This is a genomic window from Streptomyces macrosporus (assembly GCF_039533145.1).
GTDB lineage: Bacteria > Actinomycetota > Actinomycetes > Streptomycetales > Streptomycetaceae > Streptomyces > Streptomyces macrosporus.
Genome location: NZ_BAAASZ010000007.1, coordinates 123,400 through 181,070, shown reverse-complemented (window position 1 = coordinate 181,070; position 57,671 = coordinate 123,400). Strand labels below are relative to the sequence as shown.

45 protein-coding genes and 3 pseudogenes (1 of these 48 running past the window's edge) are annotated in these 57,671 nt (G+C 72.0%); 26 read left to right on the top strand and 22 right to left on the bottom strand.

What is annotated here, in order from left to right; genetic code table 11:
- Positions 1–476: the 3' portion of a bestrophin-like domain gene (locus ABD335_RS05120; protein WP_344320868.1), read on the top strand. 292 nt of this gene lie to the left of the window's left edge; 476 of the gene's 768 nt are visible here — the last part of the coding sequence; its start codon lies beyond the left edge, outside the window; its stop codon occupies positions 474–476.
- Between the two features lie 103 nt (positions 477–579).
- Here the strand turns inward: ABD335_RS05120 and ABD335_RS05115 are convergent, their stop codons facing one another.
- Positions 580–1,212, bottom strand: a complete 633-nt coding sequence (locus ABD335_RS05115) for a GAP family protein (RefSeq protein ID WP_344320867.1) — start codon at positions 1,210–1,212, stop codon at positions 580–582.
- A gap of 1,563 nt (positions 1,213–2,775) precedes the next feature.
- Between ABD335_RS05115 and ABD335_RS05110 the strand changes: the two genes are divergently transcribed.
- From ABD335_RS05110 to ABD335_RS05100, 3 genes are all read left to right on the top strand, one after another.
- Positions 2,776–3,201, top strand: a complete 426-nt coding sequence (locus ABD335_RS05110; protein ID WP_344320866.1) for a helix-turn-helix domain-containing protein — start codon at positions 2,776–2,778, stop codon at positions 3,199–3,201.
- A gap of 5 nt (positions 3,202–3,206) precedes the next feature.
- On the top strand, positions 3,207–3,623 hold the full coding sequence (locus ABD335_RS05105) for a VOC family protein (RefSeq protein WP_344320865.1): 417 nt from the start codon (positions 3,207–3,209) through the stop codon (positions 3,621–3,623).
- A gap of 379 nt (positions 3,624–4,002) precedes the next feature.
- On the top strand, positions 4,003–6,450 hold the full coding sequence (locus ABD335_RS05100; RefSeq protein WP_344320864.1) for an excinuclease ABC subunit UvrA: 2,448 nt from the start codon (positions 4,003–4,005) through the stop codon (positions 6,448–6,450).
- 203 nt (positions 6,451–6,653) lie between these two features.
- Here ABD335_RS05100 and ABD335_RS05095 read toward each other — a convergent pair whose 3' ends face one another.
- The gene (locus tag ABD335_RS05095) at positions 6,654–7,268 is read right to left on the bottom strand and encodes a GNAT family N-acetyltransferase (protein WP_344320863.1); all 615 of its coding nucleotides are present in this window, start codon (positions 7,266–7,268) and stop codon (positions 6,654–6,656) included.
- A gap of 372 nt (positions 7,269–7,640) precedes the next feature.
- Here ABD335_RS05095 and ABD335_RS05090 point away from each other — a divergent pair, with 372 nt between their 5' ends.
- From ABD335_RS05090 to ABD335_RS05080, 3 genes are all read left to right on the top strand, one after another.
- Positions 7,641–8,282 carry a YceI family protein gene (locus ABD335_RS05090; RefSeq protein WP_344320862.1) on the top strand — a complete coding sequence of 214 codons (642 nt, stop codon included), beginning with the start codon at positions 7,641–7,643 and terminating at the stop codon, positions 8,280–8,282.
- A gap of 816 nt (positions 8,283–9,098) precedes the next feature.
- Positions 9,099–10,844: a cellulase family glycosylhydrolase gene (locus ABD335_RS05085; protein ID WP_344320861.1), complete on the top strand. Its 1,746-nt coding sequence runs from the start codon at positions 9,099–9,101 to the stop codon at positions 10,842–10,844.
- A gap of 358 nt (positions 10,845–11,202) precedes the next feature.
- Entirely contained in the window at positions 11,203–11,661 is a 459-nt protein-coding gene (locus ABD335_RS05080) for a DUF8189 domain-containing protein (RefSeq protein WP_344320860.1), read from the top strand.
- A 446-nt stretch (positions 11,662–12,107) separates the two neighbouring features.
- On the opposite strand, the gene ABD335_RS05075 is transcribed toward ABD335_RS05080, so the two are convergent.
- Together ABD335_RS05075 and ABD335_RS05070 are read right to left on the bottom strand one after the other, a co-directional pair.
- Entirely contained in the window at positions 12,108–12,464 is a 357-nt protein-coding gene (locus ABD335_RS05075; protein WP_344320859.1) for an STAS domain-containing protein, read from the bottom strand.
- Complete coding sequence (locus ABD335_RS05070; RefSeq protein WP_344320858.1) at positions 12,461–13,783, bottom strand: PP2C family protein-serine/threonine phosphatase; 1,323 nt, start codon at positions 13,781–13,783, stop codon at positions 12,461–12,463. The genes ABD335_RS05075 and ABD335_RS05070 overlap by 4 nt, the downstream gene beginning before the upstream one ends.
- Before the next feature lie 272 nt (positions 13,784–14,055).
- Here ABD335_RS05070 and ABD335_RS05065 point away from each other — a divergent pair, with 272 nt between their 5' ends.
- Both ABD335_RS05065 and ABD335_RS05060 read left to right on the top strand, forming a co-directional pair.
- Positions 14,056–18,234, top strand: a complete 4,179-nt coding sequence (locus ABD335_RS05065) for a SpoIIE family protein phosphatase (protein WP_344320857.1) — start codon at positions 14,056–14,058, stop codon at positions 18,232–18,234.
- A complete protein-coding gene (locus ABD335_RS05060; protein WP_344320856.1) occupies positions 18,234–18,551 on the top strand; it encodes an STAS domain-containing protein in 318 nt (105 codons plus the stop codon). The genes ABD335_RS05065 and ABD335_RS05060 overlap by 1 nt, the downstream gene beginning before the upstream one ends.
- Positions 18,552–18,799: 248 nt before the next feature.
- Here the strand turns inward: ABD335_RS05060 and ABD335_RS05055 are convergent, their stop codons facing one another.
- From ABD335_RS05055 to ABD335_RS05045, 3 genes are all read right to left on the bottom strand, one after another.
- The gene (locus ABD335_RS05055; protein WP_344320855.1) at positions 18,800–20,185 is read right to left on the bottom strand and encodes an FAD-binding oxidoreductase; all 1,386 of its coding nucleotides are present in this window, start codon (positions 20,183–20,185) and stop codon (positions 18,800–18,802) included.
- A 562-nt stretch (positions 20,186–20,747) separates the two neighbouring features.
- Positions 20,748–21,380, bottom strand: a complete 633-nt coding sequence (locus tag ABD335_RS05050) for an SRPBCC family protein (RefSeq protein ID WP_344320854.1) — start codon at positions 21,378–21,380, stop codon at positions 20,748–20,750.
- Complete coding sequence (locus tag ABD335_RS05045; RefSeq protein WP_344320853.1) at positions 21,373–21,726, bottom strand: ArsR/SmtB family transcription factor; 354 nt, start codon at positions 21,724–21,726, stop codon at positions 21,373–21,375. Before ABD335_RS05045 ends, ABD335_RS05050 begins: the two co-directional genes overlap by 8 nt.
- A gap of 313 nt (positions 21,727–22,039) precedes the next feature.
- Between ABD335_RS05045 and ABD335_RS05040 the strand changes: the two genes are divergently transcribed.
- The 9 genes and pseudogenes from ABD335_RS05040 to ABD335_RS05000 all read left to right on the top strand — a co-directional run.
- The gene (locus tag ABD335_RS05040) at positions 22,040–23,071 is read left to right on the top strand and encodes an LAETG motif-containing sortase-dependent surface protein (protein WP_344320852.1); all 1,032 of its coding nucleotides are present in this window, start codon (positions 22,040–22,042) and stop codon (positions 23,069–23,071) included.
- A gap of 320 nt (positions 23,072–23,391) precedes the next feature.
- A complete protein-coding gene (locus ABD335_RS05035) occupies positions 23,392–23,745 on the top strand; it encodes a hypothetical protein (RefSeq protein WP_344320851.1) in 354 nt (117 codons plus the stop codon).
- A gap of 205 nt (positions 23,746–23,950) precedes the next feature.
- Entirely contained in the window at positions 23,951–24,406 is a 456-nt protein-coding gene (locus ABD335_RS05030) for a hypothetical protein (RefSeq protein ID WP_344320850.1), read from the top strand.
- A gap of 902 nt (positions 24,407–25,308) precedes the next feature.
- Positions 25,309–26,568, top strand: a pseudogene (locus tag ABD335_RS05025) (MFS transporter); the annotation flags it as partial.
- A 246-nt stretch (positions 26,569–26,814) separates the two neighbouring features.
- Positions 26,815–27,705 carry a GHMP family kinase ATP-binding protein gene (locus ABD335_RS05020; RefSeq protein WP_344320874.1) on the top strand — a complete coding sequence of 297 codons (891 nt, stop codon included), beginning with the start codon at positions 26,815–26,817 and terminating at the stop codon, positions 27,703–27,705.
- Positions 27,702–28,745: a cysteine synthase family protein gene (locus tag ABD335_RS05015; RefSeq protein ID WP_344320849.1), complete on the top strand. Its 1,044-nt coding sequence runs from the start codon at positions 27,702–27,704 to the stop codon at positions 28,743–28,745. Before ABD335_RS05020 ends, ABD335_RS05015 begins: the two co-directional genes overlap by 4 nt.
- The gene (locus tag ABD335_RS05010) at positions 28,742–29,977 is read left to right on the top strand and encodes an ATP-grasp domain-containing protein (protein ID WP_344320848.1); all 1,236 of its coding nucleotides are present in this window, start codon (positions 28,742–28,744) and stop codon (positions 29,975–29,977) included. Before ABD335_RS05015 ends, ABD335_RS05010 begins: the two co-directional genes overlap by 4 nt.
- A gap of 139 nt (positions 29,978–30,116) precedes the next feature.
- Positions 30,117–30,866, top strand: a complete 750-nt coding sequence (locus ABD335_RS05005) for a class I SAM-dependent methyltransferase (protein ID WP_344320847.1) — start codon at positions 30,117–30,119, stop codon at positions 30,864–30,866.
- 46 nt (positions 30,867–30,912) lie between these two features.
- Positions 30,913–31,130, top strand: a pseudogene (locus ABD335_RS05000) (iron chelate uptake ABC transporter family permease subunit); the annotation flags it as partial.
- A gap of 114 nt (positions 31,131–31,244) precedes the next feature.
- On the opposite strand, the gene ABD335_RS04995 reads toward ABD335_RS05000, so the two are convergent.
- Both ABD335_RS04995 and ABD335_RS04990 read right to left on the bottom strand, forming a co-directional pair.
- Positions 31,245–32,330 carry a ferric reductase-like transmembrane domain-containing protein gene (locus ABD335_RS04995; protein ID WP_344320846.1) on the bottom strand — a complete coding sequence of 362 codons (1,086 nt, stop codon included), beginning with the start codon at positions 32,328–32,330 and terminating at the stop codon, positions 31,245–31,247.
- 497 nt (positions 32,331–32,827) lie between these two features.
- Complete coding sequence (locus ABD335_RS04990; protein ID WP_344320872.1) at positions 32,828–33,667, bottom strand: metallophosphoesterase family protein; 840 nt, start codon at positions 33,665–33,667, stop codon at positions 32,828–32,830.
- A 178-nt stretch (positions 33,668–33,845) separates the two neighbouring features.
- On the opposite strand from ABD335_RS04990, the gene ABD335_RS04985 reads away from it, so the two are divergent.
- Positions 33,846–34,586, top strand: coding sequence for a class I SAM-dependent DNA methyltransferase (locus ABD335_RS04985; protein ID WP_344320845.1), 741 nt, complete (start codon positions 33,846–33,848; stop codon positions 34,584–34,586).
- 169 nt (positions 34,587–34,755) lie between these two features.
- On the opposite strand, the gene ABD335_RS04980 is transcribed toward ABD335_RS04985, so the two are convergent.
- Together ABD335_RS04980 and ABD335_RS04975 are read right to left on the bottom strand one after the other, a co-directional pair.
- Complete coding sequence (locus ABD335_RS04980) at positions 34,756–35,433, bottom strand: M23 family metallopeptidase (protein ID WP_344320844.1); 678 nt, start codon at positions 35,431–35,433, stop codon at positions 34,756–34,758.
- 284 nt (positions 35,434–35,717) lie between these two features.
- On the bottom strand, positions 35,718–36,359 hold the full coding sequence (locus ABD335_RS04975; RefSeq protein WP_344320843.1) for a GNAT family N-acetyltransferase: 642 nt from the start codon (positions 36,357–36,359) through the stop codon (positions 35,718–35,720).
- 477 nt (positions 36,360–36,836) lie between these two features.
- Between ABD335_RS04975 and ABD335_RS04970 the strand changes: the two genes are divergently transcribed.
- Positions 36,837–38,147, top strand: a complete 1,311-nt coding sequence (locus tag ABD335_RS04970) for a polysaccharide deacetylase family protein (RefSeq protein ID WP_344320842.1) — start codon at positions 36,837–36,839, stop codon at positions 38,145–38,147.
- 54 nt (positions 38,148–38,201) lie between these two features.
- Here ABD335_RS04970 and ABD335_RS04965 read toward each other — a convergent pair whose 3' ends face one another.
- From ABD335_RS04965 to sigJ, 4 genes are all read right to left on the bottom strand, one after another.
- Positions 38,202–40,211 (bottom strand): transglycosylase domain-containing protein, encoded by a 2,010-nt coding sequence (locus ABD335_RS04965; protein ID WP_344320841.1) that lies wholly within the window; start codon positions 40,209–40,211, stop codon positions 38,202–38,204.
- A gap of 472 nt (positions 40,212–40,683) precedes the next feature.
- Complete coding sequence (locus ABD335_RS04960) at positions 40,684–41,226, bottom strand: GNAT family N-acetyltransferase (RefSeq protein WP_344320840.1); 543 nt, start codon at positions 41,224–41,226, stop codon at positions 40,684–40,686.
- A gap of 295 nt (positions 41,227–41,521) precedes the next feature.
- Positions 41,522–41,977: a carboxymuconolactone decarboxylase family protein gene (locus tag ABD335_RS04955; RefSeq protein WP_344320839.1), complete on the bottom strand. Its 456-nt coding sequence runs from the start codon at positions 41,975–41,977 to the stop codon at positions 41,522–41,524.
- Positions 41,978–42,074: 97 nt separating this feature from the next.
- The gene (gene sigJ / locus ABD335_RS04950) at positions 42,075–42,932 is read right to left on the bottom strand and encodes an RNA polymerase sigma factor SigJ (protein WP_344320871.1); all 858 of its coding nucleotides are present in this window, start codon (positions 42,930–42,932) and stop codon (positions 42,075–42,077) included.
- 759 nt (positions 42,933–43,691) lie between these two features.
- Here sigJ and ABD335_RS04945 point away from each other — a divergent pair.
- Positions 43,692–44,183, top strand: coding sequence for an RICIN domain-containing protein (locus ABD335_RS04945; RefSeq protein WP_344320838.1), 492 nt, complete (start codon positions 43,692–43,694; stop codon positions 44,181–44,183).
- A 15-nt stretch (positions 44,184–44,198) separates the two neighbouring features.
- Here ABD335_RS04945 and ABD335_RS04940 read toward each other — a convergent pair whose 3' ends face one another.
- The 3 genes from ABD335_RS04940 to ABD335_RS04930 all read right to left on the bottom strand — a co-directional run bounded on the left by ABD335_RS04940 (position 44,199) and on the right by ABD335_RS04930 (position 48,231).
- Positions 44,199–45,533, bottom strand: a complete 1,335-nt coding sequence (locus ABD335_RS04940) for an NAD-dependent succinate-semialdehyde dehydrogenase (protein ID WP_344320837.1) — start codon at positions 45,531–45,533, stop codon at positions 44,199–44,201.
- A 116-nt stretch (positions 45,534–45,649) separates the two neighbouring features.
- The gene (locus tag ABD335_RS04935) at positions 45,650–46,750 is read right to left on the bottom strand and encodes a zinc-binding dehydrogenase (protein WP_344320836.1); all 1,101 of its coding nucleotides are present in this window, start codon (positions 46,748–46,750) and stop codon (positions 45,650–45,652) included.
- On the bottom strand, positions 46,750–48,231 hold the full coding sequence (locus tag ABD335_RS04930) for an APC family permease (RefSeq protein ID WP_344320835.1): 1,482 nt from the start codon (positions 48,229–48,231) through the stop codon (positions 46,750–46,752). The genes ABD335_RS04935 and ABD335_RS04930 overlap by 1 nt, the downstream gene beginning before the upstream one ends.
- A 225-nt stretch (positions 48,232–48,456) precedes the next feature.
- On the opposite strand from ABD335_RS04930, the gene ABD335_RS04925 reads away from it, so the two are divergent.
- Entirely contained in the window at positions 48,457–49,095 is a 639-nt protein-coding gene (locus tag ABD335_RS04925) for a TetR/AcrR family transcriptional regulator (protein WP_344320834.1), read from the top strand.
- Positions 49,096–49,348: 253 nt separating this feature from the next.
- On the opposite strand, the gene ABD335_RS04920 is transcribed toward ABD335_RS04925, so the two are convergent.
- Complete coding sequence (locus tag ABD335_RS04920) at positions 49,349–49,708, bottom strand: ArsR/SmtB family transcription factor (RefSeq protein ID WP_344320833.1); 360 nt, start codon at positions 49,706–49,708, stop codon at positions 49,349–49,351.
- 82 nt (positions 49,709–49,790) lie between these two features.
- Here ABD335_RS04920 and ABD335_RS04915 point away from each other — a divergent pair, with 82 nt between their 5' ends.
- From ABD335_RS04915 to poxB, 4 genes and pseudogenes are all read left to right on the top strand, one after another.
- Positions 49,791–50,903: a cation diffusion facilitator family transporter gene (locus tag ABD335_RS04915; RefSeq protein ID WP_344320832.1), complete on the top strand. Its 1,113-nt coding sequence runs from the start codon at positions 49,791–49,793 to the stop codon at positions 50,901–50,903.
- A gap of 378 nt (positions 50,904–51,281) precedes the next feature.
- The gene (locus ABD335_RS04910) at positions 51,282–52,181 is read left to right on the top strand and encodes an ankyrin repeat domain-containing protein (protein ID WP_344320870.1); all 900 of its coding nucleotides are present in this window, start codon (positions 51,282–51,284) and stop codon (positions 52,179–52,181) included.
- Positions 52,182–52,280: 99 nt separating this feature from the next.
- Positions 52,281–52,451 (top strand): annotated as a pseudogene (locus ABD335_RS04905) (MerR family DNA-binding transcriptional regulator); the annotation flags it as partial.
- Positions 52,452–53,053: 602 nt separating this feature from the next.
- A complete protein-coding gene (poxB, locus tag ABD335_RS04900) occupies positions 53,054–54,793 on the top strand; it encodes a ubiquinone-dependent pyruvate dehydrogenase (protein ID WP_344320831.1) in 1,740 nt (579 codons plus the stop codon).
- Positions 54,794–55,103: 310 nt separating this feature from the next.
- Here the strand turns inward: poxB and ABD335_RS04895 are convergent, their stop codons facing one another.
- From ABD335_RS04895 to ABD335_RS04885, 3 genes are all read right to left on the bottom strand, one after another.
- Positions 55,104–55,361, bottom strand: coding sequence for an acyl carrier protein (locus ABD335_RS04895; protein ID WP_344320830.1), 258 nt, complete (start codon positions 55,359–55,361; stop codon positions 55,104–55,106).
- A 28-nt stretch (positions 55,362–55,389) separates the two neighbouring features.
- A complete protein-coding gene (locus tag ABD335_RS04890; protein ID WP_344320829.1) occupies positions 55,390–57,042 on the bottom strand; it encodes an AMP-binding protein in 1,653 nt (550 codons plus the stop codon).
- 39 nt (positions 57,043–57,081) lie between these two features.
- A partial coding sequence (locus ABD335_RS04885) for an MFS transporter (protein WP_344320828.1) occupies positions 57,082–57,671 on the bottom strand: 590 nt, incomplete at its 5' end.

Here is a 57,671-nt window from a genome sequence, read left to right as displayed (position 1 = left end):
ACAGCGTGCGCGGCGACGTCGACGCCTACGTCCGCCACACGGTGACGGTGGAGTGGCCGCACATGGCCGAGCACGGCAGGACGACCGAGCGGGGCGAACTGCTCTTCGACCGCCTGCGACGGAACATCACCGAGTACGACCCGCGGACCGCGCGCGAGGCACAGACGTACCAGGCCCTGATGGACCAGATCGCCCTGGCCGACGAGGCCCGCATCGCACGCGATCAGGGTGCCGAACCGACACTGCCCGGCGTGGTGTGGTTCGGGCTGGTGGCGGGCGCGGCGATCGCGGTCGGCATGGTGTTCGCCCTGCAGATCCAGCGCTCGGGCCGGGAACTGGTGCTGGCCGGGCTGTTCACGGCGTTGATCGCCTTCCTCCTCTTCCTCGTGTGGTACTTCGACTCACCGTTCACCCGCGGACTGGAGGATCCCGCCGAGGCGTTCACCACCCTCTTCCCCCGGGCCACGGGCGGCTGAGACCACGTCCCGGCCCCGGGACCGCGCTCGGGCTGAGCGAGGACTCCCGGGAGGGCGCTTTCCGGGGCGGGCGTCGACCTCCCGGGGCAGGGCACCGGGATGCTCAGGTGAGGAGCAGGGCGACGAAGATCAGGCACACGATGATGTTGATCAGCCAGCTGTGGGTGGTGGCCCAGTCCCGGAACCGGGGCATGGCGGCCTCGGCCCGCCGGCGGAACACCAGCCGGGCGAGCAGCGGCAGCGCCGCGATCAGAACGGTCAGCGCGATGAACGGCAGCGCCGCGACCAGGTCCGCGTCGCCCTGTTCCAGATGAACGCCGACGGTCAGCATGACCAGGACGTCCGACGGCATCAACAGGATGATCAGCAGGCCGACGGTGAACGCCCTGCGCGGGCCCGCCGTCATCAGCGCCCCCAGCCACTTCGGCGGCTGGACGGTCGCGCGCCGGCGCCAGTTCCGCAGCGCGGCGAGCACCAGCAGACCGACCAGCACGTACTGGACGATCCGACCGGCCGAACCCTCGTCGCCGGAGGCGCCCAGGTCCACGGCGGTCCCGAGGAGGGCCGCCACTCCCCGGGCGGCGGCCGTGCCGACGGTCACGGCCACCGCCACGCCGACCAGAAACGCCAGGGACGTCCGGACCGCCCGGGGCGTGGTCACCAGGATGATCGCCGACAGGATCTGCGGGCCCGCCATCATGGTGATCGCCAGCGGCAGGATCCGCAGGCCGTCCATGGAATCTCACCACCCGCGCGTGGGGGAAGAGCCGGCCGAGGACCTTCTCCTCGGTCCGTCGGAATCCGGCTTCGAGGATGTCGCCCCGCGCCGCGGGTTCGGACGGCCTGGCCATTGATCGACGCCACCGACTCCGGTGACGACCTGACGCACGCGGACCTCCATGGCTTTCGCTCCTCTTGTGCGGGACGTATCTCGCGCCGGCCCGTCCTCCCGGCGGACGGGCGCGAAGGTCATCGGTGACGACACGGAACGGCAGTACCGACCCATGCCCCACGGAAGGACCCGCATCACGCCCCGCAAGGCCCCCGGCACCGGATGGTCGTATGTCGGCGACAGGCGATCGTTCCCAACTCCTCACTTGCCCTCCACCAGCCTGCGCCAGGGTGTCGGCGCGGCACACTCCGGGAAGGACCGCCCGCCGCTGAGGGGGTGGGCGGGGCACGGGCGCGCCCGTGTCGCCGGGCGGACTGCTCGGTGTTCCCTCGTCGGGTGGAATCGCCGGTCGGCCACCCGCACGGGGTGCGGTCCCTGCTCTCCTGTGCCGGAACGTGCCGAGGGCCGTGGAGGGCGATCGACGCGTTCTCTCCCCGCGGTCCTCCTCACCGTCGGGCCGTGGGGACGGCGGTGAAGACGCCGTGCCGTGCCGGCGTCTCGACGCCGCCCGCGCCTCTTCAGCCGTTGTCGACGTGGCCACTGTCGAGGTGGGTGACGTAGTGGGTGACCGAGGGAATCTTGACGTTCAGCTCGCCGGGGTCCTCGGTCAGCATCTCCTCGTAGGCCAAGAGCTTCCCGGTGTCCCGGTCGGGGATCAGAGTGCTGCTTCGGCAGCCCGCCGAAGGCGGAGTCGACGGAGAAGGCCGCCCCCGGCCGGCCGGAGCGGTCCCGGACGGCGCCGTGGTACTCCACCCCCTCGAACGTCGCCGGCGCGCGCAGCAGACCGGCCTGCTGCGCCGGGGAGAAGACCGTGTTCAGGGCACGCTCGTTGAGGCGCTCGAAGAACGCCCCCGCGCCCTTCCCGTCGCCCAGGGAGAGGATCCAGCCCTTCATGGCCTCCGCGTCCGTGTCCCGAGGCGGCCGCGGAGGTCTTTCTTCCCGCGGGGAAGTCCTCCGTCTCCTGTCCGCCGTCCCGGGTGACGACCCGTCTGCCGGACCCGTCGGGCCGGCGCCAGGTCTCGTAGCGCTCGGGGACGACCTCGGAGGTGGCCCGCTCACCGTCGATGCTGGTGAACAGCGACCACGTCTCATAGGTGAAATGCGCCGTCGCACCCTCCGGTGGGGTCGGTGCCGCACGTTGGTCGGCCTTGTCCGCCAACCGCCGCAGGATCTGTGCGGCCGGGGTGCCCTCGGGGTCCTGGAAGGTCAGCGGTGCGGGGGTGGGGCTGCCACGTGGCGGTCCTTTCGGGCAGGGCGGATCTCCGTCGTCGGCGCGGACGGCGGGGCGTCGGACGCACCGGCGGCGAAGGCCGGGGAGGAGGCGGACGGGGTGGGCCGGGCGGCGTCGACCGGCATCGTCCGGCATCGTCCGCGGCACGGCGCCGGGCGTTGTGGGATGGTGGTCGCGTGACGTTGGAGGATCTTGTTCGGCTGCGCCGGGCCCGTGACCTGATGGACCGCGACTACGCGAAGCCGCTCGACGTTCCGGCGCTGGCGCGCGTGGCCCTCATGTCGCCGGGGCATTTCTCCCGCAGCTTCCGCGCCGCCTTCGGAGAGACGCCGTACAGCTACCTGATGACGCGCCGGATCGAGCGGGCCAAGGCGCTGCTGCGGCGGGGGGACCTGACGGTGACGGAGGTCTGTTTCGCGGTCGGCTGCACATCGCTGGGGTCGTTCAGCTCGCGGTTCACCGAGCTGGTCGGCGAGAGCCCGAGCGCGTACCGGGCCCGCCGTCATGACGAGGGCGCCGCCATCCCGGCCTGCGTCGCCAAGATCCACACGCGACCGGTCAGGAATGGAGAAGCCAACCCCGCTTCCTCGCCCGTAGCGTGAGGCACATGGACATCAAGCTTTCACAGTGCTTCATCGCCGTCGACGACCACGACAAGGCACTCGCCTTCTACCGGGACGTTCTCGGCCTGGAGGTGCGCAACGACGTCGGGTTCGAGGGGATGCGTTGGGTGACCGTCGGTGCGCCGTCGCAGCCCGATGTGGACATCGTCCTCGAACCGGCCGTCGCGGACCCGAACGCCTCGCCCGCCGACAGGCAGGCCATGGCGGAACTGCTGGCCAAGGGATTGTTGCGCGGCGTGATCTTCTCGACCGACGACTGCGACGCCACCTTCGAACGCATCCGCGCCGCGGGTGGCGAGGTGCTGCAGGAGCCGATGGACCAGCCGTACGGCGTCCGCGACTGCGCCTTCCGCGATCCCTCCGGCAACATGCTGCGCTTCACCCAGTCGCGCAAGCAGTAAGCTCCGGCCCCGCGGATCGGGCGCTCCCCGCCGGCGAGTCCCGCGCCGCATCCGGGCTCGGCGCGAGGTGACGAGATGCCCGACCGCGAGCCGATGCGCGCCGGCCGCCGGTCGGTCCGACGCCCCGGCCGGCGCACCGCCCGGCCGGGGCTCGGGGGTGCCCACGGGTCGAAGCGGTGTGGACCGTGGGCACCGTGGTCCCTGCCCCGAGCACCATCCCGGCCGACACCGCGGATCAGGTGGACGGCGGGCCGTTGCCGCGACCGCGTGCCACAGGAGAAACAGGAGAACCGGACGTGCCGCTCGAAGCCGGTCGGATCGAGCCAGGCGACACCGACGGGGACCGCGAAGGCGGCCCCGCCCGACGGATGGAGACACGATGAGCAAGGCCACGAGGACGGACACGCAGTCGCCTGCGCCGCGCGTCGCCGACAGCCACGATCTGATCCGCGTGCACGGCGCGCGCGTGAACAACCTCAAGGACGTCAGCGTCGAGCTCCCCAAGCGCCGGTTGACGGTGTTCACCGGCGTCTCCGGCTCGGGCAAGAGCTCGCTGGTGTTCGACACGATCGCCGCGGAGTCGCAACGACTGATCAACGAGACCTACAGCGCTTTCGTGCAGGGCTTCATGGCGACGCCGGCACGGCCCGAGGTCGACGTGCTCGAAGGGTTGACGACCGCGATCATCGTCGACCAGCAACGGATGGGCGCCAACCCCCGGTCCACGGTCGGCACCGCCACCGACGCCAACGCGATGCTGCGCATCCTCTTCAGCCGGCTCGGGCAGCCGCACATCGGCCCGCCGAGCGCGTTCGCCTTCAACGTCCCCTCGGTCCGGGCCAGCGGTGCGATAACCGTCGAGCGCGGTGCCAAGAAGGCCGTGAAAGCGACCTACACCCGCACCGGCGGCATGTGTATCCGCTGCGAAGGCCGGGGCACGGTCTCCGACATCGACCTGACCCAGCTCTACGACGACTCCAAGTCGATCGCCGAGGGCGCGTTCACCATCCCCGGCTGGAAGTCGGACAGCTTCTGGACCGTGCGGCTCTACGCCGAGTCGGGCTTCCTCGACCCCGACAAGCCGATCCGCGAGTACACCGAGAAGGAGATGCACGACTTCCTCCACCGGGAGCCGTCCAAAGTGAAGGTCGAGGGTGTGAACCTCACCTACGAGGGTCTGATCCCCAAGATCCAGAAGTCGTTCCTCGCCAAGGACAAGGAGGCGCTGCAACCGCACATCCGGGCGTTCGTGGAGCGGGCGGTCACCTTCACCACCTGTCCCGAGTGCGACGGCACCCGGCTCGGCGAAGCGGCCCGGTCGTCGAAGATCAAGGGCATCAGCATCGCCGACGCCTGCGCGATGCAGATCAGCGACCTGGCCGACTGGGTGCGCGGCCTCGACGAGCCTTCCCCGGGCGCTTCGAGCGGGAGACACTCCACGGTGGCGCCGCTGCTCGCCGCGCTGCGGCAGATCCTCGACTCGTTCGTGGAGATCGGCCTCGGCTACCTCTCGCTCGACCGGCCGTCGGGCACGCTGTCGGGCGGCGAGGCACAGCGCGTCAAGATGATCCGCCACCTCGGCTCCGCGCTCACCGATGTCACCTACGTCTTCGACGAGCCCACCATCGGCCTGCATCCCCATGACATCCAGCGGATGAACGACCTGCTGCTGCGGCTGCGGGACAAGGGCAACACGGTGCTCGTCGTGGAGCACAAGCCGGAGGTGATCGCGATCGCCGACCACATCGTCGACCTCGGTCCCGGCGCCGGTACGGAGGGCGGCACCGTCTGCTTCGAGGGCACCGTCGAGGGGCTGCGGGCCGGCGGCACCCTCACCGGCCGCCACCTCGACGACCGGGCCGCGCTCAAGGAGACGGTGCGCAAGCCCGCCGACTGGCTGGAGATCCGCGGCGCGACGGCGAACAACCTGCGGAACGTCGACGTCGACATCCCGCTCGGGGTGCTCTGCGTGGTCACCGGCGTGGCGGGCTCCGGCAAGAGCTCGCTGGTGCACGGGTCGATCCCGGCCGACGCGGGTGTGGTGGCGGTCGACCAGAGCCCGATCCGCGGCTCCCGGCGGAGCAGCCCGGCGACGTACACCGGACTGCTCGACCCGATCCGCAAGGCGTTCGCGAAGGCCAACGGCGTCAAGCCGGCGCTGTTCAGCGCCAACTCCGAGGGCGCCTGCCCCACCTGCAACGGCGCCGGTGTCGTCTACACCGACCTGGCGATGATGGCCGATGTCGCCAGTACCTGCGAGGAGTGCGAGGGGAAGCGGTTCCAGGCCTCGGTGCTGGAGTACCGCCTCGGCGGGCGCGACATCAGCGAGGTGCTGGCGATGCCGGTGGCCGAGGCCGAGGAGTTCTTCGGCGCCGGCGAGGCGCGCACGCCGGCCGCGCAGCGCATCCTCGCCCGGCTCATCGACGTCGGCCTCGGCTACCTCACCCTCGGCCAGCCGCTCACCACGCTGTCCGGCGGCGAGCGGCAGCGGCTCAAGCTGGCCACCCTCCCCCAGCCTTCGGCCGGGGGGACTCCCAGGGCCGAGAAAGGCGGCGTCTACGTCCTCGACGAGCCGACCACCGGCCTCCACCTCGCGGACGTCCGGCAGTTGCTCGGCCTGCTCGACCGGCTCGTCGACTCCGGCAAGTCGGTCATCGTCATCGAGCACCACCAGGCGGTCATGGCGCACGCGGACTGGATCATCGACCTCGGCCCCGGCGCCGGCCACGACGGCGGCCGGATCGTCTTCGAGGGCACACCCGCCGACCTCGTCGCCGCCCGCTCCACCCTCACCGGCGAGCACCTCGCGGCCTACATCGGCTGCTGATCGAGGCCCTCGCGGACACCGTGGGACGAGGATTCGCCACCACCGGAGGAGTGCGGGCCGGCCGTCGCCCCGACGGCCGGCAGGCGTGGCTCCGCGGTGCCGAACACGGCATCGGGGGCCGCCGTGGCGGCCGGGCCGGCGACCACGTGATCGCCGGCCCGGCCTCCGGCACGTCCTCGCCGAGGCGGTGGAGAGACGGTGGATCAGTCGGGCATCCCGCTCCGGTGCGGGTCCCGTCGCATGCACCAGGTGCGCGGGCCGCCGTCGGGCAACTCGACCTCCGCCGTGACCCCGAATCCCAACCGCTCGTAGAACGCCACGTTCCGCTCGCTTGAGGTCTCCAGGTAGACGGGGAGACCGGCCCGCTCGGCGGCGTCCAGACCGGGCCGGAGCACCGCACCGCCCAGCCCCCGTCCCTGGTCCCGCGGATCGACCCCCACCGTGGCCAGGAACCACACCGGTTCGCCGGGACGGTACGGCTCCAGGGCGCGCTCGGCGGACTCGTACGCCGCCGCGCGGTCGCCCGCCAGTTCACCCACCAGCGGGCCGACCTCGGCGAACCCGGGGGCGGGGTCCTGCTCGGGGGTGGTCCACACGGCCACGGCCCGCCCGTCGCCGCCCACCCAGACCCGGCCGTACCGCATTCCGATGCGGGTCAGGAAGAGCTCCTGGAGGCGGCCCACCCGCTCCCGGTGGCCGTCGGCCGCGATCACGTGCCGGGTGAAGGGGTAGTCGGCGAAGGCGCGCGCGAGGGTCCGTACGGCTGCGGGCACGTCCTCCCGCGTGGCGGGGCGGACGCGGTGGTCGTCGATGGCCATGCGGTGTCCTCCGTGGTTTCGCGCCGGTGCCCGGCCATCATCGGTGCCGGCGCGGCGGCGGAGCGACCGAGTTTCCCTTGCCACCGCGAGTACGGGCGACCGGCGGCGATCCGGTGGACCTCCTCGGCCCACATCCGGCCCCCTGGTCTTCTCCCTCGGTCTTCTCTGGCGAGATTCACGGCGGCTTCCGGGCGGCGGCGGGCGCGGGTCCGCGCGGTGAGTTCGTCTTCCAACGTGATCGGCAGTCGCTCGGCGGACCCGCCGTGGCGCAGGGCGTGGGTGCCGGTGAAGGCGCCGGCCGGGACGCCCGAGAACTCCGACTCTTGATCACGTCTTGCGGCAGTGCCCTGTCGTGCACTAACAACGTGCAGCATGAATCTGTTCAACCGCAGTTCCCCGCCTCGCCGCACGGTGGCCCAGGCCGCCCCGGCGGCCCCGAACTCCGCTGTCCTGCCGGATCCCGCCCTCGCGGCTCTGACCGGGGAGTGGATGATCGATCCCGCGCACAGCAGGATCGGGTTCTCCGTCCGGCACGCCATGGTGACCACGGTGCGCGGCGCCTTCACGGAGTACGAGAGCCGCCTCTACTTCGACGGCCGCAACCCGGCCCGCTCCCGGGCCGAGATCGTGCTGTCCAGCGCCAGCGTCCAAACCGGCGTGGAGCAACGCGACGCCCACTTGGTCGGCCGCGACTTCCTGGACGCCAAGACCTACCCGCGCATGAGCTTCACGAGCACCGCCGTGCACGTCGCGGGCAAGGACGTCTACCGCATGACCGGCGACCTCACCATCAAGGGCATCACCCGTCCCGTCGTCCTGGAACTCACCTACTTCGGACACGTCACCGATCCGTTCGGCTACGAGCGGGTCGGCTTCGACGGCACCACCACCATCAACCGTTCCGACTGGGGCCTGACGTACAACGCCAAACTGGCCCAGGGGGGTGCCCTGGTGAGTGAGAAGGTCCGCCTCCAGTTCGACATCGCCGCCATCCGTACCGCACCTGCCGGTTAGAGGGGCGCTCCCTCCACTGTCGTGTGACCGCATCCCGGGTCACCGTTCGGCACGTGCCCGGCCCGGCCACCGGCACGGCGGTCGCCGTGCTCGTCCGCATCCCCGGCCGTCCGGGCCCGGACACCACCGGGATCGTGCGCGGTGCCCGGCCCTTCAGGGCGGACGGACCGGTTCTGCTGCTCGACGTATCGGCGGTCGATGCCCGACGGCTCCACCGCCGCTACGAGCGCGGACCCGAGCGTTCCCGGCTTTCACCGCCGTCGCCCGCTTCGAGATCGCCCTCCGAGTCCCCGAGCATGATTGGTTTGGCGCCGGGGAACCGGCCGTTCCCGCCGACGCGCTCGGACCCCGGTGCGGCAGGTTGGAGTCCCCGTCCGACGCAAGGCTCGGCGGCCGCCGGACGCACCGGGACGGACCGACACCACCGGTTCGAGTCCCGTGCTCCGCGCGTCCCTCACCGACACCGGCTGTGGACGCCCGGCCCGCAAGGCGTCGACCACGAGAGCGCGAAATCCGACCGGACGGCGCCGGCGGAAATCGATTTCGGCGCTCCGATCGTCTTCGGCGCTCCGATCGTCGAATTCCTTTCGACAACCCTTTGGACACTGAACCGATACAGTCGAACGTCTCGTTTAAGCACCAGAAGTCCGTATTGGCAGGCGGTGAATTTCGTCGAGCCCACGCTGAAGACCTTGCGTCACCGATGTACCACTGCCAACATCGCGGCGAAGCGGCGTTCGAAAACCCCGCCCCAATCGACCGCGGACGCGCTCGGTTTCTCATCCTCCGCGGCAGTGCGTGATCACGAGGAGTGTCATGTCCGGTTTACGCGACAACATGGGAACGACCCGTCGGTGGGTCGGCATGCTGGCGAGCGGTATCGTCATGCTGCTCGCCGCGCTGACCGTGGTGACGGTCGGCAGCGCCGGTGCGATGGCGGACACGGCCGCGCGCGACAGGCCGGCCTCGGACAGTGCGATGGCACAGGTCGCCGCGATGCAACCCGGATGGAACCTGGGCAACTCCCTCGACGCCACCGGCAGCGACGAGACCTCGTGGGGCAACCCGCGCATCACGGAGGCGTTGCTCGACAACGTCAGGGCCCAGGGGTTCAACAGCATCCGCATTCCCGTGACCTGGGGCCAACACCAGGGTCCGGCGCCGAACCACACCATTGACGCGGCGTATCTGAACCGCGTCAAGGAGGTGGTCGACTGGGCGTTGGCGGACGGCTTCCACGTCATGATCAACATCCACCACGACTCCTGGCAGTGGATCGCGAACATGCCGGCCGACCGCGCCGGTGTGCTCGCCCGCTACAACGCCATCTGGAAGCAACTGGCCACCACGTTCCGGAACTCCTCGCCCAGGCTGGTGTTCGAAAGCGTCAACGAACCGCAGTTCACCGGAAGCTCCGGCGACGCCCAGAACGCGGCGCTGCTGCACGAGCTCAACACCTCGTTCCACCGCATCGTGCGCGAGTCCGGCGGCAACAACGCGACCCGCCTGCTCGTCCTGCCGACCCTGCACACGTCGGCCGACCAGGCACGGGTGGACGAGCTGGTCGCCACCTTCGACGCTCTCGGCGATCCCCATCTCGCCGCGACGGTGCACTACTACGGCTACTGGCCGTTCAGCGTGAACGTCGCCGGCGGAACGCGTTTCGACGCCACCGCCCAGAAGGACCTGACCGACGCGTTCGACCGCGTCCACAACGCCTTCGTGGCCCGGGGCATCCCCGTGATCCTCGGCGAGTACGGCCTGCTGGGCTTCGACCGCCACACCGGCACCATCCAGCAGGGCGAGAAGCTGAAGTTTTTCGAAGCGCTCGGATACCACGCCCGCGTCAGGAAGATCACGACCATGCTGTGGGACAACGGTCAGCACTTCCAGCGCACCGGCTTCCGGTGGAACGACCCGGAGCTGTTCGCGCAGATCAAGTCCAGCTGGACGACCCGCTCGGGCACGGCCTCGTCCGACCAGGTGTTCAGCGCCCGCGGGGCGGCCGTCACCGACAAGACGCTCACGTTGAACCTCAACGGCACCTCGTTCGTCGGGTTGCGCCACGGCGCCACCGACCTGGTGCGCGGCAGGGACTACACCGTCCAGGGCGACCGGCTCACCCTCACCGCCTCCGCGCTCACCCGGCTGAGCGGATCGCGGGCCTACGGAACCAACGCGGTGCTGCACGCGCGGTTCTCACGCGGTGTTCCGTGGCGGATCGACCTGATCACCCACGACACCCCGATCCTGCGGAGCACCACCGGAACGACGAACTCCTTCGCCATCCCCACCGACTTCCGCGGCGACCGCCTCGCCACGATGGAGGCCCGGTACGCCGACGGCAGCAACGCCGGCCCCCACAATTGGACCTCCTACAAGGAGTTCGACCGCGCGTTCGCGCCCGACTACACCGCCGGCGTCACCACGCTGACGTCCGACTTCTTCGCCGAGGTCAAGGACGGCTCCCGCGTGACGCTCACGTTCCACTACTGGAGCGGAACGACGGTGACCTACTACGTCACCAAGTCCGGGACGTCGGTCACCGGCACCACGGCCTGATCGCCCCTCCGACGGCCGGCGGGACGGATCCACCACGGTCCGTCCCGCCGGCCGCGTACGGCGCGACGGGGGCGTCTCGCCCACGGCCGGTCGAGATCCCGACGGGCCGAGCCGATCCGGTCGGCGCCCGACACGGCGGCGGCCCCCACAGTCACCCGTTCGGACCACCGCTCTCGCCCTCGCTTTGCGGGCCCCTGTCACCCGTATGCAGGATCGAATCCACGTGGGGTCCGGAGACCGTGCCGGCGCAGGGCACCGCTTCCCCGGCCTCCTCCCTCCGAGAAAACCGACCGACGCACCGCGCCCGGCGGACAGCCGTCCGCGCGGCGTCCCGGTTGTCCGATGGAAGGACAGGATCATGAGTGTACGGAGCATCGCATCGGCCCGACTGACGGACGGCCGACCGCAGATCTTCGCGGCGAGCGGTCAGGGGCTGTTCTCCGCGTGGAAGGTGAACACGCACCCCGATGCGGGCTGGACCGGCTGGCAGAAGTTCGACTTCTTCCACGGCCGGGTGTCGTCCCTGGCGGCGGCGCAACTGACGGACGACCGTCCGCAGATCGTCGCCACGACCGAGGCCGGAGAGGTGTGGACGACCTGGAAGCTGTCCACCGATCCGAACGCCGAGTGGGCCGACTGGGTGAGGTTCGACGGCGTGCCGGGCGCGGCCCGCAGCGTGGGCGCGGCGCAGCTGACGGACGGTCGGCCGCAACTCGTGGTGGGCACCAGCTCCGGTTCGGTCTCCACCTGGAAGGTGGACACGCACCCCGATGCGGCGTGGGCCTCCTGGGTCTCCTTCAACGGCCCGCCCGCCTGATCCGCCTCCGACGAGGCGAGCCGCGTCTCCGGCGCCCGTACCGCGGCCACCGGTGGAGAACCTGTTCGGCGAAGGGCGGACCGCCGTGGACCGGTACCCCCTACGGTCGACGACTCCCGCCAAGGAGCACGTCTTCGGAGGCCGTGCCGGCACGGACCGGCTCGGCCGGGGCGGCCTGCCGGGCGGCCCCCGTCGCCGGGACACGGGAAGTCGGCGACGTCGAGAGCGATCGGGCGGCGGTCGAAGGGCCGCACACCGCGTCCGCCGTCGGCGACGGCGGACGACGGCCGCGCCACGAGGGGCGGGCGAGAGCGACCCGACGGCCGCCCGGCAGGCCGTCCCTCCGACGCACGGTCGTACACGGCACCCGCCGCCCGTCCGGCACCGCCGGCACGGGCTGGTCCCGAGGCGGGTGCCCGCCGAGCGGCGGTGACGGCGGAGTGGGCTCAGGAGCGCAGGGCGTCGATGGCGTCCTCGACCGTGGGGTGGAAGGTGAAGACCTGATCGAGGCCGACGGTGCGGAAGACGCGCATCAGGTCGTGCCTCACCCCGCTGAGGAACAGGCGCGAGCCCGTCGCCTGGGCGCGGTGGTAGGCGGTGACGAGCGCGGTGATGCCGGTGGAGTCGCAGTAGGTGAGTTCCGACAGGTCGATCACCACGGGGGTGCTGGGTCCGAAGGGCGTGTCGTCGAGGGCGTGGGAGAGGCGCGGTGCGGTGTGGTAGTCGAGTTCGCCGGTCACGGTCAGCACAGTCGTGCCGGAGGGGTCGGTCTGGCAGGTGACGGTCATCGTGCGGTCGGTCACCGGTTCTCCTGTGCGGGTGGGGTGGTGCGGCGGGGCGGGACGGACAGGGCGAGCAGCGCGGTGTCGTCGTTGACGCCTGGCCCCAGGTCGGCGAGGAGTTCGTCCACGGCGCCGAGCAGGCCGTCGGCTCCTCGCGGGACGGCGGCGGACAGCCGGCGGGCCAGCCCGTCCTCCCCCAGCATGGTGCCATCGGGCGTGCGGGCTTCGATGAGCCCGTCGGTGTACAGCAGCAGCGCCTCGCCGGGGAAGAGCCGTGTGGTGGCCTGGACGAACCGGGGATCGGGCAGCATCCCGATCAACTGGCCGCCGGCGGTGGAGATGGGTTCGACGCTCCCGTCGGCGCGCAGCACGAGGGCCGGGGGGTGGCCGCCGCCGGCCAGGGAGACGGCGAAGGACCCGTCGGGCCCTGGTTCGAGCACCCCGAAGACGGCGGTGCAGTACCGGGGGGCGCCTCCCTGGTGCTCGCCCTTGAGGACGGCGTCGAGGTTGGCCAGGGCCGTGCAGGGGTCGGGGTCGTAGATGGCGGCGGCACGCAGGGTGTAGCGGGTCAGTGACGTCAGGGCGGCGGCGTCGGCGCCCTTTCCGCACACGTCGCCGAGGAAGAACGCCCAGCGGCCGTCGTCGAGCGGGAACAGGTCGTAGAAGTCGCCGCCGACCTCGTGCACGGACGCGGGGTGGTAGGCCGCGGCCGTGTCCAGACCGGGCACGGCGGGCAGGGCGGGGGGCAGCAGGGTCCGCTGCAGGGTGCGGGCCAGGCGCTCGGCGGCGGTGCGCTGGGCCCGTTCGGCGGCGATGGTGCGGAGGGTGGACAGCCGCAGTTCGAGTTCGTCCATCACCAGTGCGGCCAGGTCCTCGAGGACGGCGAGCTGGTCGTCGGTGGCCTCGCGGGGCCGGATGTCCAGCACGTCGACCGTTCCCAGACGTTCGCCTTGGGCGGTGGTGATGGGCGCGGCGGCGTAGAACCGTATGCCCGGCTCGCCCCGGACCAAGGGGTGGTCCGCCGTGCGGGGATCGGCGAGGGTGTCGGGCACCACGTACGGGGTGTCGTGGAGGATGGCCGAGGCGCACAGACCGGTGTCGCGGCCGATCTGGGTGACGCCGTCCAACCCGTGCGTGGCCTTGAACCACACTCGGTCGGTGTCGATGATCGCCACGGTGGCCATCGGCGTGCCGAAGGTGCGGGCGGCCAGGGAGGCGATGGTGTCGAACGCGCCGTCGGACGGAGTGTCCAGGATGTGGTAGCGGCGTACCGCGGCCAACCGCCTCTGCTCGTCGACGGGGGAAGGCTCCGCATCGTGGTGGGGGGCGCCGCCCGTCACCGTCACCTCCGCTTGTCCCCGATCCCGGCTCGTCCGCTGATGAGACGGCTGTCTTATCCTACGGATTGCGTCACCGAGCTCGGATGAGCGGGGTGGGGTCCAAGACGCGGAAACGAGAACGGCACGGTGTGCACGCAGCCGGATCGAACGTGGCGTTTCCCGGAAGGCAGCGAGATGGCAGAGGGCACGCGCGCCGTGGATCCGACCACGAGCGCGGCCGGCACGAGTGGGCGATCTCGGGGGATTGATCGGCGTGAACGGAAGGATGTCCGGTGACGCGTTCTGATGGCGCTGAGCACGAGCCGCCGGCCACGACCGAGGTCGACGTGTTCGCCGCCGACCACGAGGTCGGTCGGGATCTCGCCGCGGTGGATTGGGAGGCGACCCCGCTCGGGCCGCCCGCCGGCTGGCCGCAGAGCCTGCGGACCGCGGTGAGCATCCTGCTGTCGTCCCGGTTCCCGATGTGGATGGCGTGGGGGCCGCGGCTGACGTTCTTCTGCAACGCCGCCTATCGGCGGGACACGCTGGGCCGGAAGTACCCGTGGGCGTTGGGCCGGCCGGCGAGCGAGGTGTGGGCGGAGATCTGGGACGACATCGGCCCGCGGATCGACACCGTGCTGTCCACGGGGAAGGCGACCTGGGACGAGGCGCTGCTGCTGTTCCTGGAACGGTCCGGGTACCCGGAGGAGACCTACCACACGTTCTCCTACAGCCCCCTGCGGGACGACGCCGGCGCGGTGGTCGGCATGTTGTGCGTGGTCAGCGAGGACACCGAACGGGTCGTCGGTCAACGGCGGATGGCAACGCTGCGGGATCTCGGCTCCGATCCCAGCGTGGTGCGCACCGAGCAGGAGATGCTGGCCTTCACCGGTCGGCAGCTCGACCGTAATCCGCAGGACCTTCCGTTCACGCTGACCTACCTGTTCCAGGACGACGGTCGCGCGCGGTTGGCGGCCGCGACCGGGATACCCGCCGGACACCCGGCCGCCCCGGCGACGCTGTCGGTCGAGGACTCGGACGGGGTGTGGCCCGCGGCGGCGCCGGCTCGGGGAGAAACGGTGCTGGTGGAGCTCGACGGCGCCCCGTTCGTCGACCTGCCGACCGGGAGCTGGCCGGAGCCGCCCGAGCGGGCCTTGGTGGTGCCGCTGTTGCAGCAGGGCAGCGCGCCGTACGGGTTCCTGGTGGTCGCGCTGAACCGGTACCGGCCTCTGGACGACGGCTACCGCGGTTTCGTCGAGTTGGCCGCCGGGCACGTGGCCGCGGGGATCGCGAGCGCCCGCAGCTACCAGGCCCAGCAGCGGCGGGCGGAGGAGCTGGCCGAGCTGGACCGTGCCAAGACCACGTTCTTCTCCAACATCAGCCACGAGTTCCGCACCCCGCTCACCCTCATCATGGGGCCGCTGGAGGAGCTGCGCGGCCGGCTGGCCGGGACGGACGAGCGGGCGCGGGAGGAGTTGGAGGCCATCCGCCGCAACGCGCTGCGGCTGAGCAAGCTGGTCAACACTCTGCTGGACTTCTCCCGCATCGAGGCCGGCCGCATGCGGGCCCGTTACGAGCCGGTCGACCTGGGCGCGGTCACCGCCGAGCTCGCCAGCGTCTTCCGCTCCGCCGTCGACAAGGCCGGGCTGTCCTTCGACGTCGAGTGCCCCTCGCTGGACGAGCCGGTCCACATCGACCGCGGCATGTGGGAGAAGGTGATCCTCAACCTGCTCAGCAACGCGCTGAAGTTCACCTTCGAAGGCTCCATCCGCGTCTCCGTGCACGCGGAGGACGCCCACGCCGTGGTCACCATCGCGGACACCGGTGTCGGTGTGCCCGCCGAGGAAGTGCCCAGGCTGTTCGAGCGGTTCCACCGCATCGAGAACACCCGCTCCCGTTCCAACGAGGGAAGCGGCATCGGGTTGGCGCTGGTGAAGGAACTCGTCGGCCTGCACGGCGGCACGATCACCGCGGACAGCGTCCAGGGCAAGGGCACCACCTTCACCATCCGCCTGCCCTTCGGGACCGGCCACCTGCCGGCCGACTCGCTGGTGTCCCCCACGGGCACCGCCACGGTCTCCACCGCCGACGACCCCTATCTGCAGGAGGCGTTGCGCTGGCTGCCCGCCGACGACACCGGCGCGTCCGACACGGACCCCGCGGTGGCCGAGGCCACCGCGGGGACGGCGCCGGCGTTCACCTCCGGTTCGGCCGCCCCGGCGCGGGTTCTGATCGCCGACGACAACGCCGACATGCGCGAGTACCTCACCCGCCTCCTGACCGACGCCGGCTACCGGGTCGACGCGGTCGGCGACGGCCGGGAAGCCCTGGAGGCCGTCCGCGCGACCACTCCCGACCTGGTGGTCAGCGACGTGATGATGCCCCGCATGGACGGTCTGGAGCTGGTGGCGGCGCTGCGCGCCGAATCCCGCACCGCGTCGGTTCCCGTCCTGCTGCTGTCCGCCCGGGCCGGGCAGGAGGCCTCCATCGAGGGCCTGCGGGCAGGCGCCGACGACTACCTGGTCAAGCCGTTCGCCGCCGCGGAGCTGCTGGCGCGCGTACGGGCGAACGTGGAGCTGGCCCGGCTGCGCAACCACCACGCCCGCTGGCGGACCGCGCTGGTGGACTCCCTGCAGGAGGCGTTCTTCGTCTGCGACGAGGACGGCGCGGTCGTCGAGATCAACGCCGCGTTCACCGACATCCTCGGCTACGGGGTCGAAGACCTGCCCTACCGGCCGATCCACCCGTGGTGGCCGGACGCCGCCACCGACCCCGAGGCCCACCGGCAGGTCGCCGACGCCTTCTCGGGCCTGGTCGGCCAGGGCCGGGGCAGCTACACCGTTCCCGTCACCCACCGCGACGGGCACCGGCTGTGGATCAGCGTCAACTTCAACCAGGCCCAGGACCCCGACACCGGGCGCCGCGTGATCGTCGGCACGTTCCGTGACGTCACCGCCGACCACTACGCCATCCAACGCGAAAGCGCCCTCGCCTCCCTGAGCATGCGTCTGTCCCAGGCCACGAGCCTGACCGACGCGCTGACCGGCGCGCTGACCGAACTGAAGGACCTGTGGCGCGCCCGACGCGTGCTGGCCGCCGTCTTCGACCACGGCGACGAACCCACCCTGACCTCCACCGACACATCGGTGACCTGGCAAAAACTTCCGGCCGAACACCGTCGTGTCCTCACCGACCTGCGCCGGCAGCCCCTGCTCACCCCGGTCGCCGACCACACCGGGGCGGGCATCCTCCTGGAACACCCCGACGGCCCGCTGGTGCTGTGGATCGACCTGGGCGACCACCGACTCTTCACCGGCGAGGACCAACTGCTGCTGTCGCTGCTGGCCGGTCACCTCGTCCAGGGGCTGGTCCGCGCGCACCAGATCGACCAGCAGCGCGAGACGGCCATCGCCCTGCAGCGCGCCATCCTCGGCCCTTCGAGCCTGCCCGACGGCTTCGCCGTCCGCTACGAGCCCGCCACCCGCCCCCTGGAAGTCGGCGGCGACTGGTACGACACCATCGCCCTGCCGGACGGACGCATCGGCATCGTGGTCGGCGACTGCGTCGGCCGCGGCCTGGAAGCCGCCACCGTCATGGGACAACTGCGCAGCGCCTGCCGCGCCCTGCTGCTGCAGGACGCGAGGCCCGCCCAGACCCTCATGGCCCTGGACCACTTCGCCGCGAACATCCCCGGCGCGGCGTGCACCACCGTCTTCTGCGGCGTCCTCGACCCCGAAACCGGGCACCTGACCTACTGCAGCGCCGGACATCCGCCGGGCATCCTCACCCACCCCGACGGCACCACCCGCCTCCTCGAGGACGGGCGCTCCGCTCCCCTGGCCGTCCGCCCCGGCAGGACGCGGCCCGAGGGCGAGTGCACCATCCCCGCACGCGCCACCCTGCTGCTGTACACCGACGGCCTCGTGGAGCGTCGGCGTCGCCCGCTGAGCGCGGGCATCGCCCAGGCCAGCGAAGCCGTCCAGGAAGGTCGGGATGTCGCCGTCGACGACCTCGCCACCCAGGTCATGACCCGCCTGGCCCCCACCGGCGGCTACGACGACGACGTCGCCCTGCTGCTGTACCGGCACCCCGCCCCACTGGAGATGTCCTTCCCCGCCGAGTCGTCCCAACTCGCCCCCGTCCGGAAGGCCCTGCGCAACTGGCTCAGCCAGTGCGACGTCCCCCCGCAGACGATGCAGAGCATCCTGGTCGCCGCCGGCGAAGCGTGCGCCAATGCCATCGAACACGGACACCGCCACACCCCCGGCGACACCGTCCGGCTGCGCGCCGAAGCCTTCGTCGACAACCTGCGCCTCACCGTCGTCGACACCGGCCGCTGGAAGACCCCACAACCCGAGGCCAATGCTCACCGAGGCCGTGGCATGGCCCTGATGCGTGCCATGATGCACCAGGTCACCGTCACTCCGAGCCCAGCCGGCACCACCGTCGACATGCACACGAGGATCGCCTGATGACCACCCCGCTCACCCTCACCCCCGGCCACCGCCCGGACGGTACCGCCCTCCTGACAGTCGTCGGCGAAATCGACATGAGCAACACCGACACCTTCGCCGCCGCCCTCGACAGCACACCGGGCCGCCTCGTTCTCGACCTGACCGCCGTCGAATACCTCGACAGCGCCGGCCTGTCGGTCCTGTTCGCCCACGCCGACCGCATCGAACTGATCGCCACCCCCCTCCTGGCCCCCGTTCTGACCATCTCCGGACTCGCCGACCTGACCACCATCCAGGGCCTGGAGTCCGACACCACCCTCCCCCCGCAGCGCTGAACTCCCGCGGCGCCGACGCCGTCGACCGGCACGCCGACGGCGGCGCCGGAGACGCGCCCCCTCCGTCCCGCTCCGTCCCGCGCGTTCGGCCGGCCGGTGGACGGACACGGTGATCCTCGTCGACGACCGGTCGCGGAGCCCGCGAGGCCCTGGAACGCGCCCCTTCCGTCCCGGTGTTCGGCCGCGGGCCCTCGGGACCCCGGCGTTCCGCGGGGCGGCTTCTCGGGCGCGGACGGCGGACCCGGTGGTCACGGCCCCTGGGCGGGCCGGATGTTCTGGTTGGCGTGGAAGAGGTTGTCCGGGTCGTACGTCCGCTTGACCTGTGCGAGCCGGTCGTAGTGGTCGCGGTAGGTGGCCCGGACCCGCTCCTGGTGCTCGCCCTGCCCCATGAAGTTCACGTACGCGCCGCCCATGGAGTAGGGGTGCATCTTCTCCCAGTAGTCGACGCACCACTGCCTGATGGTCTCGGCGTTCGCCGGGTCGGGGTCGACACCGGCGAAGACGCCGGACCAGACGGCGTCCCGGTAACTCCACGCCGTGTCGTCCCGGCCCACCCGGTGGGCGGCCCCGTCGACCGGGTAGAGGTGCATCAGCGAGAGCGGGGTGGGGATGTTCTCGCCGTGCTCGAGATGCACGTCGAGGGCGGCGTCCGGGATCCGGTCGAAGAAGTCGCCGCGCCAGTACCACTGGTACCCGGTGGGGATCAGGTCGTCGAACATGCCCTGCAAGGCGGGATAGGGCATCGGTGTCGCGAAGTGGAAGGCGGGCGGCGCGGGCTCGTTCACCGCGGCGAGAGCGCCCTCGAAACGGTCCGGGTCGCCGGTGTGGCACCACACGACGCCGCACACCTTCCGGCCGTGGATCTCTTCGGGGAAGGGCGGGCCGGGCGGAATGACGAAGATGGTGAAGAAGCCGTAGACGTCCTCGGATGCCTGCGGGAGAAAGTCGCGGTACCAGGAGAGCACCTCGCGGGTGCGGTCGACCGGCCACACGGTGACACCGACCCCGACGGTGTCCACCGGGTGCAGTCGGTAGGTGAAGGAGGTCACGATGCCGAAGTTGCCGCCGCCTCCGCGCAGGGCCCAGAACAGGTCCGGGTGCTCGGTCTCGCTCGCGGTGACGAGGCTGCCGTCGGCCAGCACCACGTCCGCGGCCAGCAGGTTGTCCACCGTCAGGCCGTACTTGCGGGTGAGGTAACCGTGGCCGCCGCCGAGGGTCAGGCCTCCGACGCCCGTCATCGAGACGATGCCGGAGGGCGTCGCGAGCCCGAAGCCGTGGGTGGCGTGGTCGAGATCGCCGAGCAGGCTGCCGCCGCCGACCTGGGCGGTCCTCGCGGCGGGGTCGACGCGCACCCAGCGCATCGGCGACAGGTCGACGGTGACGCCGTCGTCCACCAGACAGAGCCCGGGGCCGCTGTGCCCGCCGCCTCGGACGGCGAGTTCCAGGCCGTTGTCGCGGACGAAGTCGACCGCGCCCATGACATCCGCGGCGTCCGCGCACCGCACGATGGCGGCGGGACGCTTGTCGATCATTGCGTTGTAGATCTCGCGGGCCTGGTTGTACTCGGGATCCTGCGCGCCTATGACGGGCCCACGCAGAGCGGTCCGCATCGCTTCCAACGTCGCACTGTCCATGATGATCTCCCTGAGGGGCGCGGACCTCGTCCCCCGGCTTCGGCCTCCACGGCCGCCGCCACGCTCGCCCGCCGCGGACTCCTCACCAGGGCCTTCGGCGGAGCGTCTCGGAGGCGAGGTACCCCGTGCGTCCCCGTGTGCCGCTCGGCGCCCGAACAGTCGGACGGAAGCAGGTCGTCCCCGTTGCCCGGGCCGCGCATGACCGGTCGCGCACCGGCCCCGGGCGCCCGGCACACATCCGGGACGCCACAAGGCTGACGTGTCCAGCGTCTCGCCAACCGCCGAGCCGTGCAATTCGGTGGCTCGCTGCCCGCGGGGAGCCCGGCGCGTCCACCGTACGATCTCGCCGTGCGTGCTCTGCGTGCGCACGGCGGCACGGAAGGCCACGGCGCCCGGCGGGGCTCTGCCGGACGGTGTCGCAGAGCTGCCCCGGAGGTGGGTCCTCTCCCCGGCGGCTGTCGCGCGGGGAAGGGTCGCCGTCGCGCGTCACCGGCACGCCCGCCGGCCCGGGCCCGCGCAGACGGGCTGTGCCCGGTGCGTGCCGGCACCGCGAGGGCGGGTCCTACCCCTCGGTGTAGAACCGGATCGTCGCCGCCGTCGTGGCCGCCACGGTCCCCGCGTCCGCGCCCGAGGCGGCATACGCGGCGCCCCACTCCCGGCCCGACCGCGTCATGAACTCCTTCGCCTCGGGTGACGTCTGCCAGGCCTCGGCCTCCTCCTTGCCGAGCCCGCCGCCCGCGAGGTGCAGACCGAGTCCGAGGAACATCAGGTCCCAGCCGACCCCGACCGACCCGGGCCCGAACCGGTCCCAGAACTCCTCCGGCACCACCGCCACGTGCTCCAGCTCGAACACCGTCCGCCCCTCGCCGTCCGGCGCGAGCCGCACCTCGACCTCGCTGAACCCCGGGTCCGGTCCGTACAGCCAGCTCACCCGGAGCCGCGTCGGCGCATCGCACTCGAGGATCTCGCCTCCGGCGTTGCCCTCCAGCCGGTACCGCCCGCCCACCCTGAACTCACCGCTGACCGGCAGGAACCACCGCCCGATCCGCTCGGGCGACGTCACCGCGTCCCACACGTCGGCGACGTCGGCGTCGTAGGTGCGCCGCAGCAGCACCGTACGGGCCTGCCCCGCCTCGACCTGCCGGACGCCGACCTTCCGGTGCAGACGGTTGATCTCCTCGACGATCTCACTCATCCCCGCTCGCTTCCTTCCGCTTCCCGCGCTCGCGCTTTCCCCTGGCGAGCTCCGTCTCGAGCGCGTCGAGTCGCTGCTCCCAGAACCCTCGGAACCTCTCCAGCCACGCGTCCACCTCCCGCAGCGGCCCGGCCTCGACGGCGTACAGCCGCCGGGTCCCCTCCGCCCGTACGGACGCGAACCCGCTCTCCCGCAGCACCCGGAGGTGCTGCGACACCGCCGGCTGGGAGATCCCGAACTCGTCCCGAATCACGGCGCTGACCTCACCCGAGGCCATCTCACCCGAGGCGAGCAGCTCCAATATCCGGCGCCTGACCGGCTCCCCCAGAACGTCGAAGGCGTGCACGCGCCCACTATGCCGGCGTCCACTTATATAAGGCAAGGCTTAAATATGGTCTCCGGCCCGACGAGGCGGGCTTGGACCGGTGGCTACGTCGGACGGGGCCGGCCGTTCCGACGGGTGACGACCCTCCGGCCCCGCGGAGCGGACGCGGCGCGGCGGCGGCGCGATCGCCCCGCTCGTCCACCACCCCCGCCCCGCCACGTGAAACGGCCCCGAGTGAGGGAGATCACAAAAGGTCTTTCCGTGCGAAGCACAACCTGTCGACGGGCCGGCAAGTCACGTAAGCGCCCACGTTCGGCTTCCGTGAAAGGAATCCATGAAGCTTCGTCGCGCCCTGTCGGCCGCTGCCGCCATCGCCGCCGTCGGCTCCGTGTCACTGCTCGCTTCCCCCGCCGCGCACGCGAAGGGAGAAACGCCCGCGGACAGCGGTGCTCCCTCCGCGCCGGCCACCACCGAGCCGTCACCCGAGCAGTCCGCCACCGGTGGCGCTGCCGACGAGGAGGAACCCTCGGCCGGACAGCCGGGCGACACGGCGGCCTCTCCGGAGCGGGCCGAGCCGACGCCGTCGGCGACGACGTCGAGCGCCACACCGTCTCCGACGTACACCCGCCCGAGCTTCTGTTCCGGCATTCCCGAGGAGGAGCGGGGGAAGACGGAACTGCGCGGCCTCCCGAGCAAGATCGTCGCCGGCTCCGGGTGGCACGAGTTCACCTACCGCGTCAGCAACATCTCCTCGGTCACGCTGATGGAGACCGACCTCACTCTCTACCTCGGCACCGCCGACCCGGAGATCGGCGATGTCTCCGAACTCGCCGTCACCGTCGAGTGGTTGAACCCGCAGAGCGGCGCGTGGACGCCCATCGAGGGCGAGGGCGCGGAGTGGGACGACAACCAGGACTTCGCCACCGTGGGCGCCCTCAAGCCGGGCGAGTACGCGGACGCCGAGATGCGCATCAGGATCGCCGAGAGCGCCAAGGCGGGCACGGGCTACTTCTTCACCACCGGGCACTCGTACGGCGAGGACGGCCAGTGCGGCTACGACGAGATCAGCCAGTTCGACTTCACCGTCCTTCCGGCGGGCAGTGAGCCCGGCAAGGTCGAGGACGCCGAGGGCAAGCCGGGCGACACGGACGGCCAGGTCGGGCCGGTCAAGGACCGGCCCGAAGGCGGCGAGGGCGGCCACGCCCCGCAGGGCGACCTCGCCGAGTTGCCGGTCGGCGGCAACCTCGCCGAGACCGGCGCGTCGAGCGCGCTGCCGACCGCGGCCGCCGTCGGCGGTGCCGCGGTCGTCGCGGGCGCGGGCGTCGTCTTCGCCGTACGCCGTCGCAGAGCCGCGATGGGCGAGTAGGCGAGCGCACGACAGGGCCCGCGCCGGCGAACCGGCGCGGGCCCTGTCCCGTCCCTGCCACGTCCCTGTCACGTGCCCGGTGACGTGTGAACGGCGAAGCCGCGTCGGCCTCTCCTCGGACGGTGCGACGTCGCCGCGCAGCCCTCCCGCTCCGGCCGGCCGGGCGTCTGTGCGCTGTGCGCTGTGCGTGAACAACAGTGCACCGGCTGCCAACGACACGACGGGAATCGGACGGCAGCATGTCGGGTGTGGTCGAGCAGCCCGGCAGGACCTTCCGGGCTGCCTCGTCGACACACGACCGTGACACAAGGGGGAAGCTCGTGAAGCTCCGCAACGATCACAAGCGCTCGTCGAAGCGCAGGATCCTGGCGAGCACGGTGGCCACGGCCGCCGCACTCGGCATCGGCCTCACCGGACCGGCGGGAACGGCCGGGGCCGTCTCGCCCTCGCAGGCCCCGACCGGGGTTTCGACAAGCCCCGGCACGAACGGCGGTGTCTCCGTCGAGCCGCTGGCGTGGAGCTTCTACCGCGCCTACTGGACCAAGTCCGCCTGCCTGTCCGAGGGGAAGAACGGCAAGTCCAAGGGCTGGTGGAAGGACTACAGCTGCAAGTACGAGCAGGGCAACGACGGACACATGAAGTGGTTCCTGTACGTGTACAACCGGCGCGTCTGAGAAGCGTCCGGCCTGCTCGGCCGCGGTTCATCGCCTGTACCGGGCGGTGAGGCGGCGGAGCGACGACGCGGTCCTCGCGTCCGTGGGCGGCGGCACACGGGCCGCCGCCCACGGACGGTCGGAGAAAGCGACCGGACCGGTCCCCGACGACCTCTTCCGAGCGTTGCGCGCCCGACCGAAAGACGCTCACACGACACAGGAGATCATGGTGAAAATCCTTGCTCGATCACGCCGTGCGCTCGGCGCCGTCGCGGTCTCGTCCTGCGCGGCGATGGCCATGGCGACTCCGGCCTGGGCCTCCTCGGAGGACGTGTCCGCCATGGCCAACCGGGGAGACGTCTGCTTCACCGGTGTGTGCGGATCCGCGACGTTCTCCTTCCAACGCAGCGACCACGTGGGCGACATCAGCATGTCGGTGGCCGACACCCGGTGCGACGGGAACGACGTCTACATCCGATTCGTCGTGTACAGCACCGCGACGTGGGAGACGACCAAGCGTTACGACTCCAACGGCTGCAACAACGGCTACAAACAGTGGCACGGCCTTTCCATCGACGCCGGAAGCGGTGTGATCCACGGGGTCCGCGTGAAGGCGTGCGTGGACGACGCGGGCACCGACACGTGCCAGACGTCCGGGTACTTCGACAACCCCCGCCTGTAGCTTGGCCCGTGGTCCCTCGACGGAAGTGGGGACGCCGGCCTCCACCGTGGGACCGACGCGGGTGAAGAGCGTGTGCGGGACGGAGCGCAGACCCCGGCTCGACCCGGAACCCTCGCCCTCGAAAACGTGGAAGACCCCTCCCCGACCGTGTCGGGGAGGGGTCTTTCGTCGAGCGCCGGGCAGGCCTTGCACCTGCATCTCCCCGCAGGAAGCGGGGCGTCTTTCCTTGGACCACCAACGCGCGGTACACCGCCCGTGGTTCGGCGGCGCGTCCATGGTCCACTCTACCGCAAGCACCGCCGGCGGCGCGCGGCGCCGAGGAGTTCACGCACACCGGGTGCCGACGCTCGCGTCCTTCCTCGGACCTGACGGTCCAGAACGAGGCCGCGTGGCGCCAACCGTTCGCGCTCCCCGGGCAGCGGCTTGCGCGCCCGGCCGGGTACCCGGAACCCTGCGCTTGTCGCACACTCATCGCAACAACAGGAAATATGAAGAAGGGGGCGGGTGGCGGTTTCTCGATGGTGCTCGGTGCGCGGATCGCCCCGCCGGCGCCCCCGGAGTACGGCTCGCACGGCCCGGGAGCGGTCGCCGCGGGGCGGCGGCCCGATGGGCTCCGGCATCCACGTCCCCACCGACGGGTCGCTCGCGTCCTCCGACGCGCCGCACACCGGGTGCGCCGGGACCTTCGGTGCGTCCCGGCTTCACGGCCGCTCTCCCTCCGTGAGCCGCCCGCGGTCTTCCCGCGTACCGCCGAGGCCGGCCGCCGGTGGGCCGGACGTGACGGCACCGCCCCGTCGGGCGGACCGGCGAAAGCGCCTCTCCCCCCATCGGCTCTCCCCCACCGACGGTTCCGGTGCCGAGCGGGCCGCCGGCCGGAACCCCGACGTCAGGAGTCCCACACCGTGCCGACCCCACCCGCACCGGTCGCCGCTTCCGGGTCCGTTTCGCCGCGCGGGCGATCCGTCCTGCGTGATCCCGCCTTCCTACGGCTGTGGTCGGGCGCCACAGCGTCCGGACTGGCCACCTGGGCCCTGCCCTTCGTCCTGGGGCTGGCCGTCCTCGACCGGTCCCTCACCGCCACCGATCTCGGCCTGCTCCTCGCCGCCCGTACCGTGGGATTCCTCGTGGCCGTACCCGTCGGCGGCGTCCTCGCCGACCGGCACTCCCGTCGCCGCGTCGTCCTGTGGGCGGGGCTCGCCGCGGCGGTCTCGACCCCCCTGATCGCCTCCGGGCTGGGACGTTCGCCGTGGCCGGCGGCCGCGGCCGCCGCCCTGGCCGGTGCGGGGCAAGGCGCCTGCCGGCCCGCGTTCCAGGCCCTGACCGCCGAGGTCGTCGACGCCGACCGCAGGCAACAGGCCAATGCCGCCATGACGCTGGCGGTACGCGTCACCACGCTCGCCGGTCCCTCGCTGACCGCCCTGCTCGCCGCCTTCCTCGACACCCGGGCGCTGCTGCTGGGCATCGGGGCGCTCTGGCTCGTCGCCGCGCTCGCACCCGGCCGGGGAGCCGGGCGCGCGTCCGCCGCCGATCGGCCTCGACGGGCCCCCTTCACCACCGAGTTCATCGACGGCATACGGGAGGCCCGCAGGAACCCCTGGTTCGTCGCCGGACTCGCCGCCCTGACGGCCGTCATCGCCACCGGTTACTCCGCCACCGGCGTCGCCCTGCCCCTGGTCAGCCGCGACGAGTACGGCACCGAAGTGGTGCTGGCCGGTGCCATGACCGCTTACACCACGGGCGCCTTGGCCGGCGCGCTCGTCGTCGCCCGCCTGCGTCCGCGCTCCCAGGGATGGGCCGCCCTGGCCGGACTGGCCGCTTACGGCTTCGCTCCCCTCAGCCTGGTGTTCCCCGTGCACCCCGCCGTGGTGATGGCCGCCTACGCCGTCGCCGGGGTGGGGATCGAACTGTTCAACGTGCCCTGGTTCACCGCCACCCAGCGCGAAGTGGAGCCCGACAAGCTGGCCCGGGTGTCCTCCCTCGACTTCCTGTTCTCCTACGGTCTCGCCCCGGCGGGACTCGCGCTCATCGCCCCGGCCATCGACGCCTTCGGCGCTCGGGAGGTCCTCGCCGGCTGCGCGCTGACCTGCTTCGTCGCACCGGCCGCCGCCGCCCTGGCGCCCGGCGCCCGCCACTTCTCCCGCCGTCCGGCACCACGTCGGGGAGCGGGTCCGCGCCCTGGCCCGCCCCTCCACCGCCACGGAGGCGCCGCGGATCGTGACCGACGCGTCTTCCGACGGTCTCGACGGCCGCCGCACCGTGACCAATGGGTTCCCGATCACGGCCCCCGGCGCACGCGTGGCTTGTTATCGCTCTGTCGCGCTCCCGCGCACGCTGCCATATTCGTGTGCCGCCGCATCCCTCACCGGCCGTACCGCCTTCACACGCCCCCCACGCACGGAAGGTGTTCGATGCCGCCCCAGTCAGACGGCAGCCCCCCGTCCCGGACCTTTTCGGGTGTGTGTCACGGCACGCTCGGAGAGCTGTTCCAAGGGCCGCTCCGCCAGACGGGCGAACCGGACATCGCGCTGGTGTCCTTCCCCGTCGACCGGCACTCCTGGGTCTACTTCACCCCCGACCCGAAGGAGCCGACGGGGCCGTCGCCCCTCGGCGAGAAGTCGGCGAGAGCGGTCGAACTGTTCCTGGCGCACTACGGTCTGACGCTGCCGCCGGGCCGGTGGAGCGTCCGCTCCGAGTTGCGGGTCGGTGCGGGCATGGCCAGTTCCACGGCCGACATCGTGGCGACGCTGCGCTGCCTGTTCCGGGTCTTCTCCCTGCCGTACGACCCCCGGGTGGCGACCGGGGTGCTGTCGGCGATCGAGCGGGCGGACAGCGTCTTCCTCGACGAGTTCGCGCTGTACCTCTGCGGCCGGCACCGCCTGGTGAAACGGTTGGGCACCGCCGTCGGCTTCCACACCGCCTTCGTCATCGAGGACGGCGCCGTGGACACCGCCGCCGTCACCCCGCTGCTGACACGGCACTACCGGCGGCGGTCGGCCGAGTACGGGCGCTGCCTGACGGATCTGCTCAAGGGCTTCTCCGCCTCCGATCCGGCGGCCATCGCCCGCGCCGCGACGACCAGCGCCGTCCTCTCCCAGGAGGTACTGCCCAAGACGACGTTCGAGCCCGTGCTGGCGCACCGGGAGGAGTTCGGCGCCGACGGCGTCTTCGTGGCGCACACCGGCTGCCTGGTCGGCTACCTCTTCACGCACCGCCCCTCCCCCGCCCTGAAGGGGGAGGTCTCCGAGTTCTTCCACTCGCTCGGCCACCAGTGTTCCTTCGCCCAGGGAGGCTACGGGTGACACACCCCCACATCGCCGACGCCCTCAAGAAGCCGGATCTGGTCCGGCTCTCCGAGGGGATGGTCCTGGCCCGCTTCGAGTCGATGAAGATCTACTCCGCGCTCGCCGCCGTGCGCCACCTGCTCGACCAGGGCAGAATCCGGCCGGGGCAGACCCTCGTCGACAGCTCCAGCGGCATCTACGCCTACGCCCTGGCCCTGGCCTGCCACCGCTACGGCATGCGCTGCCACATCGTGGCGTCCACCACCGTCGACGCCACCACCCTCGCCCAGTTGGAGATCCTCGGCGCCACCGTCGAGCAGGTCAGGCCGTCGGAGAACCTCAAACTCGACCAGGAGTTACGGGTGCGGCGGATACGGCGGATCCTGGCCGAACGGCCCGACGTCCACTGGATGCGCCAGTACCACGACGACGTCCACTACCTCGGCTACCGCGAGGTCGCCGACCTCGTCGCCGCCGAGGTGGCCGCCGAGTTCCCCGGCCGTCCGCTGACGGTGGTCGGCGGCGTCGGCTCCGGGGCCTCCACCGGAGGGCTGGTGGAGCACCTGCGGCGCCGCGATCCCTCGGTCCGGCTGGTCGGCCTGCAACCCTTCGGCAGCGTGACCTTCGGCAGCGAGGAACACCACGACCCGGAGGCGATCATCGCCGGCATCGGCTCCTCCATCCCCTTCGACAACGTCCGCCACCACCTGTACGACACGATCCACTGGCTGGACTTCACCCACGCGATGTCGGGGGCCGTCGCGCTGCTGCGCGACCACGCCGTGTTCGCCGGACTGTCCACGGGCGCCGCCCACCTGGCCGCCTCCTGGGAGGCACGCCGGTTCCCCGACCGGCTCCACCTGGTGATCGGCGCCGACACCGGCCACCGCTACGTCGAACGGGTCTTCGCCCGCCACCGCGAGGCACCGGACCCGGCCGCGCTGAAGCCGGTGGAGATCTCCTCGCTGTCGGAGCTGTCCATGCCCTGGTCGGTGATGGCCTGGAACCGCGCCCCCTGGCCGGTGCGGCGGACCGAGCGGAAGGAACCGACAGCGTGACGGTGGTCTGCCTGGAATCCCTCACCTTCGGCCTGGGGCATCTGGCGCGTGCGGCCGAGTCCCTCGGGGAACGGCTCCGGCTGCTGACCCGTGATCCCGGCTGGTACGCGTACGAGCTGGGCCGGCTGCCCGAGGGCGCCGTGGAGGTGGTCGAGGTCGACACCTTCGACACCGACGCCGTGGCGGCCGAACTGTCCGGCACCCCCGAACTGCGCGGACTCATCAGTTCCACCGACACCTGGACCCTGGTCGGCGCGGAGTTGACGGCCCGCTTCGGCCTGCCCGGCCTGGACCCGGCCGTCCTGCGGCTGACACGGGACAAGGCGAGGGTGCGCGACCTGCTGTACGAGGCGGGGCTGACGCGGGCCCGCGCGGTGGAGGTCGACCCCGCCCGCGGTGACACCGACCTGCCGGCGCTGCTGCGCAAGGAGGTGGGCCTGCCCGCCGTGCTCAAGGACACCGCGGGCACCGGCAGCCGGAACGTGTGGCTGGCCCGCGACGAAACGGAGCTGGAGACGGCACTGCGCGAGGCCGCCGGAAGCAGCCTGGCCGGCCGTCTGTTCGCCGAACCGTACTTCTCCGGTCCGGTGTACAGCGCCGAGACGCTCACCTGGCAGGGGCGCACCCGGCTGTTGGGCGTCTCCAGCCGGCTGATGTCGCGCGAGCCGCGCTTCCGCGAGGAGATCACCGCCTTCCCCGTCGCCTTCCCCGAGACGCGACACGCCTCGTTGGAGCGGTGGTTGGACGAGGTCCTCGCCGCGGTGGGGTACACCGACCGCTTCGCCCACGTCGAGTTCGTCCTCACCCTCGCGGGCCCGGAGATCGTCGAGATCAACCCGCGGATCGGCGGGGCCCTGGTCGCGGAGGGCATGTGCCGCGCGCTGGGCGTCAACGTCCACGAGGCGATGGTGGAGACCGCGCTCGGCCGCCGTCCCCGCCTGATCGACGCGGAGTTGCCCGGCGGGCCGGCGGTCGCCTTCGTCCTGGGGTATCCCGAGCGGCCCGGTGTGTTCACCGGTGTCGCGGGGCTGGAGCGGCTGGCGGACATGCCCGGGTCGCCCGCCTGGTACCCGGTCAAGCGCGTGGGCGACCGCATCGAGCACCTGGACGACAGCCGCGGCTACGCGGGCATCGTCTACGCGGAGGCCGAGACCGCCGAGCTGGCCACCCACCGCGCCGTGGCGGCCGCGAACGCCCTGCGGGTCCTCACCGAGCGGGCGGTCGACGGGTGAGGAGGACGGCCGCACCGGCGGTGCCGTCGTCCCGCGCGGCCCGCCGGCCGGCCCGAACGGGTCGGCACGTCCCCTGCCGCCCGCCCCACCCCACCGGGCGGCGGCGCCCCGGACCACACCATGGAAAGGACGAGTCCCGATGACGCGGACGGACGGGTTCGAGGACGACGAGTTCTGGACCGGTTTCCACGACTTCCTCTTCTCCGAGCAGCGCTTCGCCCAGGCCGAGGAGCTCCTCGACTCCTCTCCGCTGCTCTCCTTCCCGCCCGGGGCGCGCGTGCTCGACCTGTGCTGTGGACCGGGCGTGTTCACCGTCCCCCTCGCCCGCCGCGGTCTGGAGGTCACCGGTGTGGACCGCAGCCCGGCCATGCTGGAGAAGGCCCGGGAGTCCTGCGCGGCGGCCGGGGCGGACGCCCGGCTCGTGCGGGCCGACGCCCTGCACCACGTCGAGCCGGGCGCGTACGACGTCGTGCTCAACATGTTCACCTCCTTCGGCTACTTCGAGGACCCGGCCGACAACGCGCGGGTGCTGCGCAACATGCACGACTGCCTGACGCCCGGGGGCCGGCTGGTGCTGGACGTGGCGGGCAAGGAGCTCCTGGCCCGCAGGGTGACGCCCCCGAAGGTGGTCCGGCGCGGCGAGGACCTGCTGGTGCAGATCGACACCGTGCTGGATGACTGGGCCCGGCTGCGCAGCGACTGGGTCCTGGTGCGGGGGGACCGCGTCCGGCGCGCGAGCCTGGTGTGGTTCGTCTACAGCGCGGTGGAGCTGCGCGCGATGGTCCGGGAGGCGGGTTTCGGGGAGGTGGAGGTCTTCGGCGGCTTCGACGGCCGCCCCTACGACCAGGACGCCGAACGGCTGGTCCTGCGGGCCGTCCGCAAGGAGTGAGGGAGCGGCTGCCCGGGGCGTGCGGCACCGGCCGCACGCCTTCCCCGTCCCGGTCGCGGCGGTCGGGCCCACCGGCCTCGTCGGCCCGATGCCGCCGCACATCTGCGCCTCTTCGTCGGTGGGGACCACCGCCGCGTCCTGCCGGCGGCGGCCCTGGCGGGAGCGGTGTCCCCGGCCTGGGCCGACATCGCGGCCCGCACCGTCGCCGCTCCGCGGGAGATCTCCGTCGGCGTGCCGACGGCCCTGTGCGGCGGCCCCTTCTTCCGTCCCCCTCCGTCGGCCGTCTCACGGGCGCGCGTCGTGCCCGTGAGACGGCCACGACCGTCCGCCCGCCGGGCCCGGACTCGGCCCGGCGGGCGGACGGACTCGGCGGCTCGGTCACCGCCGTCCGTGTTCCCCGTCCGGGCTCGACGGGCCGGCCTCGGACGCGGCCGGGGCGCGTCGGGTGGGGCGCAGGCGATGGACGACGGCGGCGACGGCGACGAGCAGCACGGCCAGTCCCGCCCACACCTGTCCCTGGGTGACGTTGAGCCCGGCGCCGGTGACGCCGGGGGTACGGCCTCCGTCCCGGCCGGTGGCGGCGACCACCAGCAGGCCGACGACGGTGGCCGCGACCGCGATCCGCCCGGCCAGCCGGGCCGCCAACGGCAGTGCGCCCGGACGCTTGGCGGCGTCGCGCAGGTGCAGGCGATCACCGCGCCGCGCGGGGGCCAGCAGACGGGCCAGGAACAGGGCCGCCACGGGGAGTTGGAGCAACCACACCAGGGTGCGGAACGCCCCGTCGTACCAGACGTTGGTGCCGTACAGCAGGGTGTGCCACACGCTCAGGACGTAGACGACGATGACGAACCGGTGCAGGGCCCGCCACATCCGGGAGCCGGTGGTCTGCCGCAGGTAGAAGGCCAGACCGAGCGGAACGGCCAGGTAGAGGGCGAGCAGGCCGATCAGGATGGCGATCCGGCCGGTGCCCGAGGAGTAGACGCCGGGGACGAAGACCTCGGCGAAGGAGGTGGCCAGCCGGCCCGCCCAGCCCCGCCCGTCCTCGTCGCTGCGCACCAGTTCGGCGAAGAACATGACGGCGTGCGCGGCCATCAATCCGATGGTGGTCAGGCTGGTGGTGCGGTGCCACCGCTCGATCCGCGCCACGGGCACCCGCAGCCATCCCGGGCGCGCGCTCGACCTGACCAGGCCCAGCATGATGGTGATCCACGCCCACAGCAGGCCGGACCAGCCGAACGCCTGGCACAGCCAGTACATCCAGTACCGGCCGGCGTCGGCCAGTTCGGGCATCACCTGGAGCGTCATGGAGGTTCCGGCCTCCACGCGCGCGTACAGCCAGGCGAAGATGCCGGCCGTGACCACCAGGGCGGCGGTGGCATCGGGCACCGTCGCCCGCAGATCCGCCCGCAGAGCGGGCCAGTCGAACCGCCGACGACGTCTCACCGGGACGGGAGTTTCCAACATCGTGGGACACCGCTTTCTCGTGGGGGGTGCGGAGCGGCCGGGTGCTCACACCCGGCGCGGACTCCGTCACGGGCGCCCTGAGAGTAGCCAGAACCCAACGGTCCGGAAAGGCCCGTCGAACGCGGCGGAACCGCGCCGGACACGGCGTGTCCTCCCCGTACCGTCCCGACGCGTTTCCCGGCGGGCGCGGGGGCACCGCCGACCGCCGCGATCACCTTGGCGGGTACGGAGCGATCGGTTGCGTGCCGGCGCCGTCGAGAAGCCGCAACCTCAGGCGGACCACGGCCGTGTGATCGGTGACCGGGGCCCGCGCGTTCCCGGAATTCGCGGTGGCCCGTGCGCCACCGTTCGAGGGACGTGTCCCCCTCTCCTTCCGCCGCGGCATGTTCCCAGGTCCCTCGGCGAGTCGACGACCCCGACGGGGACCGCCCCGGGGACGGCGTTCCCAGGCGTGGAAGACGCCGTCCCCGGGGGCGGTCCCGCCGGCGGCGCCGTGGTCACTCTCGTGCGCTCCCCAGGTCGAGGCGGCGCAGGATGCCGTGCGGGTGGCCGTGCCGGCGCCACTCGCGCGGGTAGCCCACCGACACCTCCTGGAACGGCACCCCGTCGTGGACGGTGAGGCGCGGGATGTGCAGATGGCCGTAGACGACGTGGGCCACCCGGAAGCGGCGGTGCCAGTCGGCGGTGCGCTCCGTGCCGCACCACATCGCCAGGTGCGGATGGCGCAGCACCATCGTCGGCTCGCGCACCAGCGGGTAGTGGTTGACCAGCACCAGAGGGATGTCCGGATCGGCCGCGGCCAGCCGGCGCTCGGTGGCCTCCACCCGGGCGGCGCACCATGCCTCCCGGGTGGGATAGGGGTCCGGATGCAGCAGGTGCTCGTCCGCGAACGCCAGTCCCTTGTCGTTCGCGATGTCGAGCCCCTGCGCCTTGGTCGTCGCTCCTTCGGGCAGCCAGGAGTAGTCGTAGAGCAGGAACAGCGGGGCGATGCGCACCGGTCCGCCCTCGCCGTTCCACACCGGGTACGGATCCTCCGGCGTGAGCACCCCCAGTCCGCGGCACATCTCCACGATGTACCGGTAGCGCTCCTCGCCCCGCAGCGTGAGCGGGTCGCGGGGGTGGGTCCACAGCTCGTGGTTGCCCGGCACCCATATGACCTTGGCGAAACGCTCCGCCAGCAGTTTCAGCGTGCGTTCGATCTCGGAGGCCAGTTCGGCGACGTCTCCGGCCACGATGAGCCAGTCCTCCGGCGAGTCGGGCAGGAAGCCCTCGACGAGCTTCCTGTTCTCCGCCACCGCCGTGTGCAGATCACTGACTGCCAGCAGGCGTCCGCGCATTCGATCACCGGTCACTTCGTCACCCTACCCATGTCGGTGGCACGGAAATGGTCGTTGCCTCGACGTCCGCCTCGGGGGACCACACGTCCGGGCGGGTCGGCGGCCGGTACCGGATCGGTCCGGCGGCCGGGCGAAAATCGCGAGCGCCGCGGCGGCCCACCGCTCTACGGTCTTCCCCATGGACGACGAGGACGGCTACTTCGGAGAGGCTGTCGCCGCGACGTACGACGAGTCGTCGGCGGACATGTTCGAGCCGGGCATCGTGAACCCGGCGGTCGATTTTCTGGAGGAACTGGCCGCCGGTGGCCGCGCGCTGGAACTGGGGGTCGGAACGGGACGCATCGCGTTGCCGCTGGCCCGTCGCGGGGTCCCGGTCCACGGCATCGACCTGTCGCGGGCGATGGTCGCCCGTCTGCGCGCCAAGCCGGGCGGTGACGCGATCGGCGTGACGATCGGCGATTTCGCGACGGCGAAGGTGGACGGGACGTTCTCGGTCGCGTACCTGGTCTTCAACACGATCATGAATCTGACGACGCAGGACGCGCAGGTGGAGTGCTTCCGCAACGTCGCGGCCCACCTGGAGCCCGGCGGCTGCTTCGTCATCGAGGTCGGGGTCCCCGAACTGCGCAGGCTTCCGCCGGGGCAGAACGTGGTGCCGTTCCACACGAGCGCGACGCGGTGGGCGTTCGACGTCTACGACACCGCCACTCAGGCGATGAGTTCGAACTACGTCGAGGTCGTCGACGGGCGCGGTTCGTACCGGTCGATCCCCTTCCGGTACGTGTGGCCTGCCGAGTTGGACCTGATGGCCCGAATCGCCGGGTTGCGGCTGCGCGAGCGGTGGGCCGGCTGGGCGCGGGAACCCTTCACCGGTGAAAGCGACCGGCACGTCTCGGTCTGGGAGAAACCCGCCGACTGACGGGCACCCTGTGCCCAGCGTCCCGGCGGACACACGGCCGCTCCCGGAGGGCGGCGCGGGGGCGGGCGCGGTGCCTCGACCCGCCGGGCATCCGGTCCGGGAGCGGGTGTCGGTGTGTCGGGGGCACGGCACGCGGGGCCCGGACCTGGTGGTGACCGTCACGGCCGCGTCAGTGGCCGGCCGCTGTCGACGGGACCGGCAACGGTTCCACCACCGCGCCCTCCTCCGGCACCGCCCGCTCCCGGATCCGGGCCCGCTTCGGGCCGGAGGGCCATTCACGGAAGCGCCGGAACAGCATCGGCACGCCTCGGGCGACGGACGGGTCCGGGCCGTCCATGGCCTGCACGTGCACGTGCGGCTGGGTCGAGTTGCCGGAGTTGCCGCAGTTCGCGACGGGCCGGCCTGCCACCACCTCCTGGCCGACGGACACGCGGACGGAGCCGGCCTGGAGGTGCGCCAGAACGACGAAGGCGCCGCTCTCCGGCTGCGCGATGATCACGTGGTTTCCGGCGATGGCGCCCACCCCCTGGCGGAGCCGTGCCGCTTGGCCCATCGCGTACGGAAGCAGCGCCAACGGCGACCGCCGTGCCTCGTGGTCCGGTTCGGCATCGTGCACGTCGACGACGGTGCCGTTCACGGGAGCCAGGATCGGCCGGCCGAAGGCGAAGAAGAGCTCCGGCGGTTCGGTGGCGAAGAAGGTCCGCCAGTCACGGCTGCCGGCCGTCCGGTGGCGATCGTCCACGCCGGTGAAGTCGATGGCGTAGCGTGCACCGAACAGGTCGGTTCCATGGCTCGGAACCCGCCGGGCCGGGCTGTTCCCGGCCCGCCACAGTCCCGTGAAGGGCAACGAGACCTCGATCCCCCGGGCTCCCGAACTCGGTGAAGGTAACTCTCCGGCCACGGTTTCAGCATAGGTGAGCGCCGTGGCGGGTGCGATGGCACCGATCGCGGCGGTACGGGCGACGGAGAGCCGGCGGGAGGGGTGGGGCGCCCCTCTCTCCGGTTCCCCCTTCCCGGCCGGTGGCGGCGGCCGTGTCGGGCACGGTGTGGGACGAGCGGCGCCGTATGTGCCGGTCGGCTCGGCCGGGAGAACCGCGCCGGCCCCGCCGGTCCGGGAACCGGCGGGGCCGGTCATGGCGCGATGAGCAGCGCCTCGGCGCCCACGGGTCGGAATCCGGCCGCCTGAAAGGCGCGCACACTGCGCGCGTTGCCCGCGGCCTGCTGGGACCAGACCGACGCTCCGGCCGGTACGAGATGCCGGGCGGCCGTCGCCAGCGCCCGGCCCAGGCCCTGGTGGCGTACCTCCTCGTCCACCTCGATCGCCGTCTCCCAGCGGCCCGCCACGCCCCGGCCGAGAAGGACCACCCCGCCGTCGGCGGCCCAGACACGCACGTCATCACGGCGCTTGCGCGCCCTGAGCACTCGCGGGTGGTCCGGGTCCGCGATCTCGCGCAGTTCCAGCGGAGGGTCGCCCGGCAGGGAATCGGCCACCGTCAGCAGGTCGATCGTGTCGGTCGACCGTCCGGTGCGGTCCAGGAAAGCGGTCAGGAAGCGCGGGTTCATCGTGGCCGCCAGTTCGTCGCAGCCGATGGACGCCAGCGTGGCGTGGACCCACTGGGGGTCCTCGTCGGTGAACACCACCGAGTGCGCGGTGAACGCGATCACCCCGGCGTCGCGGTGGCTCGGCTGCGGCACCACGGTCGTGCCGCCGTCCGGCGGTGGAAACCGCCCCAGGGCCACCGCGTCCAGTATCTCCGCCAGGGTCCGGCTCATGCTCGTTCCTTCCTCGCCCCGTGCCCGGCCGATCCGGGGTCGGACGGCCGCAAGGGGTGTGGGCGTGGGTCGGGGGCCCCTCGTGAGGGGAGAAACGCGGATGTCGCTCGACCGACTCTTCACCGGGTCCCCGACGGGTGGAGCCCGGGGTCGGGCATCGGTCGGCAGCGTGTCGGCCCGGTTCGGGATGCTACTCGGGACGCGGCCCGCGGTCGCCGGCCGGGCGGTCTTCTCGACGGTACGGGCGTCGAGCGCGACCGCCGCGGCGGCGGAGAAGCGGCCCGCGAAGGCCCGTCCTCGACGGGTGCCCGTCACCTCCCGGTGGGCGCGGCCCGGACATTCCGTGGACGGCCGTGGCGACACCGGTCGGCCGGTGCGCGAATGGCGCGTCTTCGTCCCTGGAAAGTTCGGACGACGGATCTTCGCCTTATATTCGGTGCCTCATACGTGATGATTGTGTGAAAGAAGCGCACGCCGATGCCTCGAACCCCCCGCAGACGTGCTCGACGACGCGCACGCCGTCAAGCCCGCACGCGTACCGCCCTGTTGACCGTGTCCGTGCTGATACTCGCTTCGATCCTCTTCTCCCTCGGGAAAGTCCTGACCGGGGAGGGGAGTTCGGCGACCCACGAGGACGGTTCGGCCAAGGATCGGACGGCCGGGGAGCGGGCGGTCCGACACGCGGCGACGGGCCGCTGGAAGGACGACGAGCCGTGGGACGGCAAGGTGAAGGTCCTGGGCGACGGTTCCACCTCGCACACCGGCCCCCAGCCGGGCCGGCTCGAGCCGGAACGCCTCGAGCCGGGTGAGAAGCCGCCGCAGTTCGTGGTGTTCTCCTGGGACGGCGCGCTGGAGGGCGACGACCGCCTCTTCTCCCACTTCCGTCGGGTGGCGAAGGAGAGCGACGCCCACATGACGTTCTTCCTGACGGGCATCTACCTGCTCCCCTCGTCCAAGAAGAACCTGTACGACCCGCCGCGGCACGAGCGGGGGGCCGCCGCCATCTCCTACCCGACCGACGAGCACATCAGGACGACCCTGGAGCAGCTCGGAAAGGCGTGGAAGGACGGACACGAGATCGGCTCCCACTTCAACGGGCACTTCTGCGGCGAGAAGGGCGGCGGCTTCTGGAGCGTCGAGGAGTGGCAGAGCGAGATCCGGCAGACCTACGACATGGTCGAGAAGTGGAAGACCAACACCGGCTTCACGGACCTGCCGCCCCTGCCCTTCGACCCGGAGCGGGAGTTCGTCGGCGGTCGCGCCCCGTGCCTGGAAGGCCAGAAGAACCTCATGCGGGCCGTCGACCACTTCGGGTGGCGTTACGACGCCAGTTCCCCGGGCGACTTCCAGGCATGGCCGACGAAGAGGAACGGCATCTGGGACTTCCCGCTGCAGATGCTGCCGTACCCGGGCAAGGAGTTACAGGTCCTCTCCATGGACTTCAACTTCCTCTACCACCAGTCCGCCGGGGAGACCGAGGGAGATCCGGCCCAGTACCCCGCGTGGCGGGAGACCACGCGGAAGACGTACATGAACGGCTTCAACCGCGTCTACCACGGCAGCCGGGCACCGCTGTTCATCGGCAACCACTTCGAGCAGTGGAACGGCGGCATCTACATGAAGGCCGTGGAGGACGTCGTACGGGAGATCTGCCCCCGCGAGGACGTGGAGTGCGTGTCGTTCCGGGAGCTGGCCGACTGGCTGGACGCACAGGACCCGAAGGTGCTGGAGCAGCTCCGCTCCCTCGACCCCGGACAGGCTCCGGACTGGAAGAGCGTCGTCAGGTGACGGGGTGCGCGCCGGCGTGAGAGCCGCCGCGGCGGCACGCCCTCGGGGAACCCCTCAGGAGCGTGCCGCCGCCGTCGTGTAGTCCTTCCAGATCATCCCCGGAAGGGGACTGCCGGGGGCCTCGTCCGTGTGGCCGGCGACGCCGTCCAGGGGCAGCAGGTCCAGCTTCCGCAGGTCCATCCGGTACAGCACGACCGCCGTGGCCTCCTTCTCGGTGTAGCCGACGAACCAGGCCGCCGTGTTGTCCTCGGTGGTCCCGGTCTTCCCGGCCGCCCGGAGTCCGGGCACCCGCGCCTCCCGTCCGGTGCCCTCCTCCATCACCCCTCGAAGGGCGTCGGTCACCTGGGCGGACACCTCGGCGGAGAAGGCGCGCCGGGTACGGCGCCCGGGCAGTTCGACCTCGGAGCCGTTGCGGGTGGCGCGGACCACCCAGTACGGCTCCGAGCGCACGCCCTCCGCGGCGAACGTGCCGTACGCCGTCGCCATCCGGATGGCGCTGGGCGTCGAGTTTCCGAGGGCGAAGGCGGGCACCTGCGGTCCGAGGCTGGACGGCAGCAGGCCGGCGTTCACGGCGTGCCCGCGCACCCGGTCCAGGCCCACGTCCATGCCGAGTTGGAGGAACGTGGAGTTGACGGAGTTCACCATGGCGTAGCGCAGGGGGATGCTCGTGCCCCAGTTCCGTTCGCCGTCGTTCCTGCCCTTCACCACCTTGCCGTTGCGGTCCCAGTAGGGGCCCTCCGGGGTCATCACGGGAGCGTTGTGCTGCCCGTTGTACGGGGTGAGGGGGGTCACCGGGCTGCGCGGAGCCTCCCGTTCGCGCACGATGCCGTCGGTGAGGGCGGAGGCGTAGACGAAGGGCGCGAAGGCGGACCCGGCGGGCACGGTGACCGCGTTGGACTCGTTGAACCCCTGTTCGAGGAAGTCCGGTCCGCCGTAGAGGGCGAGGATGCGTCCGTCGGCGGACACGGTGGCGGCGCCCGTCCGCACGAACCGGTCCGCCTTCCGCTTCCCGGGGTCGAGCCTCCCGCGGGCGTCGCGCACCGCCTTGTCCAGGGCCTCGGTCTTCTTCCGGTCGAAGGTCGTGTGGACCTGGTAGCCGCCGAGGTCGAAGTCCTTCTCCGAGACCTTGCCGTAGCGGACGACGTACGACTTGGCGAGTTCGGCGAGATAGCCCCGCCGGCCGCTGAGGTCGGTGCGGCCCCCGGTGGTCTCGGTGGGTTCGGGGAACTCGGTGTACTTCGCCCGTTCGGCCGGGGTGAGCTTCCCGATCCGGACCATGCGGTCGAGGACCCACGCCCAGCGTTCGACGGCGCGCTCGCGGTTCTCCGGACCGAGCGTCGGGTCGTACAGTCCCGCGCCCTTCAGCAGGGACGCCAGGAAGGCGCCCTCGCTCGCGTCGAGTTCGGAGACCTCCTTGCCGTAGTACGCCTGGGCGGCCCGCTGGATGCCGTAGGTGCCCCGGCCGAACCAGCCGGTGTTGAGGTAGCCCTCGAGGATCTCGTCCTTGCCGAACGTGTTGTCCATCTTCAGGGCCAGCATCATCTCCTGTGCCTTCCGGGAGAGCGTCCGGTCCTGGGTCAGGTACACGTTCTTGACGTACTGCTGGGTGATGGTGGAGCCGCCCTGGGTGTCGCCGCCGCCGACCATCCGCGACAGCGCGCGCAGGATGCCGGAGGGCGAGACACCGGGGTCGGAGTAGAAGTCGGCGTTCTCGGCGGCGAGCACGGCCCAGCGGACGTCCTCCGGGACCTTCTCCAGCGGCATCTCCTGCCGGCTGACCCATCCGGTCCTGGCCATCTCGGTGCCGTCGGCCCAGTAGAAGACGTTGTCCTGCTGGGTGGCGAAGGAGTTGGGGTTCTCGGGGATGTCCGTTTGCCAGTACGCCACCGCCACCAGGAAGGCGAGCAGTCCGGCGCAGCCCAGGAGGCCGCCCGCGGTCTGACGCCAGGACGGGATCCAGCGTCGGTACCCGACCCGGTCCGGCCGCGGGTACGCGGGCCGCGCGCGCCGCAGCAGGGGCACCACGCGCTCCAGGGCCCGCCGCAGCGGTGGCCAGGGCGGCACGGGGCTCCGGGACCGCCGCCGGGCGCGCCGGGTCCCGGTGGCGCGGACCGGTCGGCGTCCGCGAGCGGCGGGCTTGCCTCGCCTACCCACGAAGGACCACCCCGGGCACGGGTAACGCGGTTGTCACGGCATGTTGGACCGCTGTCTGCGGCATCGGTTCCCCTCCCCAAGAGGCACACGGGCCGGGAGAGCGTCGTCCCCCCGTGCTCCCGGCGGCCCCCAGCCTAAAGCGTGTGGCGGAACTCCGTGGCGGGCGCATTCCGCCTGTACGGGCGAGGTGTCGCGGGGCGAGCCGGTGCGGGCGTGGAGGTTCGCGAGGCGCGGACGCGGTTGTTCGGACGACCGCCGAGGGCGGTCCGGGAACGGGACGGGAACAGAGGCGGATGCCCGGCGTGGTCGGGGACGTCGCCGCCGCCCCGCTCCCCCCGGTCCGGTGATGTCCCCGGCCGCCCCGGTCCGGATCGTCGACCCGTCAGTGCAGTCGGGCGAACTCGTCGGCGAGCATGCCCATCACGACGAGATCGTGGTGCCGGCCGGCGAAGAACACGTGATCGCGGAGGCGCCCCTCCTCGACGAAACCGAGCCGGCGGTGGAGTGCCAAGGACGCCTCGTTGTGCGCGAAGATCCGCGCCTCGCACTTGTGGTAGCGCCGCTCGGCGAACATGAAGCGCAACAGCATCACCACGGCTTCTGCCGCGTAGCCCTTGCGCCGGTGGTCGGCGCCGATCGTGACGCCGTACTCGAACCGGCCCGCATGCGGATCGGCGTGGTGCGAGCCGACGGCACCGACCATCTCCCCCGTGTCGACGGCTTCGATCGCCAACCCGAAGCGGTCGCCCTCGGGCTTGGCCGCGGCCCGCTCCCTCGCCCAGGCCCGGAACCCCTCCGCGGACCGGGGTGGGTGCAGCAGGTCTCCCAGCCGTTCCTCGTCCACGGCCAAGCGCATGAACGCGGCCCAGTCGTCGGGTTCGATACCGCGCAGGCGTACCCGCTTGCCCGTCCAGAACGATGTCACCCCACCATCCCATCACGCCGCGGCGCGCGACACCCAGGGCTTTCGCCGACCCCGGCCCTCCTGGGACCCGGCACGTCGAGGTCGCCGAAAACCCGCCGGGCGGGACGTCCGAGCCGGCGTCGGGAGACGTGCCGGTTTCGGAACAGCCGCCGTGGCGGACGGCCTCGACGCGGGGATCGTCCCGGTGGCGGTGAGCTCGGGGACGTTCGCGGCCGGCGGCGACCGCGGTCCCGGACTCGCTCCGGAGACGGGGCCGCGGCCCGTGACCGCGGCCCCGTCTCCTCGGCCGTGGGGCTTAACGGGCCGCCGCGCCCGTCCGCGGAGCGGGCTTCATCTCCAGCGGCACGCCCAGCCTGTTGAGCGCGTTGATCAGCGCCACCTGGAGCACCAGGTGTCCGCGCTCGGCCTCGTCCGGGAAGTGCTCGCACAGTTCCCGCCACAGGTCGTCGTCCACTCGCTGGCCGCGGGTGACCGCGTCGGTGTAGGCGAGGGCGGCCCGCTCCCTCCCGCCGAACAGCTCCGACTCCTCCCACACCGGCAACTGGTCCAGCCTGTCCTGGCTCTCGCCCAGTCGGCGGGCCTCGCGCGTGTGCATGTCCACGCAGTACACACAGCCGTTGAGCTGCGAGGCTCGTATCTTCACCAGCTCGCGCACCGTCGCGTCGAGCGGTCCGATGCGGATCGCGCCGTCGGCCTGGACGATTGCCTTGTACGGTTCCGGGGCCGCGGTGCCGAGATCCATCCGTGCCATCAATGCTCCTTGGTCGATCGCCGGCGTACGACGTCGTACGCTCTCGCCAGGGAGACGAAACAGCCCGTCCCGGTGTGACGGCCGGGGCGTGACCCTTTCAGACGTGCGCGAGTTTCGAAGGCGTCACCTGCCGCCAGTACGCGACGATCCGGCCGTCCCGCAGACGTACCGTGTCGACGGAGTGCACGGCGCCCTCCCTGCGGCACAGCAGCGCGGGCTCGCCCCCGACCTCCACCGGCTCGATCCTGTTCAGCCGCCACCTGCGCCCCACCCGGAGCAGGACCTCCGCCACGCGCCGCCCGCCCACGATCGGCTTGCGGGCCGCGAACACCTCGCCGCCGCCATCCGTGACGTAGACCGCGTCCGGGTGCAGCAGCCGCACCAGCCCCTCCAGGTCCCCCGCCTCGTACGCCGCGCGGAACGCCGACAGCACCCGCTCGCGCTCGGCGCGCGAGGCTTCCGGGCCGGCCTCGTCCGCGGCCCTGGCCTCGTCGATCTTGCGCCGGGCCCGGGAGGCGAGTTGACGGGCCGCGGCGGGGGAACGGTCCAGCACCTCGGCGATCCGCGCCGTCTCCACCCCGAACACGTCCCGCAGCACGAAAGCGACCCGCTCCGCCGGGCTCAGCTTCTCCATCACCAGCATCATGGCCGTCCCGACGGACTCGTCGACCAGTACCGGCTCCGCCGCGTCCGGCCCCGTCAGCAGCGGCTCGGGCAGCCAGGGACCGACATACCGCTCGCGGCGCACCCGCGCCGACCCGAGCATGTCGTACGCCCGGCGCGCCGCGACCGTCACCAGCCAGGCGCGCCGGTCCACGACGTCCTCCAGCCGGGTGCGCGTCGTGCGCAGCCAGACGTCCTGGACCACGTCCTCGGCATCCGCGACGCTGCCCAACAGCCGGTACGCCACGCCGAAGACGGCCGGCCGGTGCTCTTCCCACTCCTCGCCGGGCATGCCCGTCAGGACATCCGCGCCGGCGTCGGAACCGCTCCCCTGCTCGTCGATCACAGGAAATTCAACCACCCGCCGCTAGGTGCTGTTCCACGCCGGTCGGAGAGTCGGCGACGCCCGCCGGCTCGGCCCACCACCGCGAAGATCCTGTCGTGTCGGATTCCCCGGTCCCGTGTCGTCGATCTTCACGTACAGTGCGGTCGAGAGGGCCTTCAGGGCTGTCGTCACGCATGGATCCGGAGGCCCTCTCCCTGCTTCGGGGCCGAGCGGAGGCAGCGGTGAAGTGCCCTGACACGTCGCGCGGTGCGCGTCTCACCGCCCGTGGCGAGCGCTCCACGGCAGCCCCGGAGGGCAGGACGACGACCCGACCACGAGCCCCCGGCACCACGCCTGCTCAGCGGCCCGGACAGTGGAACCACCCGCCCACGACGGTTCCGTGGACCTGGTGACTCGGCGGTCGGCGAGACCGTGGACGGCCTTTTCCCGCCATCGCTTCCCATCGCGTCGATGCGAGCGCCCGGGGTCGATTTCCGACTCGGACCGGGACGAACGAGGCGGTCGGCCATCCCACGGGGTGATGTCGGAAAGGCGGGCTTCACCAGGCATTGGCCCGACCTTCAGCGTCGAACGGCCGAAAGAACCGTGTCCAGGGAACCGCTCGGCACGTCAAGATCGCCACGTTCGGGCCGCCGGGGCTCCACGACGGGCGGCCGAGAAGACAGCGAGGCGGCAGTCGTCTCGCGGAACGGAAGGTTCCCTCACGTGCACAAGAGATCCTGGGCCGCAGTGGCGACGGGTGCCCTGGCGGCCGCGCTGACGGTGGGCGTGCCCTCCGCCGGCGCGGCCGACATCTACGCGAAGTTGGTGAACCACAAGAGCGGACGGTGCCTCTCCCTGGAGGGCGGCGGCGGGACGGCCAACGGCACCAACGCCATCATCTGGGACTGCAACGACGGGCGCGAGCAGTACTGGTTCCACGCCACGCCTTCGGGCGAGATCCGCAACCTCAAGAGCGGCAAGTGCCTGTCCCTCGCGGGCGGCGGCGGTACCGCGAACGGTACCGAGGTCGTCCTGTGGAGCTGCAACGGCGGCCCCGAGCAGAAGTGGGACTACTCGGGCACACACCAGTGGTACAACGTGAAGGCCGGCAAGTGCATGTCCACGGCGGGCGGCGGTGGCACCTCGAACGGCACCAAGGTGATCATCTACAACTGCCTCGGTTCGGACGAGCAGCACTGGGACTACGCGTACTGAAAGCCCCCGTCGCGTCTACGCCACGACGCGGATGAGCTTCTTGTTGACGAACTCCTCGATTCCGAGCCGGCCGAGTTCGCGTCCGAATCCGGAGCGCTTGACGCCGCCGAAGGGCAGTTCGGCGCCCTCGGCGCCGACGCCGTTGACGAAGACCATGCCGGCCTCGATCCGGTCGGCGACACGCTCGGCCTGCGCGGGGTCGGTGGTGAAGACGTAGGACCCCAGACCGTAGGGGGTGTCGTTGGCGATCCGCAGGGCGTCGTCCTCGTCGGCGGCCGGGAAGACCATCGCGACCGGTCCGAACAGTTCCTGGCGGGCGACGGCGTGCTCGGTGGTGAGGCCCGTGAGGACTCCGGCCGGGAAGTACGCCCCGCGCCGCTCGCCCTCGCTGTGCAGCGTGGCGCCCTGGGCGACGGCTTCGTCGACCTGGCGGCCGAGGTTCTCGGCGGCGGCGACCGACGACAGCGGAGCACCGGTCTCGCCGGCGAGCAGCCGGGCGGTGAACTTCTCGACGAACTCGTCGTAGAGGTCCTCGACGACCACGAACCGCTTGGCGGCGTTGCAGGCCTGGCCGGTGTTGTCGAGCCGGGCGGCGACGGCGGCCTCGACGACCGAGTCGAGGTCGTCGGTGGACAGCACGATGAACGGGTCGGAGCCGCCGAGTTCGAGGACGACCTTCTTCAGGTGCCGCCCGGCGATCTCGGCGACGGCGGCCCCGGCCCGTTCCGAGCCGGTGAGCGACACGCCCTGGACGCGCGGGTCGGCGATCACGTCGGCGATCTGTTCGTTGGTGGCGTACACGTTGACGTACGCGCCGGCCGGGAAGCCGGCCTCCGCGAACAGCTTCTCGAGCAGAGCCGCGGTGGCCGGGCACTGCGGAGCGTGCTTGAGGACGATGGTGTTGCCGATCGCGAGGTTCGGCGCGGCGAAGCGGGCGACCTGGTAGGCCGGGAAGTTCCACGGCATGATGCCGAGGAGTACGCCCACCGGGCTGCGCCGGATGACGGCGCTGCCGGGACCGGAGGTGACGTCGAGCGGCTCGTCGGCGAGGAACTCCTCGGCGTGGTCGGCGTAGTAGTGGTAGATGTCGGCGCAGAAGCCGATCTCGCCCTCGGCTTCCTGAAGCGGCTTGCCCATCTCGCGCACGATGCTCGCGGCCAGTTCGGCCTGGTGCTCCGTGTGCAGATCGCCGAGTCGGCGCAGCAGCGCGGAGCGCTCGGCCACGGAACTGGTGCGCCCCCACGCGGTGGCCGCGTGGGCGGCGTCGACGGCCGCCGTGATCTCGGCGTCGGTGGCGGTCGGGTAGATCTCGACGACTTCGCCGGTGGTGGGGTCGGTGACGGCGTACATCAGGCCTCCGGAGAGTGTTCGGGTGCGGCCGCCGGCGGCGGCCGTCTCGGTGTCCGTGTCTGTGGCTGTGTCTGTGGCTGTGTCTGTGGGGGGCGCATGGCCGGCAAGGCGGCGGTTCACGGTTCGAGGATCGTCCTGACCCCGGTGTTCGACCTGAGGTCGTCGAACGCCGCCGCCGCCTCCCGGAGGGGGCGGACCGTGCCGATCAGGTCGTCCAGCGGTAGTCGGCCCGCCAGGTAGAGGCGGGCCAGTTTCGGGATGTCGACCTCTCCGACGCTGGAGCCGTAGTTGCAACCGAGGATCCGTTTGCCCTGGTCGGCGAGGTCGAACAGGTTGAACGACCCCGTCGCGTCGGTGGCGGCCATCCCGACCAGGACCGCCGCCCCGCCCGAGGTGAGCATGGCCGGGAGCGTCTCGACGACCGAGGGACTTCCGATCGCCTCGAAGGCGTAGTCCACCCCGCCGAGCTCTTCCCGGCACCAGGCCGCGACGTCGGTCTCGGCTCCGTCGAGTGTGTGGGTGGCGCCGAACCGCTCGGCCACGGCGAGGCGTTCGGGCGAGAGGTCGACGGCGATGACGGGGTCGGCCCCCACCAGGCGAAGGCCCATCACCACGCAGAGCCCCACCCCGCCCGTGCCGACGACGACCGCGGACTCGCCGGGACGGACCCGGGCGGTGTTCACGACCGCGCCGATGCCGGTCGTGACGGAGCAGCCGAGGAGGGCGCCGATGCCGAACGGCAGCTCGTCGGGGACCTTCACCGCGGCCGCCTCGGGCACGACCAGCCGGCTCGTGAACGCCCCCAGGCCCAGGTAGGGCCACACCGCCTCGCCCTGGGCGTCCGTGAACGGGGTGGTCCCGTCGGGCAGCGTGTTGGCGACGGCCTTGGTGCCGGTGCACAGCCACGCCATCCCGGCCACGCACTTGCGGCAGCGTCGGCACGGCGCGAACCAGGACAGGACGACGTGGTCGCCGGGTTTCACGGAGGTGACACCGGCTCCGACATCGGTGACCACTCCGGCCGCTTCGTGCCCGAGCACGAGAGGACGGTCGCTGGGCCAGTCACCCGTCACGATGTGCAGGTCCGAGTGGCACACGCCCGCCGCGCGTACGTCGATCTCGACCTCGCCCGGTCCGGCGGACCTGAGCGAGACGTCGCGCGACCGCAGTCCCGAGGCGGGGTCGAAGACGATGGCCGGGGAGAGTTTCGACGCCATCAGGACGCCTTCACCTCTTCAGTGGTCGTGTTCCGGGGGAGTTTGGTGTGGGGCTCGGCGATCGCGACGTAGACGAGACCGATCGCGAAGAGCACGGAGAAGACCAGGACCACGGCCCAGACCTGGACCCAGCTGCCGCCGACCGGGGCGAGTTCGACGCGGGGCCAGGCGATGTTGACCGCCTCGAAGAGCAGCCACACCACGGCGAGCACGTTGATCGCCAGGCCGGGCCGTCCCAGCCGCAGCCGCCCCGCGGAGGGGTTCCACCGGCCGCTCGTCCGGGCGACGAGCGCCACGACCGCGACGCCGAGGAAGACGAAGTAGAAACCGCCGGACCCGAACGCGATCAAGGTCGCCGCGGCGTTGCCGTTCAGTCCGAGCAGGAGTCCGAGGCCCGCGAGCACGGCCGTCGCGATGAGCGATGCGTACGGGATCCGGCGCGGGCCGACGGTGGCGAGCGTCGCGGAGAAGGGCAGTTGCCGGTCGCGGGCGAACGCGTAGACGGCGCGTCCGATGTACGTCTGGATCGAGATGGCGCACGCGAGGAACGCGATCAGGACGACGACGATGAAGGGCTTCTCGCTCCATCCGCCCAGCCCGTCCGTCACGGCGGCGAAGACGGGATCCACGGTCGCGCCGGACACGGCGTCCTCGGGGCGGCGCAGCGCGAGCGTCACGGCGAGCCCGGTCAGCAGGACGGTGAAGGCGACGAACAGGTAGGCGCGCAGAAGTGCCCGCGGCACGCTGCGCCGCGGCTGTTCGGTCTCCTCGGCGACCTGTGTGGTCGCGTCGAAGCCCAGGAACGCCCAACCGGCCACCGCGAGACAGGTCAGGAAACCGGCCGCGGCGGACCCTCCGGAGACCGCCTCGGCTCCCAGGGTCTCGAACAGGATCCCGAAGCCGTTGTGGCGCATGAAGATCAGCAGGACCACGCTCACCGCGATGGAGGCGATGCCTTCGGCGAGGATGCCCGCGTTGAGGAAATGCTTCACCGGGTCGACGCCCAGGAGGTTGATCCCGAGCGCCACGGCGACGAAGACCACTCCGAGGAGCACGTGGGTCGCCGCCGACGGCGTTCCGTCGCCGACGAGCATGTGCAGCCAGCTCGCTCCCAGGTAGGCCACCGTGGTCAGGGACGCGACGGCCGAGGCGAGGTAGATCCAGCCCACCAGCCAGCCCAGTCGCGGCCCGCCCAACCGGCGCACCCACTGGTAGACCCCTCCCGTTATCGGGAACTGGGACGACAGCTCGGCGTAGACGACGGCGACCAGCGACTGGCCGAGGAAGGCCGCGACGACCGCCCAGATCCACGCGGGGCCGGCGAAGACGAATCCGAGCTGGACGACGGCGTAGATGCCGACCACGGGCGAGATGGTCGCGAACCCGATCGCGAACACGGCCCACGTGGACAGGGTGCGTCTCAGTTCCTGCCGATAGCCGTATTCCGCGAGGTCACCGGCGTCGGTGCGAGTGTCGTCCACGTTCGTCTCCTGACGGTGATGCGTGCCGGCCCGCGCCCGAGGGCGCTGCCCGTGTCTCGGTCGAGGGCCGGCGCGAGGAGCCCGAGGTGTCGGCTCGATCGGGACGGCGATGCGCCTGCCGGTTGTCGAGATGAGCCCCCTTGAGCGGCGGCTTCCCGACGACCCACGGTTATTGGTCGCATGACCAATTGCTTTGTTGATCGCACACTCAATAACATTCGCCGCATGACGTCAAGAGGCCCGAGCAAGCGAGTCCGCAAAGCGCCGGCCGAGCGCCGCACCGAGATCGTCACCGCCGCCGCGCGGGTCGGGCTCACCGAAGGGCTGGAGTGCGTCACCCTGCGGCGGGTCGCCGACGAGCTCGGTGTCCAGCCCGGACTCGTCGGCCACTACTTCCCCTCGGCCGACAGACTCGTGGCCGAGGCCTTCACCAGCGCCACCATGGCCGAACTCGACAGCCTGCTGCCGGACGAACCCGCCGACCCCGGCCACGACACCCCGCTGCGCACCCTCCGGCGCTTCTTCACCCTCACCTCGAGCGCCGACTTCGACAACGTCAGCAGACTCTGGCTCAACGCGCGGCACCTGTCCCGCTACCGCCCCGTACTCCGCGATCACGTCGTGGACCAGGAACTGCTGTGGTGCCGCCGCATCGAACAGCTCATCACCGCCGGCACGCGGACACGGACCTTCCGGTGCGACGACCCCTGGGCGGCCGCCGTGCGCATCCTCGTCGCGATCGACGGAGCCAGCGCCTACATCAACACCAGCGCCGACCACCGCGCGGCCCCGATCGCCCACATGGCCCGCACCATCGCGGAGACCGAACTCGGACTGCCGCCCGGCGCCCTCGAACCGTCCTGAACAAGCCGCCCCGGTCATGACACGGATCACTCCGGAACGGCCCCGGGGTCACAGGGCGCGGGCCCCGCGCCCTCCCCGCCGGGCACGGGGTCCGCGGAGCCGTACCCGCCGGCCCGTCCGGCGGGCCGTTCCACGCCATCGCTTCCTCTGCGTCACGACCGTCCCGCCATGGCCGTCGTCTTCCCGCACGACGTGCCCGGCCCGTCGGGTGACGCGTCCCGCGGCTCGGGACGTGTCGCGGGCGTCGTCACCCTCAGTCGTGGACGGGACGGTCGGTGAGTCGGTGGTCGGCCAGACTGAGCGCTTCGTCGACGACGCGGCGCAGGTGCCCGTCGTGCAGGGAGTAGACGACGCGGCGGCCTTCCTTGCGGGTGGTGACGAGTCCGGCCAACCGGAGCCGGGCCAGGTGCTGGCTGACGGCGGGTCGGGCGGCGCCGCACACCTCGGTCAGCGTGGTGACGTCGGCCTCGCCGTCGGCCAGGGCGTGCAGCAGGACGAGGCGGGTGCGGTCTCCGAGGAGGGCGAGGAGTTCGGCGGCCAGGGCGAACTGCTCCTCGCCGGGAGTGCGCGGGTGCGCGTCGCGCGCAGATGACAGGTGCATGCGTGCGCTCATACGCACATAATGCTGCCGTGGGCACCGCCGTGTCCACTCCCGCGGCACCACCGCTGTGCCCGCACGCCGGAAGGGGATCGACGTGAGCGACCACGACCGCACCACCCACCGACACCACCACGGCCACACCCACGCCCACGACGACGAGGGGTCCGGGCACCGCCACGACCACGGACACCGCGGAGCCGGCGGACGACCCGCCCGCCGGCGGCACCGACTCGGGCACCTGCTCACCCCGCACTCCCACGCGGCGGCCGACAAGGTCGACTCGGCGCTGGAGTCCTCCGCGCGCGGCATGCGGGCCCTGTGGATCTCGCTGGCGGTGCTGGGGGCGACCGCGCTCGCCCAGGCCGTGGTCGTGGCGCTCTCCGGGTCGGTCGCGCTGCTCGGCGACACCGTGCACAACGCCGCCGACGCGCTCACCGCGGTGCCGCTGGGAATCGCGTTCGTGCTGGGGCGCCGGGCGGCCACCCGCCGCTTCACCTACGGCTACGGGCGGGCCGAGGACCTGGCGGGCATCGTCATCGTGCTGGCCATCGCCGCGTCCGCGGCCTTCGCCGCCTGGACGGCCACGAGCCGTCTGCTGGACCCGCGGACCGTGGAGCACGTTCCGGTGGTGGCCGCCGCGGCCCTCATCGGCTTCGTGGGCAACGAGTGGGTGGCCCGCTACCGCATCCGCGTCGGCCGCCGGATCGGGTCGGCCGCTCTGGTCGCCGACGGGCTGCACGCCCGCACCGACGGATTCACCTCGCTGGCGGTGCTGCTGAGCGCGGGCGGTGCGGCGTTGGGGTGGCGCCTGGCCGACCCCGTCGTGGGGCTGGCGATCACCGCGGCGATCCTGCTGGTGCTGCGGGACGCCGCCCGGGAGGTCTTCCGGCGGGTGATGGACGCCGTCGACCCGGCCCTGGTCGACACCGCGGAGAAGGCCCTGCTGCGGGTGGAGGGCGTGCGCGGAGTCGGCGAGTTGCGCCTGCGCTGGATCGGGCACCGGCTGCGCGCCGAGGTCGCCATCGTCGTCGACGGAGAACTCGACGTGCGGCAGGCCCACCAGGTCGCGGTGGAGGCCGAGCACGCACTGCTGCACGCGGTGCCGAAACTGACCGCCGCGCTGGTGCACGCCGACCCGGCGCCCGTCCCGGGCCAAGCGGACCCCCATCTGGCACTGGCCCACCACGCGACCGCCCGAGCACGGTGACGCGGCGTCCTCGACGACTCGCGGGACGACCGGGCGGCATCCGCCCACGCCGGGGCGAGCGTCTTCGACGCGGCCGACGACGGCCCGGCCCTCCGCTGTCCGGCGGGCCGGGCCGTCCCGTGGGAGTGGCCGGAGCAGTGACGCCGTCTGGCCGCTGTGCGCGCCGCCCGAGTGGTGCGCGCCGCCCGAGCGCCGGTCGGATCCGGGGCCGGGCCCCCGCGCGGCGCCGTGCGCGTCCTCACTGTCGGACCCGTCTGCGAGAGTGTGCGCACGCGGCGGCGCGAGGTCCGCCCGAATCGGCGCCGGAGGGGCATGGTGACAGGTCGGAGCGACGGCTGGGCAGGCGTGACCTGGCAGGAGTGAACGGATCACGACGCCATCCGGCGGCGCCTCGACCAGGGCGCCGACCCGAACACCTGGCGCGGAGGGCGGCCTCTGCATCGGGCCGCGGTGTTCGGCTCCCCCGAGGTCGTCGCGGAGCTGGCCCGACGTGTTGCGGACGTGGACGCGCTGGAGGGTGGGACGACCGCGTTGTGGGAGGCCGTCCTGTCCAAGCGATCGGACAACGCGCGGGCCCTCGCCGCTGCCGGAACCGATCCTTGGCGGCCCTTGATCGGTGGCTGGTCGCCGGGCCGGCTCAGCTTGACCGGACCGACGCCGGACCTGTTCGCGGTGCCCGAGGGGGAACGCGGACCGACCGAGGCGGAGCGCGCGGCGGCGCAGGAGGGCGCACGGCTCGTCGCGGCGCTGGGAGACATCCACTACGAGGGCACGGGCCTGGCGTGCGTGGCCGGGATCGACGCCGAAGAGGCGATACGTCGCTTGGAGGCGACGCCGGTGGACAGGGAGGAAGCGGACGGACTGCTGGAGGATCCGTACGCGTACGACACGGACGAGAGCCTTCGGATCATCGGCGTGACCACCGTGCCGGGGGGCTGCGTCGTCACCCAGCCGTGGGGGTACGCGCCGCAGATGCCGGGCGTGCTGACCCGGCTGTCCACCGGCACCGTCTGCTACGGCCTGTACGCCAACCCCAAGAGCGGAAACCAGGGGAGCATCGCCCGCAACGGGGTCGTCGAGGGCCGGGACCTCCACCCCGGCGGCGGACCGGACCAGAACGCCACGTCCGAGGAGGTCCTGGCCTCCTACCTCTACCGGTACAACGCGGTGGCCTACTCGTGCGCCCATGCGGGGCTGCGCCCGACCGACGCGCGCGCCGTCGTCGGCCCACCCGACGCCTGGGTCGAACTCCCGCAGCGCGACTACTGGAGCCACTGACCGAGCGGATCGGCACCGAGCCCGTCCCCTGGGTCCGGCGGTCCCCGCCCTCCGCGACCACGTCGAGCGCCGACGTCCGCGGCCTTGGGTCTCCCGTGGGTGGAGACTCCGGACTCCAGGGTGAACGACGAAGAACCCCTGCTCACCATCGGCCGGCTCGCCGACCGGACGGCTGCGAGCGTCCGGAGTATCCGCTACTGGTCGGACGTCGGCGTGCTCACACCGGAACGACGGTCCGCGAGCGGCTACCGCCTGTACGGAGCCGACGCCGTCACACGCGCATGCGGCGGATGCTCGAACCGAACAGGCCCGGGCAGCCCGGCTCCTCCATCCGGTTCACCGGGCATGTGGTGGAGGTCGTCGGCGCCCGTGAGAGGGGGTGGACCCGACAGGGCCCGAAGCCTCGGCCGTACCGACCCGGCCGTTCCACGACGCGGACAGAGGAGAGGTCCTCGCGGCTCTCCGGGCAGGGCTCGCCGCGGACGCCCGGCGTTTCCGCCGGCTGCTCTCCCTCGTCAGAGGCCACCGGCCGCGCCTCGCCCCCCGCGAGGACTACCTCTGGCTGGAGCAGGCGCTCCAAGCGGAACTGCGGCGGGGAGCCCTGTGGGACCTCTCGGGTGGACGGGACAGGACCTCGGGTTCCCGCACCGCCCGCGAAGGCGGCGGCTCCTCGCCGTGGTCGAGCCGTCACCACCGAGCCTCGTGTGCCCCGGCCGGCGACATGCGGCGGGACCCGAGTCGGTCCATGCTGGTGACATGACGTGCGGCGATCGACGCGGGCTCGGTCCCGCGAGCCGCAGCCCCTGTGCCAACCATCGCCGAGCGGGGTTTCGCGGGTGGCCCCACCCGGTGACCCGAGTCAGGAGAAACGCATGGCCGGGACAGTCGCGGACTTCATCGTGGCGGGGCTCAGGGAGTCCGGGATACGCCGTGTCTACGGCCTGCCCGGAGACTCCCTCAACGGCTTCACCGACGCCCTGCGGCGCGACGGAGGCATCACCTGGGAACTGGTGCGGCACGAGGAGGCCGCCGCGTTCGCCGCCGCCGCCGAGGCCGGCGTCACCGGCCGCCTCGCGGTGTGCACCGGCACCAGCGGACCGGGGAGCGTGCACCTGATCAACGGCCTGTACGACGCCCAGCGCAGCCGGGTGCCCGTCCTGGCCATCGCCGCGCACATCCCGCAGGACGAGATCGGCAGCGGCTACTTCCAGGAGACCCGTCCGCAGATGCTGTTCACCGAGTGCAGCGTGTACTGCGAACTGGTCAGCACCCCGGCGCAGGTGCCGTGGCTGCTGCCGATCGCCATGCGGACCGCTCTCGAGCGCGGCGGGGTGGCGGTGCTGGTCGTCCCCGGCGAGCTCTTCCTGGCCGAGATGCCCCGGAACGCTGCCCGACTGCATCCCGTGGCCAGGACCTCCTCCCTCGTCCGGCCCGACGACGCGTCGCTGGCCCGGGCCGCCGAACTCCTCAACGGGGCCGACCGGGTGACGATCCTGGCCGGGGCGGGCTGCGAAGGGGCGCACGACGAGGCGGTGGCGCTGGCCGACGCGCTGAAGGCGCCGATGGTGCACGCGCTGCGGGGCAAGGACTTCCTGGAGTACGACAACCCCTATGACGTCGGGCTCACCGGACTGATCGGCTACAGCTCCGGCTACCGGGCGATGGAGCACTGCGACGCGCTGCTCATGCTCGGCACGGACTTCCCCTACCGCCCGTTCTATCCCCCGAACGCGTCCGTGGTGCAGGTCGACGTGCGCGGCGAGCACATCGGCCGCCGCGTGCCGGTGGACGTCCCCCTGGTCGGCACGGTCAAGGACACCGCACAGGCCCTGCTGCCCCTGCTGAGGCGCCGTACCGACGGCTCCTTCGCGCAGACGATGACCGACCACTACCGCCGGGTGCGCGCCCGTTTGGACAGGCTGGCCGAGGCCAGGCCCGGCGACTCCCCGTTGCACCCGCAGCACGTCACCGCCACCATCGACCGGCTCGCGGCGCCCGACGCGGCCTTCACCGCCGACGTGGGCACCCCGACCGTGTGGGCGGCCCGCTACCTGCGCATGAACGGACGGCGGCGGCTCGTCGGCTCCTTCAACCACGGCACGATGGCCAACGCGCTGCCCCACGCCATCGGGATCCAGGCCGCCCACCCCGACCGTCAAGTGGTCGCGCTCGCGGGCGACGGCGGGCTGACCATGCTGCTCGGCGAGCTCAGCACGCTGCGGCAGATGGACCTCCCGGTGAAGGTGGTGGTCTTCAACAACGGGGCGCTGGCCTTCGTCGAGCTGGAGATGAAGGCCGCGGGCATCGTCCATTACGGCACCGGGCTGGACAATCCCGATTTCGCCGCGCAGGCCCGCGCGGCCGGCCTGTCCGCGGCTCGCGTCCAACGGGCCGACGAGCTCGAGGACGCGCTGCTGGCCGCCTTCGCCCACGACGGTCCCGCACTGGTCGACGTCCACATCACGCGGCAGGAGCTGTCCCTTCCTCCGAAGCTCACCTACGAGCAGCTCAAGGGGTTCACCCTCTTCGCCACCCGCACCATCCTCTCCGGCCGCGGGGACGAGATCGTCGAACTCACCAGGACCAACCTCCGTCAGCTCAGGCTCGAATAGCCCACGGCACCGGGCCACGCGAATCCCCGGAGCGGGTCCGGGCCGGGCGTGGCGGCAGGGCGGGCGCGGCACCGCGCCCGCGAGCGTCGGGACGACCACGAGCGGGAACTTCTCCCCGGGATTCGAAGTCGTGGCCGGTCCGGGGCGACCTGACCAGGACCAGGACCGACCACGTGCTCCACGCGGAGAACCCGACGTGTTCGGAGAGCACCGACACCACGAGGTTGCGGCGCGCCACGTGCTCGCCGCCCGCTTCCCGGGCCTCCTCGTCCTCCGGGTTCCAGTCCGCGAGTCGGCGGCGGGACCGCGGTCAGGCCGACGCGCGCTTCCGCGCGATCACGCGGGCGATGCCGTCGACCGTCAGGTCGTCCAGGATGTCCTCGGCCTCCAGGTAGACGTCGAACTCGTCCTCGATCTCGGTGAGCAGGGCGATCAGGAGGAGGGAGTCACCGCCCAGCTCGGGGAAGGGGACGTCGTGGGGCACGTCCTTGCGCTTCAGGACGCTCTTCCACAGCTCGGCCACCTCGGTGACGGGTGCGTCGGTGCTCAGGGACTGCTTGTCGACCATGTCGTGCCGCTCTTTCTTCCAGGGGTGGTCAGGTGAGGGTTTCCAGCCGGTCGGCGGTGGCCGTGCGGACGGCCTCGCGGTTGATCTTCAGGTTCCGGTTGAGGAGCGGACTGTCGGGAGCGAGCGGTCCGGGCAGCAGCGCCAGCCTGCGGATCTCCTGGGACGATCCCAGCCTGGTGTTGAGCTGCCCGATCCGCGGGCGGACGGCCTTGCGCACCGCGTCCTCGTCGCCGTCGTACCACAGGACGACGGCCATCCCGGTCCCGTCCTCCAGCCGGTACAGACACGCCTGCGTCACTCCCCCGGCGCGGCACAGCTCGTCCTCCAGGTCCTCCAGCAGGAGCTTCTGACCGCCCGTGGTGACGACGACGTTCTTCTTGCGGCCGCGCAGGAAGAGGAAGCCGTCGTCGTCGAACGCGCCGAGGTCGCCGGTCGCTATGGTGTCGTCGCCGCGGAACACCTGGGCGACGCTGTCGGCGGGCTCTCCCTCGTAGCCGACGCACAGGTGTTTGTCGTGGCGGACCAGGACCTCCCCGTCCGGGGCGAGCGACACGGTGCCCGGGTACACCTCGCGGCCCACGGAGCCGATCCTGTTGGCGCCGCGGCGGTTCCAGGCGATGTAGCCGATCTCGGTCATGCCGTAGATCTGGTACAGCTCGAAGCCGGTCCTGGCGAAGAAGTCCAACATGCCGTCGCGCACCGGTGCGGAGCCGACCAGCATGAGCCGCATCGCTCCCCCGTAGACGTCGTGCAGCGACCGGAAGACCGTGCGGCGCCAGCGTCTGCGCAGTGCGTCCGTGGGCAGCACCGCCGCCAGGGACGCGGCGGCTTCGAGCACCGCGCGCCGGCGCGGACTCGTGTTGCGGTACTGGTTCTCGGCGAACTCGTAGAAGTTCGGCGGGCCCAGGAGGATGGTGGGCCTGGTCTTCGGCAGCGCCTGGACGAAGTTCCTCGCCGTGGTGAGCACGATGTCGCAGTCGTTCCGCATGGCGAGGTAGCACAGGTACCGCTGTTGGAAGGTGGAGAGCGGCAACGCGATCATGATGCGGTCGTCGTGCCGGAGGGGATGGTCCGCCGAGTGCGCCTCGATCAGCGCTTCGACGCCCGGCCAGGCGAGCAGGAGGCACTTGACCTTCCCCGCGGTGCCCGACGAGAAGGCCAGGGTGAAGACCTCCCGGTCGCCGGCGGGGACGCGCTCTCCTTCCGGAGGAGGCGCCACGGCGAGGGGTTTGGCGGTGATCGGCTCGCCGAGGAGGGTCTCCAGCGCGCCGACGCTCTCGTCGTCGGACGCGTCGCGCGCGTCCTCCGTGGCGAACACCGCCGACAGCCCGTACCGCCGGGATATCTCGGCGTTGCCGTGTCCCTTGAAGTCCGGGACGGGTATGGCGACCGGCACGGCTCCCATCCACAGCAGCGCGAGGTCCAGCACCAGCCACTCGTAGGAGTTGTGGCCGCGGATGCCGACGCGCATGCCCTCGCGGAAGCCCTGTGCCCGAAGCCGCGTGGCCACGGCCTCCACGCTGCGCGAGCACTCGCTCCACGGAGTGAACGTCACCCCGCTCCGGTGGAAGACGTGGACCCCGCCGGACCGGCTGCGGCGCAGCCAGTCCATGACGACGCGGGGACCGTGGCGGGAGTCCCGCGGGGGACCGCTGTCCGCCGGATCGTGTTCTGCGGGCATTGCCTTCCTCTCGGTCTGAAGCGGGCGTACGCGGACGTGTCACGCCGTGCGGCGTGCGAGCCTTCCGGCACTGAGGAAGCCCAGGCAGGCCAGCGCCCCCACCGCGGTGCAGCACAGCCACAGCAGGGTGGTGTCGACGCCGTACAGGAAGGTGCCGGCCGCCGGGCCGAGCCCGAAGGCCACCGCCTGAACCGTGGAGAGGTACCCCTGGTAGCGCCCGATCCGGTCGGGTGGGGCCAGTGTCGCCGTGGCGCTGCTCACCACGGGCGAGAAGAGCATCTCGCCGACGGTCCAGAGCACCACCCCCGCGGCGATCAGCGGGTACGGTCGGGCCGCCCCCGACACCACGATGCCGACCGTCATCAGCGCGGATCCGGCCGAGGCCGGGATCCACCAGGGCAGACGCCGGGTGAACCCGCTGAGGGGCATCTCGCACAGGATCACCAGGGCGCCGTTGAGCGTCAGGAGGAAGGCGTAGGCGCTGGGGCCGTGCAGCTCGGACACGCCCAGCGCGACCGTGGAGTTGTACTGCACGTACACGGCCGTGACGGCGATGATCGAGCCGTAGAAGACGACGAGGCGCAGCGGCACCCGTCCGCCGTCCGGCAGGGGCTTCGCGCCGGCGCGGA

Excerpts from the sequence above, each read along its gene's own strand:
- ABD335_RS05090 (WP_344320862.1), top strand. The coding sequence starts at position 7,641 with ATGAATCTGTTCAACCGCAGTTCCCCGCCTCGCCGCACGGTGGCCCAG.
- ABD335_RS05050 (WP_344320854.1), bottom strand. The coding sequence starts at position 21,380 with ATGAGTGAGATCGTCGAGGAGATCAACCGTCTGCACCGGAAGGTCGGC.
- ABD335_RS04935 (WP_344320836.1), bottom strand. The coding sequence starts at position 46,750 with ATGGCGTCGAAACTCTCCCCGGCCATCGTCTTCGACCCCGCCTCGGGA.
- ABD335_RS05080 (WP_344320860.1), top strand. The coding sequence starts at position 11,203 with ATGAGTGTACGGAGCATCGCATCGGCCCGACTGACGGACGGCCGACCG.
- ABD335_RS04895 (WP_344320830.1), bottom strand. The coding sequence starts at position 55,361 with ATGGTCGACAAGCAGTCCCTGAGCACCGACGCACCCGTCACCGAGGTG.
- sigJ (WP_344320871.1), bottom strand. The coding sequence starts at position 42,932 with ATGCCCGGCGAGGAGTGGGAAGAGCACCGGCCGGCCGTCTTCGGCGTG.
- ABD335_RS05115 (WP_344320867.1), bottom strand. The coding sequence starts at position 1,212 with ATGGACGGCCTGCGGATCCTGCCGCTGGCGATCACCATGATGGCGGGC.
- ABD335_RS05100 (WP_344320864.1), top strand. The coding sequence starts at position 4,003 with ATGAGCAAGGCCACGAGGACGGACACGCAGTCGCCTGCGCCGCGCGTC.
- ABD335_RS05040 (WP_344320852.1), top strand. The coding sequence starts at position 22,040 with ATGAAGCTTCGTCGCGCCCTGTCGGCCGCTGCCGCCATCGCCGCCGTC.
- ABD335_RS05005 (WP_344320847.1), top strand. The coding sequence starts at position 30,117 with ATGACGCGGACGGACGGGTTCGAGGACGACGAGTTCTGGACCGGTTTC.
- ABD335_RS04970 (WP_344320842.1), top strand. The coding sequence starts at position 36,837 with ATGCCTCGAACCCCCCGCAGACGTGCTCGACGACGCGCACGCCGTCAA.
- ABD335_RS04940 (WP_344320837.1), bottom strand. The coding sequence starts at position 45,533 with ATGTACGCCGTCACCGACCCCACCACCGGCGAAGTCGTCGAGATCTAC.
- ABD335_RS05030 (WP_344320850.1), top strand. The coding sequence starts at position 23,951 with ATGGTGAAAATCCTTGCTCGATCACGCCGTGCGCTCGGCGCCGTCGCG.
- ABD335_RS05095 (WP_344320863.1), bottom strand. The coding sequence starts at position 7,268 with ATGGCCATCGACGACCACCGCGTCCGCCCCGCCACGCGGGAGGACGTG.
- ABD335_RS04890 (WP_344320829.1), bottom strand. The coding sequence starts at position 57,042 with ATGCCCGCAGAACACGATCCGGCGGACAGCGGTCCCCCGCGGGACTCC.
- ABD335_RS04955 (WP_344320839.1), bottom strand. The coding sequence starts at position 41,977 with ATGGCACGGATGGATCTCGGCACCGCGGCCCCGGAACCGTACAAGGCA.
- ABD335_RS04990 (WP_344320872.1), bottom strand. The coding sequence starts at position 33,667 with ATGCGCGGACGCCTGCTGGCAGTCAGTGATCTGCACACGGCGGTGGCG.
- ABD335_RS05105 (WP_344320865.1), top strand. The coding sequence starts at position 3,207 with ATGGACATCAAGCTTTCACAGTGCTTCATCGCCGTCGACGACCACGAC.
- ABD335_RS05055 (WP_344320855.1), bottom strand. The coding sequence starts at position 20,185 with ATGGACAGTGCGACGTTGGAAGCGATGCGGACCGCTCTGCGTGGGCCC.
- ABD335_RS04995 (WP_344320846.1), bottom strand. The coding sequence starts at position 32,330 with ATGTTGGAAACTCCCGTCCCGGTGAGACGTCGTCGGCGGTTCGACTGG.
- ABD335_RS04920 (WP_344320833.1), bottom strand. The coding sequence starts at position 49,708 with ATGAGCGCACGCATGCACCTGTCATCTGCGCGCGACGCGCACCCGCGC.
- ABD335_RS05060 (WP_344320856.1), top strand. The coding sequence starts at position 18,234 with ATGACCACCCCGCTCACCCTCACCCCCGGCCACCGCCCGGACGGTACC.
- poxB (WP_344320831.1), top strand. The coding sequence starts at position 53,054 with ATGGCCGGGACAGTCGCGGACTTCATCGTGGCGGGGCTCAGGGAGTCC.
- ABD335_RS05020 (WP_344320874.1), top strand. The coding sequence starts at position 26,815 with ATGCCGCCCCAGTCAGACGGCAGCCCCCCGTCCCGGACCTTTTCGGGT.
- ABD335_RS04985 (WP_344320845.1), top strand. The coding sequence starts at position 33,846 with ATGGACGACGAGGACGGCTACTTCGGAGAGGCTGTCGCCGCGACGTAC.
- ABD335_RS04925 (WP_344320834.1), top strand. The coding sequence starts at position 48,457 with ATGACGTCAAGAGGCCCGAGCAAGCGAGTCCGCAAAGCGCCGGCCGAG.
- ABD335_RS04975 (WP_344320843.1), bottom strand. The coding sequence starts at position 36,359 with ATGAGCCGGACCCTGGCGGAGATACTGGACGCGGTGGCCCTGGGGCGG.
- ABD335_RS05085 (WP_344320861.1), top strand. The coding sequence starts at position 9,099 with ATGTCCGGTTTACGCGACAACATGGGAACGACCCGTCGGTGGGTCGGC.